This is a genomic window from Paraburkholderia sp. EB58 (assembly GCF_050436665.1).
In the GTDB taxonomy this organism is placed as follows: Bacteria; Pseudomonadota; Gammaproteobacteria; order Burkholderiales; family Burkholderiaceae; genus Paraburkholderia.
Map to the genome: position 1 here is coordinate 230,687 of NZ_JBNDMQ010000007.1, position 56,827 is coordinate 287,513.

55 protein-coding genes (1 of these 55 only partly in view) are annotated in these 56,827 nt (G+C 60.8%); 22 read left to right on the forward strand and 33 right to left on the reverse strand.

What is annotated here, in order from left to right; translation table 11 throughout:
* Positions 1-442: 442 nt before the first annotated feature.
* On the forward strand, positions 443-1,300 hold the full coding sequence (locus tag P3T40_RS13100; protein WP_429268120.1) for a PA4780 family RIO1-like protein kinase: 858 nt from the start codon (positions 443-445) through the stop codon (positions 1,298-1,300).
* 14 nt (positions 1,301-1,314) lie between these two features.
* Here P3T40_RS13100 and P3T40_RS13105 read toward each other — a convergent pair whose 3' ends face one another.
* From P3T40_RS13105 to P3T40_RS13130, 6 genes are all read right to left on the reverse strand, one after another.
* Positions 1,315-2,388 carry a LacI family DNA-binding transcriptional regulator gene (locus tag P3T40_RS13105; protein WP_429268121.1) on the reverse strand — a complete coding sequence of 358 codons (1,074 nt, stop codon included), beginning with the start codon at positions 2,386-2,388 and terminating at the stop codon, positions 1,315-1,317.
* 24 nt (positions 2,389-2,412) lie between these two features.
* Positions 2,413-3,495 (reverse strand): ABC transporter ATP-binding protein, encoded by a 1,083-nt coding sequence (locus P3T40_RS13110; protein WP_429268122.1) that lies wholly within the window; start codon positions 3,493-3,495, stop codon positions 2,413-2,415.
* Positions 3,496-3,498: 3 nt separating this feature from the next.
* Entirely contained in the window at positions 3,499-4,419 is a 921-nt protein-coding gene (locus P3T40_RS13115) for a carbohydrate ABC transporter permease (RefSeq protein ID WP_429268123.1), read from the reverse strand.
* Positions 4,419-5,354, reverse strand: a complete 936-nt coding sequence (locus P3T40_RS13120; RefSeq protein WP_429268124.1) for a carbohydrate ABC transporter permease — start codon at positions 5,352-5,354, stop codon at positions 4,419-4,421. Before P3T40_RS13120 ends, P3T40_RS13115 begins: the two co-directional genes overlap by 1 nt.
* A gap of 8 nt (positions 5,355-5,362) precedes the next feature.
* Positions 5,363-6,601 (reverse strand): ABC transporter substrate-binding protein, encoded by a 1,239-nt coding sequence (locus P3T40_RS13125; RefSeq protein ID WP_429268125.1) that lies wholly within the window; start codon positions 6,599-6,601, stop codon positions 5,363-5,365.
* A gap of 74 nt (positions 6,602-6,675) precedes the next feature.
* The gene (locus P3T40_RS13130; protein ID WP_429268126.1) at positions 6,676-8,064 is read right to left on the reverse strand and encodes a GH1 family beta-glucosidase; all 1,389 of its coding nucleotides are present in this window, start codon (positions 8,062-8,064) and stop codon (positions 6,676-6,678) included.
* A 402-nt stretch (positions 8,065-8,466) separates the two neighbouring features.
* Between P3T40_RS13130 and P3T40_RS13135 the strand changes: the two genes are divergently transcribed.
* The 3 genes from P3T40_RS13135 (at position 8,467) to P3T40_RS13145 (ending at position 10,622) form a co-directional block, all read left to right on the forward strand.
* Positions 8,467-9,234 carry a DUF4410 domain-containing protein gene (locus tag P3T40_RS13135; RefSeq protein WP_429268127.1) on the forward strand — a complete coding sequence of 256 codons (768 nt, stop codon included), beginning with the start codon at positions 8,467-8,469 and terminating at the stop codon, positions 9,232-9,234.
* Positions 9,235-9,393: 159 nt separating this feature from the next.
* Positions 9,394-9,735, forward strand: coding sequence for a hypothetical protein (locus P3T40_RS13140; RefSeq protein ID WP_429268128.1), 342 nt, complete (start codon positions 9,394-9,396; stop codon positions 9,733-9,735).
* A gap of 2 nt (positions 9,736-9,737) precedes the next feature.
* Positions 9,738-10,622 (forward strand): 4-hydroxy-tetrahydrodipicolinate synthase family protein, encoded by an 885-nt coding sequence (locus P3T40_RS13145; protein WP_429268129.1) that lies wholly within the window; start codon positions 9,738-9,740, stop codon positions 10,620-10,622.
* Positions 10,623-10,754: 132 nt separating this feature from the next.
* Here the strand turns inward: P3T40_RS13145 and P3T40_RS13150 are convergent, their stop codons facing one another.
* From P3T40_RS13150 to P3T40_RS13170, 5 genes are all read right to left on the reverse strand, one after another.
* Complete coding sequence (locus tag P3T40_RS13150) at positions 10,755-11,645, reverse strand: PTS sugar transporter subunit IIA (protein ID WP_429268130.1); 891 nt, start codon at positions 11,643-11,645, stop codon at positions 10,755-10,757.
* A gap of 151 nt (positions 11,646-11,796) precedes the next feature.
* Positions 11,797-12,012, reverse strand: a complete 216-nt coding sequence (locus P3T40_RS13155; protein ID WP_429268131.1) for a hypothetical protein — start codon at positions 12,010-12,012, stop codon at positions 11,797-11,799.
* A 58-nt stretch (positions 12,013-12,070) separates the two neighbouring features.
* The gene (locus tag P3T40_RS13160) at positions 12,071-12,454 is read right to left on the reverse strand and encodes a hypothetical protein (RefSeq protein WP_429268132.1); all 384 of its coding nucleotides are present in this window, start codon (positions 12,452-12,454) and stop codon (positions 12,071-12,073) included.
* Positions 12,455-12,580: 126 nt separating this feature from the next.
* The gene (locus P3T40_RS13165; RefSeq protein ID WP_429268133.1) at positions 12,581-13,294 is read right to left on the reverse strand and encodes a response regulator; all 714 of its coding nucleotides are present in this window, start codon (positions 13,292-13,294) and stop codon (positions 12,581-12,583) included.
* A gap of 319 nt (positions 13,295-13,613) precedes the next feature.
* The gene (locus P3T40_RS13170) at positions 13,614-15,260 is read right to left on the reverse strand and encodes an NRAMP family divalent metal transporter (RefSeq protein WP_429268134.1); all 1,647 of its coding nucleotides are present in this window, start codon (positions 15,258-15,260) and stop codon (positions 13,614-13,616) included.
* 130 nt (positions 15,261-15,390) lie between these two features.
* On the opposite strand from P3T40_RS13170, the gene P3T40_RS13175 reads away from it, so the two are divergent.
* From P3T40_RS13175 to ggt, 4 genes are all read left to right on the forward strand, one after another.
* On the forward strand, positions 15,391-15,555 hold the full coding sequence (locus tag P3T40_RS13175; protein ID WP_429268135.1) for a hypothetical protein: 165 nt from the start codon (positions 15,391-15,393) through the stop codon (positions 15,553-15,555).
* Between the two features lie 631 nt (positions 15,556-16,186).
* Entirely contained in the window at positions 16,187-17,704 is a 1,518-nt protein-coding gene (locus P3T40_RS13180; RefSeq protein WP_429268136.1) for a carbohydrate porin, read from the forward strand.
* 188 nt (positions 17,705-17,892) lie between these two features.
* The gene (locus P3T40_RS13185; protein ID WP_429268137.1) at positions 17,893-18,129 is read left to right on the forward strand and encodes a hypothetical protein; all 237 of its coding nucleotides are present in this window, start codon (positions 17,893-17,895) and stop codon (positions 18,127-18,129) included.
* Between the two features lie 117 nt (positions 18,130-18,246).
* The gene (gene ggt / locus P3T40_RS13190; protein ID WP_429268138.1) at positions 18,247-19,848 is read left to right on the forward strand and encodes a gamma-glutamyltransferase; all 1,602 of its coding nucleotides are present in this window, start codon (positions 18,247-18,249) and stop codon (positions 19,846-19,848) included.
* A 49-nt stretch (positions 19,849-19,897) separates the two neighbouring features.
* On the opposite strand, the gene P3T40_RS13195 is transcribed toward ggt, so the two are convergent.
* Both P3T40_RS13195 and P3T40_RS13200 read right to left on the reverse strand, forming a co-directional pair.
* Positions 19,898-20,653, reverse strand: coding sequence for a GntR family transcriptional regulator (locus P3T40_RS13195; RefSeq protein ID WP_429268139.1), 756 nt, complete (start codon positions 20,651-20,653; stop codon positions 19,898-19,900).
* Positions 20,650-21,615 (reverse strand): polysaccharide deacetylase family protein, encoded by a 966-nt coding sequence (locus P3T40_RS13200; RefSeq protein ID WP_429268140.1) that lies wholly within the window; start codon positions 21,613-21,615, stop codon positions 20,650-20,652. Before P3T40_RS13200 ends, P3T40_RS13195 begins: the two co-directional genes overlap by 4 nt.
* Before the next feature lie 281 nt (positions 21,616-21,896).
* On the opposite strand from P3T40_RS13200, the gene P3T40_RS13205 reads away from it, so the two are divergent.
* The 4 genes from P3T40_RS13205 to P3T40_RS13220 all read left to right on the forward strand — a co-directional run bounded on the left by P3T40_RS13205 (position 21,897) and on the right by P3T40_RS13220 (position 26,240).
* The gene (locus tag P3T40_RS13205) at positions 21,897-22,955 is read left to right on the forward strand and encodes an ABC transporter ATP-binding protein (RefSeq protein WP_429268141.1); all 1,059 of its coding nucleotides are present in this window, start codon (positions 21,897-21,899) and stop codon (positions 22,953-22,955) included.
* Positions 22,956-23,038: 83 nt separating this feature from the next.
* Complete coding sequence (locus P3T40_RS13210) at positions 23,039-24,334, forward strand: ABC transporter substrate-binding protein (protein WP_429268142.1); 1,296 nt, start codon at positions 23,039-23,041, stop codon at positions 24,332-24,334.
* 84 nt (positions 24,335-24,418) lie between these two features.
* Positions 24,419-25,333: an ABC transporter permease gene (locus P3T40_RS13215; protein WP_429268143.1), complete on the forward strand. Its 915-nt coding sequence runs from the start codon at positions 24,419-24,421 to the stop codon at positions 25,331-25,333.
* A 1-nt stretch (position 25,334) separates the two neighbouring features.
* Positions 25,335-26,240: an ABC transporter permease gene (locus tag P3T40_RS13220; RefSeq protein ID WP_429268144.1), complete on the forward strand. Its 906-nt coding sequence runs from the start codon at positions 25,335-25,337 to the stop codon at positions 26,238-26,240.
* A gap of 95 nt (positions 26,241-26,335) precedes the next feature.
* Here the strand turns inward: P3T40_RS13220 and P3T40_RS13225 are convergent, their stop codons facing one another.
* The 15 genes from P3T40_RS13225 to P3T40_RS13295 all read right to left on the reverse strand — a co-directional run bounded on the left by P3T40_RS13225 (position 26,336) and on the right by P3T40_RS13295 (position 41,691).
* Positions 26,336-27,655, reverse strand: coding sequence for an MFS transporter (locus P3T40_RS13225; RefSeq protein WP_429268145.1), 1,320 nt, complete (start codon positions 27,653-27,655; stop codon positions 26,336-26,338).
* Between the two features lie 69 nt (positions 27,656-27,724).
* The gene (tcuB, locus tag P3T40_RS13230) at positions 27,725-28,903 is read right to left on the reverse strand and encodes a tricarballylate utilization 4Fe-4S protein TcuB (RefSeq protein WP_429268146.1); all 1,179 of its coding nucleotides are present in this window, start codon (positions 28,901-28,903) and stop codon (positions 27,725-27,727) included.
* A complete protein-coding gene (gene tcuA / locus P3T40_RS13235) occupies positions 28,890-30,296 on the reverse strand; it encodes an FAD-dependent tricarballylate dehydrogenase TcuA (RefSeq protein ID WP_429268147.1) in 1,407 nt (468 codons plus the stop codon). Before tcuA ends, tcuB begins: the two co-directional genes overlap by 14 nt.
* 87 nt (positions 30,297-30,383) lie before the next feature.
* The gene (locus P3T40_RS13240) at positions 30,384-31,538 is read right to left on the reverse strand and encodes a peptidyl-alpha-hydroxyglycine alpha-amidating lyase family protein (RefSeq protein ID WP_429268148.1); all 1,155 of its coding nucleotides are present in this window, start codon (positions 31,536-31,538) and stop codon (positions 30,384-30,386) included.
* Positions 31,539-31,822: 284 nt separating this feature from the next.
* The gene (locus P3T40_RS13245) at positions 31,823-32,281 is read right to left on the reverse strand and encodes an N-acetyltransferase family protein (RefSeq protein WP_429268149.1); all 459 of its coding nucleotides are present in this window, start codon (positions 32,279-32,281) and stop codon (positions 31,823-31,825) included.
* A gap of 141 nt (positions 32,282-32,422) precedes the next feature.
* Positions 32,423-33,598 (reverse strand): glycosyltransferase, encoded by a 1,176-nt coding sequence (locus P3T40_RS13250; protein ID WP_429268150.1) that lies wholly within the window; start codon positions 33,596-33,598, stop codon positions 32,423-32,425.
* Positions 33,595-34,455, reverse strand: a complete 861-nt coding sequence (locus tag P3T40_RS13255) for a polysaccharide deacetylase family protein (protein WP_429268151.1) — start codon at positions 34,453-34,455, stop codon at positions 33,595-33,597. Before P3T40_RS13255 ends, P3T40_RS13250 begins: the two co-directional genes overlap by 4 nt.
* A 356-nt stretch (positions 34,456-34,811) precedes the next feature.
* Positions 34,812-35,033 (reverse strand): hypothetical protein, encoded by a 222-nt coding sequence (locus tag P3T40_RS13260; protein WP_429268152.1) that lies wholly within the window; start codon positions 35,031-35,033, stop codon positions 34,812-34,814.
* A 32-nt stretch (positions 35,034-35,065) separates the two neighbouring features.
* Positions 35,066-35,575, reverse strand: a complete 510-nt coding sequence (locus P3T40_RS13265) for a lysozyme inhibitor LprI family protein (RefSeq protein ID WP_429268153.1) — start codon at positions 35,573-35,575, stop codon at positions 35,066-35,068.
* 205 nt (positions 35,576-35,780) lie between these two features.
* Positions 35,781-36,116, reverse strand: coding sequence for an L-rhamnose mutarotase (locus P3T40_RS13270; protein ID WP_429268154.1), 336 nt, complete (start codon positions 36,114-36,116; stop codon positions 35,781-35,783).
* A 48-nt stretch (positions 36,117-36,164) separates the two neighbouring features.
* A complete protein-coding gene (locus P3T40_RS13275; protein ID WP_429268155.1) occupies positions 36,165-37,283 on the reverse strand; it encodes a mandelate racemase/muconate lactonizing enzyme family protein in 1,119 nt (372 codons plus the stop codon).
* Between the two features lie 7 nt (positions 37,284-37,290).
* The gene (locus P3T40_RS13280; RefSeq protein WP_429268156.1) at positions 37,291-38,172 is read right to left on the reverse strand and encodes a carbohydrate ABC transporter permease; all 882 of its coding nucleotides are present in this window, start codon (positions 38,170-38,172) and stop codon (positions 37,291-37,293) included.
* A gap of 4 nt (positions 38,173-38,176) precedes the next feature.
* Complete coding sequence (locus P3T40_RS13285) at positions 38,177-39,118, reverse strand: carbohydrate ABC transporter permease (protein ID WP_429268157.1); 942 nt, start codon at positions 39,116-39,118, stop codon at positions 38,177-38,179.
* Between the two features lie 78 nt (positions 39,119-39,196).
* A complete protein-coding gene (locus P3T40_RS13290; protein WP_429268158.1) occupies positions 39,197-40,525 on the reverse strand; it encodes an ABC transporter substrate-binding protein in 1,329 nt (442 codons plus the stop codon).
* Positions 40,526-40,626: 101 nt separating this feature from the next.
* On the reverse strand, positions 40,627-41,691 hold the full coding sequence (locus P3T40_RS13295) for an ABC transporter ATP-binding protein (protein WP_429268159.1): 1,065 nt from the start codon (positions 41,689-41,691) through the stop codon (positions 40,627-40,629).
* Between the two features lie 246 nt (positions 41,692-41,937).
* Between P3T40_RS13295 and P3T40_RS13300 the strand changes: the two genes are divergently transcribed.
* Positions 41,938-42,726: an IclR family transcriptional regulator gene (locus tag P3T40_RS13300; RefSeq protein WP_429268160.1), complete on the forward strand. Its 789-nt coding sequence runs from the start codon at positions 41,938-41,940 to the stop codon at positions 42,724-42,726.
* A 94-nt stretch (positions 42,727-42,820) separates the two neighbouring features.
* A complete protein-coding gene (locus P3T40_RS13305; RefSeq protein ID WP_429268161.1) occupies positions 42,821-42,967 on the forward strand; it encodes a hypothetical protein in 147 nt (48 codons plus the stop codon).
* Positions 42,968-43,189: 222 nt separating this feature from the next.
* Here P3T40_RS13305 and P3T40_RS13310 read toward each other — a convergent pair whose 3' ends face one another.
* The gene (locus P3T40_RS13310) at positions 43,190-43,471 is read right to left on the reverse strand and encodes a hypothetical protein (RefSeq protein WP_429268162.1); all 282 of its coding nucleotides are present in this window, start codon (positions 43,469-43,471) and stop codon (positions 43,190-43,192) included.
* A gap of 94 nt (positions 43,472-43,565) precedes the next feature.
* Between P3T40_RS13310 and P3T40_RS13315 the strand changes: the two genes are divergently transcribed.
* Both P3T40_RS13315 and P3T40_RS13320 read left to right on the forward strand, forming a co-directional pair.
* Positions 43,566-44,084 (forward strand): S8 family serine peptidase, encoded by a 519-nt coding sequence (locus P3T40_RS13315; RefSeq protein ID WP_429268163.1) that lies wholly within the window; start codon positions 43,566-43,568, stop codon positions 44,082-44,084.
* A 320-nt stretch (positions 44,085-44,404) separates the two neighbouring features.
* Positions 44,405-45,760, forward strand: coding sequence for a hypothetical protein (locus P3T40_RS13320; RefSeq protein ID WP_429268164.1), 1,356 nt, complete (start codon positions 44,405-44,407; stop codon positions 45,758-45,760).
* A 111-nt stretch (positions 45,761-45,871) separates the two neighbouring features.
* On the opposite strand, the gene P3T40_RS13325 is transcribed toward P3T40_RS13320, so the two are convergent.
* Both P3T40_RS13325 and P3T40_RS13330 read right to left on the reverse strand, forming a co-directional pair.
* Positions 45,872-46,660, reverse strand: a complete 789-nt coding sequence (locus P3T40_RS13325; protein WP_429268165.1) for an aldolase — start codon at positions 46,658-46,660, stop codon at positions 45,872-45,874.
* Between the two features lie 18 nt (positions 46,661-46,678).
* On the reverse strand, positions 46,679-47,383 hold the full coding sequence (locus tag P3T40_RS13330) for a haloacid dehalogenase type II (protein ID WP_429268166.1): 705 nt from the start codon (positions 47,381-47,383) through the stop codon (positions 46,679-46,681).
* Between the two features lie 125 nt (positions 47,384-47,508).
* Here P3T40_RS13330 and P3T40_RS13335 point away from each other — a divergent pair, with 125 nt between their 5' ends.
* From P3T40_RS13335 to tatA, 5 genes are all read left to right on the forward strand, one after another.
* Positions 47,509-48,360 (forward strand): LysR substrate-binding domain-containing protein, encoded by an 852-nt coding sequence (locus tag P3T40_RS13335; RefSeq protein ID WP_429268167.1) that lies wholly within the window; start codon positions 47,509-47,511, stop codon positions 48,358-48,360.
* 296 nt (positions 48,361-48,656) lie between these two features.
* Entirely contained in the window at positions 48,657-50,225 is a 1,569-nt protein-coding gene (gene hpnH / locus P3T40_RS13340; RefSeq protein WP_429268168.1) for an adenosyl-hopene transferase HpnH, read from the forward strand.
* Between the two features lie 559 nt (positions 50,226-50,784).
* Positions 50,785-52,041, forward strand: coding sequence for an oxalate decarboxylase family bicupin (locus P3T40_RS13345; protein WP_429268169.1), 1,257 nt, complete (start codon positions 50,785-50,787; stop codon positions 52,039-52,041).
* 145 nt (positions 52,042-52,186) lie between these two features.
* Positions 52,187-53,488, forward strand: a complete 1,302-nt coding sequence (locus P3T40_RS13350; protein ID WP_429268170.1) for an Nramp family divalent metal transporter — start codon at positions 52,187-52,189, stop codon at positions 53,486-53,488.
* A 69-nt stretch (positions 53,489-53,557) separates the two neighbouring features.
* Positions 53,558-53,809, forward strand: coding sequence for a Sec-independent protein translocase subunit TatA (gene tatA, locus P3T40_RS13355; RefSeq protein WP_429268171.1), 252 nt, complete (start codon positions 53,558-53,560; stop codon positions 53,807-53,809).
* 96 nt (positions 53,810-53,905) lie between these two features.
* On the opposite strand, the gene P3T40_RS13360 is transcribed toward tatA, so the two are convergent.
* Complete coding sequence (locus P3T40_RS13360) at positions 53,906-54,826, reverse strand: LysR family transcriptional regulator (RefSeq protein ID WP_429268172.1); 921 nt, start codon at positions 54,824-54,826, stop codon at positions 53,906-53,908.
* Positions 54,827-55,324: 498 nt separating this feature from the next.
* On the opposite strand from P3T40_RS13360, the gene P3T40_RS13365 reads away from it, so the two are divergent.
* Positions 55,325-55,966, forward strand: a complete 642-nt coding sequence (locus P3T40_RS13365) for a response regulator transcription factor (RefSeq protein WP_429268173.1) — start codon at positions 55,325-55,327, stop codon at positions 55,964-55,966.
* A gap of 55 nt (positions 55,967-56,021) precedes the next feature.
* On the opposite strand, the gene P3T40_RS13370 is transcribed toward P3T40_RS13365, so the two are convergent.
* Positions 56,022-56,827: the 3' portion of a helix-turn-helix domain-containing protein gene (locus P3T40_RS13370; RefSeq protein WP_429268174.1), read on the reverse strand. 124 nt of this gene lie beyond the right edge of the window; the window shows 806 of its 930 coding nt (coding positions 125-930); the start codon falls outside the window, past its right edge; it ends in the stop codon at positions 56,022-56,024.

The window sequence follows — 56,827 nt, forward strand, 5'->3', positions numbered from 1 at the left end:
GGTCGACGATCCTGGCAAAGCCAAACAATGCAGCGATCCCAAGCGGACAGGTAATCAGAAAAGTGACTAGCATCTTTCACCCCGTAACCAATTATGCCCGCGAGTGTAAAGGATCGACCGTGCTTTTAAATCAGGTAAACCCCGCAAGATACTGTCGCGGGTGACGCACGCGACCCACCTGTCTCCCTTACTGATCTTACGCAGCGGCAGGGTCCGCGTCCTTGAACAATAGGAGGCCTACAAAGGTTACCGCATCGCAAGCCGGCAGCGCAGATCCGCCGAAAAACCCAGGAATTCTGCCGATTGCCCCGCACACCTTATAATCCGGCATGACTCTATTTCCGCTCCAGGCTGCTTGCCCTCAGGCAGCCACGCTCACGCGCCCCGCCGTTCCCCGCTCCACTTCGCTTGCGTCCCCGTGCAACATGCAGGCGGTGGCCGCATGAAAACACCCAAACGCCTCATTCCGCTCGTCGAAGAAGGGCTGATCGACGAAGTCATCAGTCAGTTGATGAGCGGCAAGGAAGCCACCGTCTATGTGGTGCGCAGCGGTGACTCGACCCGTTGCGCGAAGGTCTACAAGGACGCCAAGCAGCGCAGCTTCCGCCAGGCTGCCTCGTACCGCGAAGGTCGTAAGGTCAAGAACAGCCGTGAAGCGCGCGCCCTCGAAAAAGGCAGCCGTTATGGCCGCGAGGTGCAGGAACAGCTCTGGCAGAACGCCGAGGTCGACGCGCTGTTTCGTCTGGCGAATGCCGGCGTGCGCGTGCCACAGCCGTATATCTGCACTGACGGCGTGCTGTTAATGGAACTGGTGACCGATGAGGACGGCAACGTCGCGCCGCGTCTGAACGATGTGGAGATGAGCGAGGCCCGTGCGGTCGAACTGCACGCGCTGCTGCTCAACCAGGTGGTGCGTATGCTGTGCGCCGGCGTGATCCACGGCGATTTGTCCGAGTACAACATCCTGCTCGCCGCTGATGGCCCCGTGATCATCGATCTGCCGCAGGCCGTGGATGCCGCCGGCAATCTCGAAGCCCCGGCGATGCTGGAGCGCGACGTGGACAATCTCGCGACCTACTTCGGCCGCTTTGCGCCGCATCTGCTGAGCGCAAGCTACGGCAAGGAGATCTGGGCGCTGTTCGAAGGCGGCGAACTCAATGTCGACGTGCAACTGACCGGACGTGTCGAACTCGACACCACGCCCGTCGATCTGGAAGCGGTGCTGCAGGAACTGGAGGATACGCGTCTCGACGAAGAGGCGCGCATGCGCCACGAACAGACGCTACGCGACAGCGCCTGAGCGCGCCGGTTCACCTACGCCTTGCTGCGCCGCGTGCGGGTTGATACATCCGGCTGTGCCGGCCTTGACAGCCGGGAGCGGCGCGGCGGCGCTCCCACCGAAGCACGCATCGTCACCGTGACGGGAAACTCGCGGAAGATCTCCCACGCGGTTCCATAGCATTCATTCACCAGCCAGCGCACGGCGTTTTGCGTCAGCTCCGCGGTCGGAATATGCACCGAGGTCAGCGCAGGCGCTGCATAGGCTGCGGAATAGTCGTCGTCATAGCCGATCACCGAGACGTCGCCCGGCACCGAAATGCCCGCCTGCTGAAAGCGCGCGAGAGCGCTCACCGCCATCGTGTCGTTGGCGCAGAACACCGCGGTAAAGGGCTGCTTCGCTTCGATCAGCTTCTGCGCGGCCGCATAGCCCCCTTCCGGCGAGAAGTCCGATTCGATCAGCGGCACATTCGCACGTTCGATCCCATGGCGCGCCAGCTCTGCAAAAAAGCCGTCGATACGCGCCTGATTGTCCGACGCGGTAAACGGCCCCGCAATCACGGCGATGTCCCGATGTCCATGCTCGACTAAGGTGCGCGCAGCCAGTTCGCCGCCGCGCATATGATCCGCACAAAACGACGCTTCCGGCAGTTGCCCGAACGCGCGATTGAGGAACACGATCTTCGGATGCATCTTATGCAGCCGGTTCAGGTCCTCGTCATGCAAATCGTGGCTGATCACGATCACGCCGTCGCAATCGCGGCTAATCAGAAACTCCACCGCTTCCATAGCCTGCTCACGCGGCGACGACTCGCCGCAACCGGTGGCCACCACCACGTGACGGTGCACGGCGCGCAACTCGGCATCGGTCTGCTTGAGGATGGTGCCGTAATACGAGCCGAAAAAGGTTGGCACGAACAGACCGATCATGCCGAGCGATTGCGTCGCCATCGCGCGGCCTATTGACGAAGGGCGGAAGTTCAGCGCCTCGATGGCGGCTTGCACGCGGCGCGCGGCATCGGCCGACACCGGCCCTTTGCCGGAAATCGCCCGCGATGCCGTCGACATACCGACACCAGCCAGCTCCGCCACGTCTTTCAGGGTTGCCACACATGCTCCGTCAAGCCATGCCGTTCAGAGACGGGCGCCACTGGCCTCGTCGAACAGCGAAATATGGGCGCTATCGAGCGAAAAGGAACACGCGTCCCCTAGCGCGATGGGCGACTTGTCCTGATCGATCGACGCGATCTGGGCGCCATGATAATCGAGCCAAATAACCTGGTGGTTGCCCATCGGCTCGACCAGCGATACGTTGCCGCGCTGCGCGAGATCCGCCCCGACGCGCACATCCTCGGGACGCACACCGAGCACGCACGGCAGCGTGGTATCGGGCAACGTTTTGAACGGATAGCGCGACACGTCGAGGTCGAGATGCTCGGTGCGAAAGCGCATGCCTTCCTCGCGGCGCTCGAGCCGCCCTTGCAGCATGTTCATCGCCGGCGAGCCGAGAAAAGTAGCAACAAACAGATTGTCCGGCCGCGCATAGACTTCAGCAGGCGTGCCAATCTGCTGGATCACGCCACCCCGCATCACGGCCATGCGGGTGGCGAGCGTCATCGCCTCCACCTGGTCGTGCGTCACGTAAATCATCGTCGCGCCCAGCCGTTGATGGAGTTGCTTCAGTTCGCGCCGCAATTCGGTGCGCAGTTTGGCGTCGAGATTCGAGAGCGGCTCGTCGAACAGGAACACGTCCGCCTCGCGCACGATTGCGCGGCCAATCGCCACGCGCTGGCGCTGACCGCCGGACAGTTGCGCCGGCTTGCGCTTGAGCAGCGGTCCGAGTTGCAGCATCTCGGAGGCACGCGTCACCCGGCGTTCGATTTCCGCTTTAGGCGTGCCGTTGATACGCAGTGCAAACGACAGATTGCGCTCCACGTTCATGGTCGGATAAAGCGCGTACGACTGGAACACCAGCGAGATGCGGCGATCTTTCGGGTCGGCCCAGGTCATATCCTGGCCACCTATTTCGATGCTGCCGTCGGCGACATCGATCAGTCCCGCAATGCTATGCAGCAAGGTGGATTTACCGCAGCCGGACGGCCCGAGCAGCACGACGAATTCGCCCGCGGTGACATCGAGATCGAGCGCCTCGATGACCGTATTCGCGCCCAGATCGATCCGCAGGTTACGAATCGACACGTTCGATACATTGGTCATGCTCTATCCCTTGACTGCGCCAGAAGCAATGCCGCGCACAAACCAGCGGCCTGAGATGAAGTAGATGGCAAGCGGCACCATCGAGGTCAGAATGGTGGCCGCCATGTTCACGTTGTAGAGACGCTCGCCGGTGGTGGTGTTGATGATGTTGTTCAACTGCACCGTCATCGGCAGGTTTTTGGTGCCTGCGAAGACCAGGCCGAGAATAAAGTCATTCCAGATGCCGGTGACTTGCATGATCACCGCGACCACGATGATCGGCGTGGACATGGGCAGCATCAGTTGCAGAAAGATGCGCCAGAAACCGCCGCCGTCTATCCGCGCTGCCTTGAACAGTTCGAGCGGAATCGACGCATAGTAGTTGCGAAACAGCAGCGTCATGATCGGCATGCCGAAGATCGTATGAATCACCACGATACCCGGCAGCGAGCTGAACAGATGCACGCTAGCCAGCACGCGCACCAGCGGATAGACCATCACCTGCACCGGAATGAAGGCGCCCATCAGCAGGACGGCGAACAATATCCCTGCTCCGCGCGGCCGCCAGAACGACAATGCGTAGCCGTTCACCGCACCGATCGCGATGGACAGAATCGTGCTGGGCACCACAATGCGCACGGAATTCCAGAAGCCGACCTGAATGCCGTTGCAGTCAAGCCCGGTGCACGCCGAGGCCCATGCATCGTGCCACGGCGCGAGCGTGAAATGCAGCGGCAGTGCCAGCAGATTGCCCATGCGGATCTCGGTCATCGGCTTGACCGACGTCACCAGCATCACATAGAGCGGCAACAGGAAGAACAACGCTGCGGTAATCAGGAACGCGTACACGCCAAAACGCGCGGGGGTGAAGTGCCGGCGGCGCCTGGGGGCAGGTCGCGCCGCAGCTCGGACGTTGGGTTGGCCAACTGAAGGGACCGTATTCATCAGACGTCCTTTCGCAAGGCGGCGCGGCTGCGCAGATAAAAGAACGGCGCAAGAATCGCCAGCACGGTGGTCAGCAAAACAATCGAAGCCGCCGAAGCAAGGCCAATATTGGCGCGACCGAACAGATAGTCCATGATGAACTTGGCCGGCACTTCGCTCGCCGTGCCGGGGCCACCCTGCGTCATCGCCACTACCGCGTCGTAGAGTTTGACCACCATCACGAACAGCAGCACGAATGCCGTGGACAGTGAAGTCTTGAGCATCGGCACGACGATACTCGCATAGACCCTCCAGCGCGGAATGCCGTCGATGCGCGCAGCCTTCCAGATCTCGTCGTCAATGCCGCGCAGACCGGCCAGCAACAGGGCCATCACGAGCCCGGATGCCTGCCAGACGGTGGCAATCACGAGCGTATAAACAACCCAGTCCTGATCGACGATCCAGTCGAAGCGTGCGTTCGCAAAGCCGATGCGATGCAACACTTCCTGCACGCCCAGCTCCGGATTGAGAATCCACTGCCAGACAAGACCGGTCGCAACGAACGACATCGCATACGGATACAGGAACACCGTGCGCAACGCGCCCTCCGCCATCACGCGCTGGTCGATGAAGATGGCCAGCAGCAGGCCGATCACCATGCACGCGATGATGAAGCACACCCCATAGATCACGATGTGCTGCAGCGACACCATCCAGCGGTCGTTGTGGAACAACCGCACGTACTGCGTCACGCCGGCGAACTGGTTCGACGGAAAAGTGCGCGACAGCGTGAGCGAAACCCGTGCGGTCCACAGCATGGTGCCGAGATACGCGAAGACGACCGTCGCCACCATCGGCAACAACGCAATCCACGCGGCCAGCGGCCAACGCCGGCCGAGCGGTTTCGACCGCCTCGCCGGTCGTGCCGTGGTGGAGTTCAAGCCGAGCGCGCGCATCGCGGTGCTCAGCTCTTCAGCGCGCTGGCAAAGGCCTTTTGCGCATCTTCGACCGACTCGTTCTTGTTCCAGAAGTTGGTGATGACGTCCGTCAATGCGCCCTGCAGGTCCGGCGAAATCAGCATTTCCGGATTAGGCAACTGGCGCGACTTGTCTTTCATGATCGCAATACCCTCCTTCGCGCAGATATCGAGGCTTGAGGTGTCCACATCCGGACGGATCGGAATCGAGCCTTTCTTTGCGCTAAAAGCGACCTGAGCCTCAGGCGACGTCATGACCGTGGCGAGCAGGTTCTGCGCCTTGATGGCGTTGGCGTTGTCGGTCTTCGGAAACACGAAGACGTCGCCGGCCACCATGTACGGCGATTTCGGACCGAAGCCCGGGAAGCAGCCGAAGTCCTTTCCAGCCACCTGATTGGCCGCCGAGAACTCGCCCTTCGCCCAGTCACCCATCACCTGCATGCCGGCTTTGCCCGAAATCACCAGTGCCGTCGCGTCATTCCAGTTGCGGCCCGGTGAACCCGCATCCACGTAGTTGTGCAAGCGCTTGAAAGTAGCCAGCACGTTCTTGAAGGCAGCCGAGTTGACGGCGTTCTGATCGCGGTCGCGGTAGACCTTCATATAGAGGTCCGTGCCGCCTACATCGGCAAACACAGCGTCGAAAGTGATTTTCTCTTGCCACGCCTGGCCGCCGAGCGCGAGCGGGATATAGCCGGCCGCTTTCAGCTTGTCGAGATCGGTGAACAGTTCATCGAAAGTCTGCGGTTCGCCTGCAATGCCGGCTTTCTTGAACGCCGGCTTCGAATAGAAGAACCAGTCCTGCATGTGAATATCGACGGGCGCAGCGTAAAAGTGCCCGTTGACCTTGATCGAATCGAGAATCGACTGCGGGAAAATTGCGTTCCAGTTTTCTTTGGCCGCCACCGAGTCGACGTTGTTCAGCATGCCCTGATCGATCAGGTCATGAAACTGCTTAGAGGTGTTGAACTGCGCTGCGGTGGGTGGATCGCCACCGACGATCCGGTTGATCGCGGTGGAGCGCGCCTGATCGGCGCCGGCCACCGCGTTGTCGACCCATAGGCCGCCGGCCTTGTTATAGGCATCCGCGAACTGGCGGATGGCGGCCGATTCGCCGCCCGATGTCCACCAGTGGATCACGTTGGCCTTCAACGGGTCGGCATGGGCCACCACACCATTGAGCGCGAGCGCCAGAGCAATACCGCTCAAGAGTTTCCTTCTGCTGTGCATTCCGTCTCCTCCAGGCTTTACGCCTTTGTTTCAGGTGGATATACAAACCAGCTCTACATATTCGGTTGCGGTACTCAGTTGCGTTCCTTCCGCTCCGCGAGAAACTTTGCGATCAATTCGGCACTGCGTTTGACGGTGCGTTTCTGTGTTTCGTAGTCCACATGCACCACGCCGAAACGCCGTTCATAACCGAACGCCCACTCGAAGTTGTCCATCAACGACCAGACGAAATACCCGCGAATATCAACGCCCTCCTTGATCGCGCTATCTACTGCGGCAAGGTGGCGCTTAAGGAAGGAAATGCGTTGCGGATCGTCGACGCGGCCCTCGATCACCTTGTCGTCCGACGCCATGCCATTCTCGGTGATATAGATGGGAGGCAGGTTCGGATAGGTCCTCTTAAAGCCGATCAGCAGATCGCGCAAGCCATCCGGATGGACTTCCCAGCCCATCTGCGTGCGCTCCACGCCTTCCAGTGGGACGTCGGTAAAACCGTGTCCGCCGTCGCTCTTCACGTTGGTACGGAAGTAGTAATTGATGCCGAGGAAGTCGAGCGGTGCGGAGATCGTCTTCAGGTCGCCGTCCAGCACCAGCGGTTCGGTGCCGGGCCAGAGCTCGAAGAGATCCTCGGGATACGCGCCTTTGAGCAGCGGATCGAGAATCCACGCGTTGTGCTGCACCTCGAACAGATGCGCCGCGCGCTGATCTTCGGCACTTGCGGAATTCGCCGTGCCCCTGCCGACGTTCGCGACGATGCCTTTCTTCGAAGCCGGATCGTTCGCGTGCAGCACCGAGATCGCCAAACCGTGCGCAAGCAGCAGATGATGCATGGCCTGCGTGGCATAGCGTCCGTTCGCGAGTCCCGGCGCGTGATGACCGTTGCCGTAGCCCAGAAACGCCGAGCACCACGGCTCGTTGAGCGTCATCCATGCATCGACCTGGCCCGCGAGTTCGCGGCTCATCAAATCGGCATAATCGGCAAAGCGATACGCGGTGTCACGATTGAGCCAGCCGCCGCGATCCTCGAGATGCTGCGGCAAGTCCCAGTGGTACAGCGTGACGAAGGTCTTGAGGCCCTTCTCCTGAAGGCGGCCGAGCAGCCGCTTGTAGAAGTCGAGCCCTTTCTGGTTCGGCCGGCCCCCTTCGTCCATGACGCGCGGCCAGGCGATCGAGAGGCGGTAGGCTTCGAAGTTGAGCGCCGTCAGCAGGTCGAAGTCAGCTTCCCAGCGATGGTAGTGATCGCAGGCCACCTCGCCTGTGTCGCCTGCCAGTACTTTGCCGGGGGTCGCAGAGAAGGTGTCCCAGATCGACGGCAGACGGCCGTCCTCGTGAACGGCCCCCTCGATCTGGTAAGACGCGGTAGCCGCGCCGAGCAGGAACTGCTTGCGCCAGAGCGCGGAATCGGCCGCTGGCGAGAACGGATCACCGTTCAGATCTTGGAATGGAGCGGATGCGTTTGCCACGGATTCTCCTTGTGTCGACCGGAGTGAGTGTTTCCGCACCTACTCCGGCCCCATGCAACGTAGTTGCTCGAGGTCGTTGAACCGGTTGCGCAGAAGCGGAGTGGAAGCGCTTCCACAAGACCTGCGAACAATAGCAGCGGCCAATTCCATGCAGCAATCAGGGTTTGTCTGGATGGGGGTGCGGGGTGGGTGACATAACTCGACATAATTGAAGCGTGGAGTTCAAAAGTTCATTCCTCCATACTCGCCTCTGCTGCCGGTGCACCTGCAAAACGTGCCTGAGAACAGCAGGTGTATCACGCATGAATGAGATCGAAGATGAATTGTCATCCTACGGTTTCGCAATCATCGGACGATACGTTTAAGCGAGTGACGACACAAACGTGTCAGGACAGGATAAACATGTTGAATTCAATTCGATTCGTAGCCAGCAAAGGCGCGCGCGGTGCTTCGGCGGCAGTGATAGTTCTTTGCGCTTTGCTGGCAGGGTGTGCCGGCGGCGTCAGCAATACCGCCCAGTATTCGGCCCAACCGCAAGTGCGCCCGGATAACATTTACGTCTATTCGTTCGATAGCACTCCGAACCAGGTGAAGCTCGACAACGGCGGCGTGATCCAGAAAATGACGTCACAGTTCGATGGCACATCGACCGCACAAAAGCAGGCTCAGGAAGCGGCTGAAGTCCGCGAGCAAGTGGCCAACGAGATCGTGCGCCAGTTGCAATCCATGGGTCTGCGCGCCATCCGCTCGGATGTGCCGGCACCGGCGGATCAAAACGTGTTGCTCGTACAAGGCAAGTTCGACACCATCGATTCGGGCAACCGTCGCCGCCGGATTTTGATTGGGCTCGGTGCGGGCAAGAGCGAACTCAGCACGTCGGTTCAGTTGCTGTATAAACCTGCCGGCGGCGCGCCGCGCCTCGTGCAAAGTTTCGATGCGAGCGCAGACAGCGGCAAAATGCCTGGCATCGCGGAAACCGCAGGTGTCGGCGCAGCGGCCGGCCATCTTGCGACATCGGCCGCGGCAGGCGCCGGGTTGCACGGCGTATCGGAGACCAGGCACGGCGGTGCAGCGGGCAATGCCAAGAAGCTGGCGGAATCCATCGCCAAACAAGTGGCGGAGATCGGCAAATCGCAAGGCTGGATGCCCGCCGAGCGCACCAAGGGATAGTCTGTCTGGTCGACGCCCTGGTTCGGCATGGGCATCGACCCACCCCAACAACACCACTCTCATTTTTCCGCCACGGGCGCGGATTTTAGCGCGATGTTTACACCGAGGGGTCTACTCTAGTTACTGTGTTGAACAACCACAGCAGCGATTACACCTCTCATGGCTCTTCCTCTGTCACTCCAGGTCTTTGACGCTGGACCGCAACGTGCGCAACCCGTCTCACGCCACAACGTCATCCCCTTCCCTTCGTCGCGCGTGCAGTTGCCGGTAACCCTCCTCGGCGTATCCGCGGACGATGCGCGGGTCCAACTCAAAACGCTGCTGCACTCGCCTTTGGGCGTCTATGTCGTCAGCGCCGAGGTCGTACGCGACCATGTTCATCTGAACCTCGATATTGCTCCCGACGACCTCGACTTCACGATGCACACACTGATTACGACGCTCCCGTATGCCATGATCGGGCCGGTCAAGCGCCGCCATGCCGGCAAGGAGGCACGCTAATCATGTATTCAGGAATCTGGTTGCCGCTCGTCACGCCCATGCGCAACGGCGAAGTCGATATCGACGCGCTACAGCATCTGGCGGACTACTATTCGCGCACTGAGATCAGCGGCATTGTGGCGCTGGGCACAACCGGCGAAGCCGCCTTGCTGTCGGAAACCGAGCGCGTCACGGTGCTGCAGGCCATTACCGACGTGGTCGGCAGCCGTTTGCCGGTACTTGTGGGTGTCGGCGGGTCGGATACGCGTGAGGTCATCCGCGAGCTTCGGCGCTATGAGCATTGGGATTGCGCCGGCTATCTGGTTTCGCCGCCGTCCTATATTTGCCCGGACCAGGCCGGCGTGCAATGGCACTTCGAACAGGTTGCGCTCGCAACCGACCGTTCGATCGTGCTGTACGACGTGCCGCATCGCACCGGCGTGGCTATCGCGCCGGACACGGTCGCGCGCCTCACCGAGTATGACAACATCGTTGCGATCAAGGAATGCGTGAAGGATCACTTCGACAAGCTGCGCAGCGTGCCGATCAGCCTGCTGTGCGGCACCGACGATGCCTTCCTGGACTGCATCAGTCAGGGCGGCGCGGGCGGCGTTCTGGCGAGCGCGCATGTTTGCGCGGATCTGCTGATCGAAGTGCAGGAACTCGCTGAAACCCATTGCATGGAGCAGGCCCAGGCACTCTTCACGAGCTTGCAGCCCGTGCTGCGGCTGTTGTTCTCTGCCCCCAATCCGTCTGCCGTTAAGGCCATGCTCGCGTTCGACCATCCCATGACGGACGAAACGCGCATGCCGATTTCACGCGCTTCCGCAGAACTTGTGGCGCGCCTCAGCGAGGCTCGCGAGGTCCTGCAGGATTTGCGCGCGGAGTTTGCTGGGGTCACGCATTAGGCTCGAGTCTGTCGTGGCGCGGCTGATGTCGCGCCTTTAAGGATGGCTAACAACTAGCGGGGCCCATCACCTCAATGTGATGGGCCCCGCTAGCTTTGAGCTTTGACTTTCGGCCTTGACGGTCCAAGACAATCAAGCCGCCGCGCCATACTCCACAAAAAGCTGGCACACCGCATGCGCATCGTCACAGGCATGCAGTTGCTGGCGGAACTGATGGTCACAAAAACGCTCCGCCACGTCCGCTAGCAGCCGCAAATGTGTCGTATTCGCCCATTTCGGCACGAGCAGCGCGACGATATCGGTGACGGGCTTGCCATCCGGTGCGTCGAACGCGATCGGTGTGGCGGGCCGGACGTACAGGACCATGGCCTCGCGCAGGCCCTTGATCTGACCGTGCGGAACAGCCACGCCTTGCCCCAGTCCGGTCGAACCGAGCGCTTCACGCGCCGCCAGTCCCGCGGTTACGGCCGCAGCCGGCAGCGCATAGCGTTGTTCGAAGAAGCGGCCGAGTTCAACGAACAGGGCCTCGCGGTTCGCCACGTCCAAACCGAGCAGGACATGGTCGCGCGACATCAATTGAGCGATCGCGCCGCCGACAATCGCGGGATCGGCCTCGGCGACTGCCGCCTCATCTGCTTCATCGGGCGCATTGACGCGCGGCGCGGACTCCGCATGCATCAAGCCGCGCCAGCTATCGGTGGGCGCGTCCGGCACTTCAAAGAGTTGGCCTAATTCCGCTGTCGGCGCAATGTGCGCGACTCGCTGGATCGCTCCATTGACCGCTGTCTTGGGCATATAGAGCGACAGCCGCACGCGACCCGTTCCGGGCAGCGGTGCGACGCGAATGGTCCATGGCTGGTCGCCGCAGTCGCGTATCAGCGCCTGGCGCAAAGGTGTGGCGTGTTGCGCGTCGAGCGTCACGTGCATCATCACGTTGCGGCTCGCCGTGGTATGTGACCGGGGTCGAGCCGCGCTCTTGCCGGATCCGAGAAAAGCCCGCAGGCTTGTCATTGGGTGCGTCATATCGCCCCTCGCTTCGTTTGCTTGATGTCAGGCTACACGAATTGGCGTCAAGCTCGCGTAAAAATATTCGGCATGTGCCAAGCGCTTTTCCCGTCGCGCTCACAGCGAGCAAACACGACCGGAAAAGCGTTCGAAGAGCATGCCGCCTGTCTCAGAGGCCGAGAATGCGCCGGGCTTCGAGTTCAGCCAATGCCAGCGCAGCGTCCGAGCTGCGCATGGGTCGGCCGCAGCCGCGTCCTGTGATTTGTTGCAGCGTTTTGCTATCACGCGTAGTGGTCACACGGAGCGCGCCTTTGAACATCTGGCCCGGAGCGGGAAACACGCAGGCCTCTACGGTCATGTTTCCCTTGGTTTGTTTGAACGCCATACGATTTCCTATACTGTTGAGCGCGCCGTCATAGCGCGGTGCGCTTTGCTGCTTTGCCTCAATGCGCCGCACCGTTGATCGCGAGACCCGCGGGGCGTGCTTCGAAGCGATACTGCAAATGCTTCGGATAGTGCGGGTCCACTTCACGCACCAAGCGGTCGATTTCGCGCCCGAGTTCGCCGCAGCCTTCAACCCCAAGCAACTGCATGGCTTTCGCGATTCCCTCGCCGAACTTTTCGACCATGAGTGCCGCCAGCGCCGGCGTTTCTACGCCCCGCGCGACATCGCTGAGGCGATTCTCCGCATAGCGCCGGATCTCCATGATCAACGCCTTGATCTCGTCACTTTTCATTGTTTTCGAGCCTCCACTGTTGGCCGCCGCGCTGGAGTGCGGCACATACAACGCCATCGCCATGCTCAGCGGCGACAGGGTCACCCACATTTAGAACTCCGAATGCTTTAACGAGTCCATCATGATGCTTCTATTTCAGCACATACCGTGTCAAGAACCCGCAAAACCGCACGAAATCGGTGCAAAGATTGTGTAATGATCCGCAGTGTCAAGGTTCTACCCGGCTGGCAAGTCCTCGACACCGATCAGCCGGTAGCCCACCCCACTCTCCGTGACGATGTACTCAGGCTGCGCCGGGTCGCATTCGAGCTTCTGGCGCAGGTGCCCCATGTAAATGCGCAGGTAATGGTAGTTGTCGGCGCGAGACGGCCCCCATACTTCCTGGAAGAGCTGGTGGTGAGTCAGCACCCTTCCTGGATGCCGCGCGAGCGCAGACAGCAAGCGGTATTCAATGGGACTCAGATGCACGGTCTCGCTGCCGCGCACGACCCGTCTCTCGCCCAGATCGAGCGTGACGGCGCCAAAGCGAACTTGCGACAAGCCCGACCGGCGGTCACGGGCTTGCCGGCGCAAATGGGCCCGAATCCGCGCCATCAATTCCGGTAATCCGAATGGCTTGGTCAGGTAGTCGTCTGCGCCGGCGTCGAGCGCCCTCACCTTGTCTTCTTCCCGGCTGCGCGCCGACAGCACAATCACGGGCACCGTCGACCATGCGCGTAGCTCCCGGATCATCTCCGTGCCGTCCATATCCGGCAGGCTGAGATCGGCGATGACGAGGTCGGGCAGCCGCGTTGCAGCCTGTGCTAGCCCTTGTAACCCGGTGCTGGCTTCGAAGACCGCCATGCCCTCTGCCTCCAGCGCAGCACGGACAAAACGGCGAAGATTTTTCTCGTCGTCGATCAGGACAACGGTCATGGTCGGCTCGCTCATGGTTCTAATTGAGCTCGGCGAGCCACATCATCAAGTTCAAGACGAGCCCCATTTTTATAAGCAACATCACCCGACACAGTCGATTAAACGAAGGTGTCGCAACCTGCTTTGTCAGGTTCGCTAAATGTATAGCGCGATGCAAATAAAAATGTCGTAAATCCGGATTGATGGCAAGCCCGTCGCGCAGGCTGTTGGCACGGCGTTTAAACGCTGCACGCCGATTGTTGCGGGGTATGGACGCGGCACCCACCCCAATGAGAGCAGGCCGGCACCGCCCTTCAGTGCAGTGGCAGAAGTCCGGACCGTACTGCTGTCCGATTTACTTCAGGAGCATCATCTGCACCACCTTCACGACAACCAGGGCGACAGCCAGCAGCAGATAACCGCGCAGCACACCCATCCAGACACGCTTCGTCAGCGTGAGATTTGGCGGCGGCAGTTCACCCAGCGGTGGCATGCGCCACGTATCGCACGCGCCTTTCGGATAGGCCTCTACGTTGACGTCCGCCGTTTCACGACGCAGCTTTCGAATACCGATTGTTGCAGCGTAACCGATGGCGGCCAGTAGTGTTCCACCCGCGAGCGTTTCCAGAATCGTTGCGCCGGTGATGTCCGGGTACATCACTGAAGCGGTCAAAATGATCGACAGCATCACCAGAACCCAGATGACAGCGCCTGTGAATACGTTGAGCTTCTTCGAGTTGACCCAAGGGCCAAGCACAGCTTTGTCGTTGCACAGCAACAGCAGAAACACCGTAGCACTGGGCAGCAGAATACCCGCGAGCGTCTGCACCGCTTCGGTCAGCAGACCAAGCGGGCTGCCGGGAATCAGCACCAGTGCAGCAGCAGCGGCAACGATGCCGAAGTACACCAGATAGAAACCCTTTGCGTCCGACACGCTACGGTGCAGCGAGTGCCGGATCTTGAACACGTCGCCGATGGCATACGCGGTGGACAGCGATACCGCAGCAGCACCGATGATTGCGGCGTCAAACAGCGCGATAGCAAAGAGGACTGCAGACGTATGGCCTGCATATTTCTCAAGGCCGGCGATAACGCCACCCGCGTCCGTAAAATTCCCGAACTCAGGCTTGCCGGAGAAGAGTGCGGCGCAGAATGCAATCATCGCCACCGCACCAATCAGTACGAACACGATGCCAATCCACAGGTCCGCCTTTTCATATTTCATGAAACGCGGGGTGATACGTTTGTCGACCACGTAGCTCTGCTGGAAGAACAACTGCCACGGCGCAACGGTGGTGCCGACGATACCGATGACCAGCAGCATCACATCGCTCAGCTTCGAGTGGGCAGGCCAGCTCGGGATGAAGAAATCGCGCGTTATCTGGCCAACCGGTGGATGAATCGATACCAGCACCGGGACCAGCAGCAGGCTCAGCACGCACAACACGACTGCGAAGCGTTCGAATCGCCTGAAGTTTCCTGTACTGACCGCCGCCATAGTCAATGCCGCAGCGATGCAGACCCCGAGTATCTTGGAGACACCGAAGAAGTCGAGTACGAACGTGATGCCAATGAACTCGGTCACAATCGTCAGCGCATTGAGGATGAACAGGTCGACGACGCTGAATGCACCCCAGAATTTGCCGAAGCGTTCGAAGATGAGGCGTGCGTGCCCCACGCCGGTCACGGCGCCCAGCCGCAGCACCATTTCCTGATTGACGAACAGCACGGGTACCAGCAGCAGCATGGTCCACAACAAGGTGGTGCCGTAGTTTTGCCCCGCCTGGGTGTAGGTGCCGAAGGCACCGGCGTCGTTGTCGCCCACCATTACGATAAGGCCCGGACCGAGAATAGCCAGCAGCGTCCGGAACCTCGCCCACCAGTTGGTGCGCGGTGCGGTGTCGTGATGCGCGATGGTGCCGAGCGCACCCCTGATATCGCCGATATGAGCTTCGTCGAGGACGGCGCTGCGTGGCGGTGAGACGTTGGCTGGAGTAGACATTTTGTTTTATTCCCCACAGACGGGTGTGCAATTGCTATGCACGTGTTCATCCACGCGCCGGTCCGCGCCTGCAAAGCGAAAAGGCGCGAACGGACGCAACCGCGAGTTGACGCTCGCGACACGGTGCCACATGAACGCACGTCATCGTGGCGGCCATATGGCGCTAGTAAGAGTGCACGGAGGGAGTTACTTCGGCGCGCACCGTCTGCCTGCTGGCAAGACGGCGGCTGAGAAAGGGAGCGCGGACGTCCTGCCGGTCAGGCAGCAAACCTGTTCGAAGATCGACTACTGCTGATGTCCAAGGCATTAGCCCCACTTGTGAAGATTTTTGAATTTTAGGTGTCACGCAAATCCGAAGTCAATCGATTCGTTAAGCAGAGCCAAGATAATTTTCCGGCAGCACCGAATCTTTCCGAATGGCAGGGCAAAGGAAAGGTCGATGCAAGAAATGGGGTGTCGTTGCAAATGCGAAACGGAATCGTTGTCGCATCGTTTCGGTCCGGAAATTCGGAGTGCGGCATTTTGTATGGTTTTTTCACTTGCAGGCCCGCGCAGGATGCGAATACAATCCGCCCGTCTCATCAAAAGGAGTCCCTCGTGGACACATGCTCTAGTAGTGGAAGTCCGATGCCGGCCCGCGCCGGCGACACCACCGCGAGATAGCCGCCGCAGGATCCCTCCTTCGCCGCTAACTCGCTCTAGTCGGGTTAGCGCGCTTCCTCTCTGACTGGCTCCGTGCCAGTTCGCCAGCAGCACGCTCCCTTGTTCGACCGCTTTTCGCAAGCTCGCTTGCGAGACGCCATCACGTCTTCATACGTCGCCTGAGTTCGTCAGGCTGGACGGGGGTGAGTCGTCCCACCATTTTTCGCGCCTCTGATCGATAAAACACGAAGCGGCTACGCCGCGATAATTTCGCCCCACTCGCCATGAAAAAGAACCTGAAATCCAAACTGCTGCTGTCCAGCGGACCCATCAGCCTGAGCCTGCTGTTGTCGCTCGGGATCGTTCCGCCGGCGCTCGCCCAGGCAAGCAGTGACGCCACGCCTGCCGCGCCTGCGCCGGCGTCCGGACAGAGCGATGCGCAACCGGCCGCGCCCGCCAGCCCGGACGCCACTGCGGCCAAGCCGGATCGGACGCCACCTGCCCCGACTGGCTTCTGGGAACGATCAAACCTGCTTGGCGACATGGGCGGCCTGCGTCCGTGGCTCGGCAACTATGGTGTGACCTTTGGTCTGCAGGAAACCAGCGAGTATCTGAACAACCTGTCGGGCGGCACGCGGCGCGGCGGTGCCTACGATGGTCTGACCCAGTTCGGTATCGGTGTGGACACGCAGAAAGCGTTTGGGTTGCCGGGCGGGATCTTCAACGTGTCCGGTCTGCAGATTCACGGCACCAATCTGAGCTCGCGCGATCTTCACACCCTGCAATACGCGAGCGGCATCGAGGCGGACGCCACAACGCGCTTGTGGGAACTGTGGTACCAGCAGTCGTTGCTCGGCGGCAAAGTGGACGTGAAGGTCGGACAGCAGAGCCTCGATCAGGAATTCATGGTGAGCCAGTACGCCGCCACGTTCATGAACGCGACCTTCGGCTGGTCGGTGCTGCCGTCCGTCGATCTACCCGCTGGCGGCCCAGCCTACCCGCTTTCGTCGCTTGGTGCGCGCCTACGGGTCATGCCCTCAGACAACTGGACCGTGCTGGCCGGTGTGTTCGACGGCAATCCAGCGGGCGACGGGTTGGGCGATCCGCAGAAGCTGAACGCGCATGGCACGAACTTCAATCTGCATGACAGCGCGTTATTCATCGGCGAAGTGCAATACGCACTCAATCCCGCACCGTCCGACCCGGCTGGGGCGAAGCCCAGCGGCCTGCCCGGCACCTACAAGCTCGGCTTCTGGTACAACACGCAACAGTTTCCTGACCAGGGCTTCGACACCAACGGGCTGTCACTCGCGAACCCCGCTAGCAACGGTATCGCGCAAAGCCATCGCGGCGACTACAGCTTCTACGCCGTGGCCGAACAGATGGTCTGGCGCCCGAGCGCAGACAGCCCGCGGTCAATCGGCGTGTTTGCCCGGGTGATGGGCGCGCCGGGCGATCGCAACCTGGTGGATCTGGGAATCAATGCAGGGGTGACGCTGAAGGCGCCGTTCAAGAGCCGCGATAACGATGTGGTCGGGCTGGCAGTCGGCTATGCGCAGATTGGTTCGCACGCCCAGGATTTCGCAAACACTTCGGCCATCTATACACCGGGATACCCGTCGCGTAGTGCCGAGACTATCGTCGAAGCGACCTATCAGTATCAGGTTACGCCTTGGTGGCAATTGCAGGCCGATATCCAGTATGCGTTCCGTCCGGCAGGCGGCATTCCCAATCCGGAGAACCCGTCGCAACGTGTCGGCAGTGAAGCGATTGTGGGTCTGCGGACAAATATCACGTTCTGACGCATCAGCTCGCCCGGCCACGAGTGAGCTTGGCGACGTTCAGGATCGCTTGCCATCCGGCATGACGAAAGTGAGGGACGGGTACCCTCTTTACAGCCTTTTTACTTGCTGTGAGATTTGCCGCGGGCCTAGAATCTCAAACAGAGGATACAGCGCCAAGGCTTGGCGCAATAAACAGGATGTTTGCCATGAAGGCAATCCAACGCAACAGCGGAGCCGCAGGCATGCGGTGTCTTAGCGCGCACGAAATCGCGACGCTGATGGTGCTTCTTCAAGCGCCTGTCGATGCCATGGCGGCAACGCCCGACGTCGCAGCGCTTCGCGAAGCGGGTCTTGCCCAGGTGGTTGACGCGGGACAAGGCAAGGTCAGCTTCGCGATTACGGACGAAGGCAACGCCGTATTGCGGGTACTCGGCGCGCGCTAACGCTTAAGGTCTGGCCGCGAGTCCGGACTCCACTCGGCGTGGCGCACTCTTTTCGCGCCGTAGGCCGCCCTCTATACTCGGGACACAGAACGGCAACCCTGCCGTAGCGGAGTCCCGATGCACAACCCGAAACTCGCCTGCTCCACGGGCGGCATGGTGACCGGTCCACATGCGCTGGCGAGCCAAGCCGGCCTCGACGTGTTGCGCGCCGGCGGCAACGCCATAGAAGCGGCAATTGCGATCGGCGCGGCGCTCGCCGTGACCTATCCGCACTTTACCGGTCTCGGCGGCGACGCCTTCTGGGTGATCGGCGACCGCAATGGACTGTTGCGCACCGTATCAGGCATCGGCCAGGCCGCAGCGAACCCACCGGCATTCGACGCTGCCATCCCGATGCGCGGTGCCGCTGCAACACTCACCACGGCAGCGACCGTCGACACCTGGGATCAGGTTTACGCCATCAGCAAAGCGTCATGGGAGGGTCGGCTGCCCTGGTCAGTGCTATTCGAACGGGCGCTCGACTATGCGTCCAACGGTTTCCCCGTCACGCCTTCGCAGCACTTCTGGCAAAGCTTGCGCGCCGACGAATTGAACGCCCTGCCGGGCTTCGCGAAGACCTTTGCGCCGGGCGGCCGGATTCCGGCCGTCGCGGAACGCTTTGTGCAACCCGAGCTTGCACGCAGCCTCGAGCGCATCGCCCGCTTCGGTGCTCGCGAGTTTTACGAGGGAGAACTGGCCGAGCGCATCGCGCGAGGTTTGCAGGACGCCGGTTCGCCGCTAACGAAAACCGACCTCGCGAAAACACGTGCACGCGACGAGCCGCCATTACGCGTCGCCTATCGGGGAGGCGAACTGGTGAGCATGCGCCCACCTACGCAGGGCGTCACGACCTTGCAGATCATGGGCACGCTCGAGCGCTTCGATCTCAGCGCGATTGCTGAAGGCAGCGCGGACTATTACCACCTGCTGGTGGAAGCCGTGAAATGCGCATTCATGGACCGGGACCGCCTCGTCTGCGACCCGGATTTCAAACCGGTGCCGGTCGACCAAATGCTCGCGGATGCCACCCTTGACGCGCACGCCCGCTCGATCAGCATGCACACCGCACGCCCGTGGCCCCATCTGTTTCGCCCCGGCGATACGGTGTTTATCGGCGCAACGGATTGCCACGGCCGCAGCGTCAGCGTCCTGCAAACGGTTTATTTCGACTGGGGCAGCGGCGTCGTTGCCGGCGATACCGGCATTCTCTGGCACAACCGCGGCGCATCGTTCAGCACTAACCCTGCGCATCACAACGCGTTGCAGCCGGGCAAACGGCCATTTCACACGCTCAACCCGGGCATGTATCTGAAGGATGGCCACCCGCACTTGCTGTTCGGCACGCAAGGCGCAGACGGTCAGCCGCAAACACTCGCAGCCATTCTGACGCGCCTGATCGACTACGGTATGGACCCGCTCAGCGCCCTCGCCCGTCCGCGCTTTTTGCTCGGCAAAACCTTCTCGGATACCCGCGATGCCCTCAAGCTCGAAGAGGACGCCGGCCCCGAGGTCTTCGCCGCACTGGCGGCGCGCGGTCATGAGGTGAGCGCCATCCCGGCGCAAAGTCCGCTCGCTGGTCACCCCGGCGCGTTACGGATCGATGCCGACGGCACGGTGTGCGGCGCACAGGATCCGCGCAGCGATGGCCGGGCTATGGGCGTCGAAGAAGGCACGCCTTGAATATCTGGTTGCACGCGCCCGTCAAACGCGTCTGCTAAACGCGTGCCTTCTACGCCTCGCTCGCCTGCCTCAGCTGCGTAATGCCGAGCAATTGTCCGAGGCTTTTCTCGCGAGGCATGCGCGAAGTTTCGATGCGTTCTTCCAGTTCGCGCAGATGCGAGGTCATGCGGGCGATAGCCCCCGCTGCATCGCGCGCCTCAATGCAATCGACAATCGCTGCATGTTCGTCGTGTTCGCATGGCGCATTACCCGGCGCCTCGTACACCCCGACGATCAGCGAGGTGCGCGTAATCAGTTCGGTCAGATAGTTTTGCAGGATCGAATTGCCGGCCAGCTTGCCGATGCGCAAATGAAAGCAGCTTGTCAGTCGGGCCCACGACGGCTGATCGAAGCGGTGCATCGCCTTGTGTTCTTCGGCAAGCTGCTGGCGCAGCGCCTTGATGTCCTGCGCGCTCGCGCGTTCCACGGCGAACTGAACGAGCGCACTCTCCAGTGCACGGCGCGCTTCAAAAATCTCACGCGTCTCCTCGGGGGTCGGCGCAGCGATCACCGCGCCCTTGTTTGGCCGCAGCACCACGATGCCGTCGTAGGCAAGCTTCTCGAGCACCCGGCGCACCACCGCGCGGCCCACGCCGAACAGATGGCACAACTCCGGTTCGGGCAGCTTCGTGCCAGGCGTCAGACGATGGTCCAGCACACCGTCGAAGATCGACTGATAGATGCGTGCATCAACATCCGCATCGTCTTTCGCGTTGTTTTTGGCCGCCGCCGCGCCGGGCGCCGCTGCGCTGGATTTCACGGTCATGGTGTGCTCTGGGACGTGCTTGCGTTGCGCTCGATTTCATCCATGTATTCGGCGATAGCGCCTGGCGTCGTTATCCATACGTCGCCCTTGAGGCATGCCGCCGCAATATGCTGAAGCGCGCGGCGCAATTGACGCAGCCGGTACGGCTGCCCCACCAGATACGGATGCAGCGCGATGCCCATCACCAGCGCTTGCGGCGCGCCGCCGCGATTCGCCTGCTCCAGCATTTCGTCGAACTGATCGACGATCATGTCGGCAAACGCCCATGCATCCATCTGCCGGCCCACCAGCATCGGCAGGTCGTTCAGTTCCTGCGGATAAGGGATGGACCACAGCGGGCCATCACGGGTCGCCATCCGCACGGGACGGTCATCGTGGCACCAGTTCAACGTATAGCGATAACCGGTCTGCGCCAGCAGGTCCGGCGTCAGGTGCGACTCGGAGATCCACGGCGAAAGCCAGCCGGCAGGTAGCACGCCGCTTTCCGCCGCGATCCGTTCACGGCAATGCAGCAGCAGTTCGCGCTCGCCGTTTTCATCGAGATCGCTCTGCCGGTGCGCATTCGTATGTCCATGTCCGATCAGTTCGTCGCCGCGCGCGACGCAGGCCGCGATCAGTTCCGGGCAATGATCGTAGAGCGCCGTATTGATCAGCGCGCCCGCCGGCATGGCGAGGTCGTCAAACAGTTCCAGGCAACGCCATGCGCCCACCCGGTTGCCGTACTCACGCCAACTGTAATTGAGCACGTCGGGCTGCGGCGAGACCGGACCCAGCGCCGCACCCAGCCCTTCGCCGAAAGCGAAGTGTTCGATATTGAAGCCCAGATACACCGCAAGACCGGTATCGCCCGGCCAGCGGAATCCATCGGTATCCGTAATGGGCCGATAGGGAAAGCGTCCGTGCGCGGCGATCGGCTGGCGCGCACGGTGCAACGTTCCGGGCATATTCCGTGAGTCTGTCATTTAAGGCAGCCGTGAGTGACAGTTAGCGCTCCGCATGAACCGGTTTGGCGTCGTCATGCCCCGTGACGGACCGAAGACGCACCGCGATTGCGCAAGAACGCGGCTCAAATCGCTAACGATCCGAGCCAGCGATCGTTTGCAATATGTGCGCCAACTTGCAGACGTTAGACCGCGCAACCTGTTTGCGATTGTACGCGGCGATTTACGTCGCATGGCATATGTCTTGCATTTGAGGGGTTCGCACACGCTCCGTGTGTGCCGTTCACGAGGACCTCTTCTTCATGATCCAGCCTGCTTCAACCGTACTCCATACGGAGGCCGCCGATATCGAGCTGGTCCATGTTTCGAAGCAATACGGCGACGCGCTCGCCGTCAACGCGATCGACCTGCGCATTCCTGGCGGCCAGTATTGTTGCCTGCTCGGACCGTCCGGCTGCGGCAAGACGTCGACGCTGCGCATGATCGCGGGACATGAATCGGTCACCGAAGGCGATGTCCTGATCGCCGGGCGCAACGTCACGCGCGAAGAACCGGCCGCACGCGGCACGGCCATGGTGTTCCAGAGCTATGCGCTGTTTCCCCATCTGAGCGCGCTCGATAACGTTGCGTTCAGCCTGAAGATGCGCGGGGTGGCGAAAGACGCCCGCCGCAAGCGCGCGGGCGAACTGCTGGAACTCGTCGCCATGTCCGCTTACGCCGAGCGCAAGCCCGCGCAGTTGTCGGGCGGCCAGCAGCAGCGCGTGGCGCTCGCGCGTGCCCTGCTCAACCAGCCGCGCTGCCTGCTGCTCGACGAACCGCTCTCCGCCCTCGACCCGTTCCTGCGCGTGCAGATGCGCGCCGAACTCAAGCGCTGGCAAAAGGACCTCGGCATCACCTTCGTCCACGTTACGCACTCCCAGGAAGAAGCAATGGCGCTGGCCGACCTCGTCGTCGTAATGAGCCACGGCCACATCGAGCAAAGCGGCACGCCTCACGAAGTCTTCAACCGCCCGCGCACCGAGTTCGTCGCGCGCTTTCTCGGCGGCCACAACGTATTCAGCACCAACGGGCGCCTCTTCACGGTGCGCGCCGACCATCTGCGCGTGGTGCCGCACGGCGTCACTCCCGTGCAAACCCTCGTGGGCGAAGGCGGTCTCACGCGGATCGGCGGCGTGCCTTGCACCGTGCGCGAAGCCGAATACCAGGGCACGCATTTGCGCATGACCCTCGCACCGCTCGACGGCTCGCCCGAACTCGTCTCGCTGGTGAGCGACGGCGACTACGATCCCACGCGGCTCGGTCCGGAGTCACGCGTGGTCGTGTGGTGGAACGAGCGGGACGCCCATCCGCTCGCAGCCTAGGCCGCAGTCACGCCTAACCGGTTTTCTTGCGTAACACCCTAACCAAAAGTCACATGAGTAGAACGTCACCTGAGGAGATTGCGATGAGTGAGCAAAACGAGCGCCCGGCAGCCGCCGAACCCGAGCTGACGGACAAAGGCCTGAAGCGCCGTACGCTCATCAAGGGCGCGGTTGCCGCGGCGGGCATTGCCGGTTTCCCGTATGTGCATGCGCAGGAGAAGATCGTGCTGCGCTATCTGGGGACCGCGGTTAACCAGAGCGACGACATCGCGAAGAAGTTCAAGGAAGACACCGGTATCGAGATTCAGTACATCCCGGTCACGACCGACGACGTCGCCAAGCGCATCATCACGCAACCCAATTCGTTCGATATCGTCGACACCGAGTATTTCTCGCTCAAGAAGCTGATTCCCGCCGGCACGCTAGCCGGCATGGACGCCAAGAAGATCAAGCTGGCCGACAAGATCACGCCGGTGCTGACCAAGGGTGAAGTGAACGGCAAGAAGATCGGCGATCAGGGGACCGCGCCCAAGAAGGTGATGTTCCTGACCGGGCCACGCTCCACGGAATTCTCTGCCACGCCGACCGAGTGGATGACGCTGATTCCCACCACCTATAACGCCGATACGCTCGGCATTCGTCCCGACCTGATCAAGCGTCCTATCAATAGCTGGGCCGAATTGCTGAACCCTGATTTCAAAGGCAAGGCCGCGCTGCTCAACATTCCCGCCATCGGCATCATGGATTCCGCCATGGCCATCGAAGCCATGGGGCACGTCAAGTACGGCGACAAGGGCAACATGACGAAGGCCGAGATCGATCAGACCATCAAGATCCTGATCGAAGCCAAGCGCGCCGGCCAGTTCCGCGCCTTCTGGAAGGACTTCAACGAAAGCGTAAACCTGATGGCCTCCGGCGAAGTGGTGATCCAGTCGATGTGGTCGCCGGCCGTGACGAAGGTGCGCACCATGGGTATTCCCTGCAAGTTTCAGCCGCTCAAGGAAGGGTATCGCTCGTGGGCCTCGGGCTTCGCCTTTCCGCGCTCGTTGCAAGGCCGCAAGCTCGATGCCGGATATGAGTTCGTCAACTGGTTCCAGGACGGCTGGGCAGGCGCCTATCTGATGCGCCAGGGCTATTACTCAGGTGTGCTCGAGACCGCGAAGACGCATATGCAGCCCTATGAGTGGGACTACTGGATCGAAGGCAAGCCGGCCGCGCAGGACATCCACGCGCCGGACGGCCAGTTGCTGGAGAAGGCCGGCACTGTGCGCGATGGCGGCTCGTACAACGAGCGGATGGGCGCCATCGCCTGCTGGAACGCGGTGATGGACGAAAACATCTATATGGTTCAGAAGTGGAACGAGTTCATCGCGGCATAGTTCGCATACCTGCATGAAACAGGCCGTGGTTGCCGGCACCTGACACGCCGGCAACCGCGGCTTCCCGACGACGGATATCCCGCCATGGCATCGATCGAGCTTTCCACTCACACGCCGGATGTACCGGCGAGGCAGCGGCGCGCGCCGGCGTGGCTTCAGGCAACGCCGCTCACGTTGACCTTTTTGCTGTTCTTCATCGTGCCGCTCGTCATCACGCTGATCGTCAGCTTCTGGGATTACAACGAGTATCAGATCATCCCCGCCTTCACGCTGAAAAACTACAAGGCGATTTTCGACGGCTGTTCGTCAATGACGGATATGTGCGTCACCTTCAAGACCTACCTCTCCACGCTCAAATTCTGCGCGATCGTCTGGGCGGTGACGCTCGTACTCGGCTTTTCGATTGCCTACTTCCTCGCGTTCCACGTGCGTACGACAGCGATGCAGACCATCCTGTTCCTGATCTGCACGATCCCCTTCTGGACCTCGAACGTGATCCGCATGATCTCGTGGATTCCGCTGCTCGGGCGCAACGGCCTGGTCAATCAGGCGCTACTTGGCGCGCATCTGATCGACCAGCCGCTCGAATGGCTGCTGTACTCGAACTTCTCCGTGGTGCTCGCATTTGTGCACCTCTTCACGTTCTTCATGATCGTGCCGATCTTCAACGCCATGATGCGCATCGACCGCTCGCTGCTCGAAGCAGCCCGCGATGCCGGCGCAAGCGGCTGGCAGGTGATCCGCAACGTGGTGCTGCCGCTCTCCAAGACCGGCATCGTGATCGGCTCGATCTTCGTGATCACGATCGTAATGGGCGATTTCCTGACGGTCGGCGTGATGGGCGGCCAGCAGATCGCCTCGGTCGGCAAGATCATTCAGGTGCAGACAGGCTATCTGCAATTCCCGGCCGCGGCGGCCAACGCGATCATCCTGCTCGCTGTGGTGTTGATGATTGTCTGGGGTTTGACGCGGGTGGTCGACATCCGCAAGGAGCTGTGACATGCAGGCCATCCGCATCAGGCATCGCGAACGCCGGCCGGCCAGTTTTTACTGGCTGGCTCTCCTGTTCGGGCTGTTCGTGCTGTTCCTCTATGGCCCCGTGATCACCATCTTCATCCTGTCGTTTCAGGGGCCGGAAGGCGGCCTCACTTTCCCGATGCGCGGCGTCTCACTGCACTGGTTTTCGGTGCTGCGCCAGGGCGTGGGCGATATCGACATCTGGGGCGCGTTCGCGCGCTCCGTACGCCTCGCACTGGTCGTGACGGTGCTCACCGTGCTGTTCTCGGTGGCCGCGGGCCTTGCGTTCCGCAAGCGCTTTCGCGGCGATACGGCCGTGTTTTATGTGTCGGTGGCAAGCCTGATCATGCCGTCGATCATCGTGTCGCTTGGAATCGGACTGACGTTCCGCCTGCTCGATAGCGCCGTCAAGTATCTGGCGACCGCATCGGGCAACCAGTCGTTCGCCGACAACTATTCGACTTCGATGGGTCTGTTCACCTCGGCGCTCGGCGCGCACCTGACGTGGACCTTGCCGTTCGGCTTGCTCGTGATGTTCGCGGTGTTCAACCGCTTCAATCCGGCCTATGAGGAAGCCGGACGCGATCTGGGCGCAACTCCGTGGCAAAACTTCCGCCATATCGTGTTGCCGATCATCGGGCCTTCCGTGATCGGTGTGGCGATGTTCGGCTTCACGCTCTCGTGGGATGAAATCGCCCGCACTTCGCAGGCCATCGGCGATCAGAACACCTTGCCGCTTGAATTGCAGGGGCTCACCACTTCGGTGACAACACCGGTGATTTACGCGCTCGGCACGATGACGACTGTGTTGTCGCTGACCGTGATGGTGGGATGTCTGCTCGCGGTGCGCTGGCTGACCCGCAGGCGGCTCGCTGCGGCAATGCGCTAGCTAGTACGGAGTACCAGGAGTGGCGGTATGTCCACGAGTGCTGAGGGCCCCGTAACCGGCAAAAGCCGCTTACGGGGCCCTCGCGTTTGCCCAACCTAGCCGAGCTTCGCCTGCAGTTCGGCCGCTCCACCACGTCGATATAGCACCAGCGTCGCCAGGAAACCGCATAACGCCGCGAAGATCAGCCAGTAGGCCGGCGCGGCTTTGTCACCCGTCATCTCGATCAGGAACGTCGAGACGGCCGGCGTGAAACCGCCGAACAAAGCAGTCGCCAGACTGAACGCGAGCGAGAAACCCGCTACCCGCACCTCGACCGGCATCACCTCGGTGAGCGCCGCGACCATCGCGCCGTTATAGGCGCCGAAGAAGAACGAAAAATACAGCAGCACGGTGAGCATGCGCAGGAAGCTCGGTGCGTGCGCGAGCCATTCCAGCGCCGGATAAGCGGTGACGATGGCCAGCGCCGAGACGAACAGCATCACCGGACGGCGGCCGATACGATCCGAAATCGCGCCGCCAATGGGCAGCCAGATAAAGTTCGATACGCCCACCAGCAGCGTGACGACAAGCGCATCCGAGGTAGTCAGATGCAGCACCGCACGGCCGAAAGTTGGCGTGTAGACGGTGATCAGATAGAAGGTGGTGGTTGTCATCGCAACCATCATCATGCCGGCGACCACCGTCTTCCAGTTGGTCAGCATCGAGCGGAATACTTCGGAGGTGGCCGGATGATGGCGGCGTGCCTGAAACTCCGCCGTTTCCTGCAGCGAACGGCGCAGCACATAGAGAAACGGCACGATCATGCAGCCGATCAGGAACGGCAGACGCCAGCCCCAGGCGCCGATTTGCGCAGACGTGAGCAACAGGTTCAGCGCATAGCCGAGCGCGGCGGCCACCACAATGGCTACCTGCTGGCTGGCCGATTGCCAGGCGGTGTAAAAGCCCTTTTTGCCCGGGGTCGCCATTTCAGCCAGGTAAACTGACACGCCGCCGAGTTCCGCCCCCGCCGAAAAGCCCTGCAGCAAGCGCCCTATCAGGACCAAAGCCGGCGCAAGCAGACCGATCGTGGCGAACCCAGGTACGATGGCGATCAGGATCGTGCCGCTCGCCATGATGGCCAGCGTGACGATCAGGCCGCGGCGCCGTCCCACCTTGTCGATATATGCGCCGAGGATAATCGCGCCTAACGGCCGCATCAAAAAACCGGCGCCGAATACGGCGAAGGTCTGCATCAGCGAGGCGAACTCGCTGGCGGCCGGGAAGAACGTCTTGGCGATGTACGTCGCGTAGAAGCCGAACAGGAAGAAGTCGAACTGCTCGAGGAAGTTGCCGCTCGTCACGCGCAGTACTGCCCCGAACTTCGAGAGGCGCGGTGCCGTGCCACCCAGCGGCTGGGTCGGTTGATCGGATTGCATGTCGTCTCCTGGATCGTTTAAATACCGCTCTTTTCATTATGGATGATGCGTCGCCCGTAGTCTCACATATTAGTCCTCGACGAGCAGACCGCCAGGGCGCCGCTTTTCGACTGACCATTTGAGCAATGCCGCACTGCGGTAGATGCCATGAGCGAACTTGCCGTACGGCAGCGTGAGGAACAGGGCCATCACGACGCCGAGATGAACGGCGAGCAACAGGCTCATGATCGACGAGTCACGCAGGGCCAACAGTGCGAGGCCGCTCACACTCGTCAGCAGGAGCAGCGCAATGAAACCGCGGTCCATAGGCCGTTGCGCGGCATCGCCGTGCTGCGGATTGCGCCTGAAATTCAGCCACAGCAGCCCGGCCGGTCCGGCCAGCAAGCCGATGCCGCCCACCGTCCCGAGCAGCACCGGCAGGCTCGTGAGCGCGTACGGCGCCTCCAGTTTGAAGAGGTAGTGGTAAAGCGTGGCGACACAGGTCGCCGCAAAGCACAGCATGAAGCCGTAAAAGGTCAAATGATGGAAACGGCGTCGCGCCAGCGTAAAGGCATCATCAGCTTCGTTGCAGCCTTTGCCGTGGCCGCCGCCGAGATAGCGCAGGCTCAGTACGTCATGCGCCGCCTCGCCGATCGCCTGGCCCGAGAGCGCGCCGGGATCCTCGTTACGCCAGAACCGCCGCACGCCGACGCCGAGGGCGAACAGCGCGAACAGAAACACCACTCCAAACAGCAGCGCCAGCGCATTGTGCGGGAACACTGCGTAAAAATTGCCGGCAAGCGGTGGCGGGAACAGCGAGCCTTTGAGTATCAATGCGAGGATCAGGAACAGTGCGAGGCCTGCGGCCAACGCGAGCGCCAGCGTCAGGCCGTTGCGCTTGTAGAGCGCGCCACAGCCCGCAGGCCACGCATAGTCCACATAGGTTTGCAGGCGTACTTCAGCCATCGCCTTCGGCACGTTCACCGCGAATTCGTGGGGCGGCGCGTATTGGCACGCATGCAGGCAAGCGCCACAGTTGTGGCAGAGATTCGCGAGGAAATGCACATCGGCGCGGCCGAATTCGAGGCGGCGGGTCATGGCCGGAAACACCGCGCAAAAGCCTTCGCAATAGCGACAGGCGTTGCAGATCTGCATGATGCGGCTGACTTCGCCCTCCGCGGGTGTCATCGCAAACACAACGGGCCGTTCGTTCATTGGGTTCGAGGCGAGTTCACTCGCCTCACGAGTGAGCGCTTCAAGCGACTGCATGACCGGCTTCCCTCGATTCGAATGCGGCTTTGGCCGCGTGGGCTCCCGCGATGCGTCCAAACGCCGTGCCGATCGCCATACCGACACCCGCCGTATAACCTTTGCCGAGCACATTGCCCGCCATCATTTCGCCCGCCACGTAGAGGTTGGGACTCGGCTTGCCGCCAAAATGCACCGCTGACTGCTCGTTGACCTTCAGGCCCAGATAGGTGAACGTGATGCCCGGACGGAGCGCGAACGCCAGAAACGGCGGTTTGTCGATAGGTTGCGCCCAGTGCGTTTTGGCGGGCGTAATGCCTTCGGTGTGGCAATCGTCGAGCACAGCATGGTCGAAGGTGCCGACGCGGCAGGCGGCGTTGTAGGTTTCGATAGTCCGCACGAAGGTCGTTTCGTCGAGCCCAACGGCGCGCGCCAGTTCGCCGAGCGTGTTCGCCCTGGTGCCGGGAAACACCGGTGGCATGAAACGGCCGATCGCCTTCGAGTCGATGATCGAATAGCCGATCTGGCCCGGCTGCTGCGCGACGAGACGCCCCCAGATCGCGTAGCGCTTGGGCCAGAAATCCTCGCCTTCGTCGTAGAAACGCTCGGCGTTGCGATTGAGCACCACACCCAGCGAGACGCAATCCACCCGTGTGCAGATGCCGCCGTCATAGAGCGGCGCGCGAGCGTCGATGGCGACGCAGTGCGACTGCGAGGGATCGCCGATAGAGTCGGCGCCCGTCTCGATCATGAATTTGAGCAGCACGCCCATGTTGAAGCGCGTGCCGCGAATCAGGAAGTTTTCGGCGACCCATTCGCCATTGACCTGGCCCCACGCCTCGCGCAGCCATTCGCGGTTCGATTCGAATCCGCCCGCGGCCAGCACGCAACTGCGCGCTTCGATCCGTTCGCTGCCGATGCGTGCGGCGACGAAGCGTTCGCCGTCGAGTTCGATCGCATCCACCGGGGCGTTGTAGCGCACCTTCACGCCGAGCGCTTCCGCACTGCGAAAGTAGGCGTTGACCAGCGCCTTACCGCCGCCCATGAAAAACGCGTTGGTACGTGCAACATGCAGGGCCCCGGGGAGCGGCGGCTGAAAATGAACACCGTGGCGGCGCATCCAGTCCCGGCAAGTCGACGATTCGCGGATCGCCAGCCGCGCGAGCTTTTCGTTCGTAAGACCGCCGGTGACCTTCAGCAGATCTTGCCAGTACTCCTCTTCCGGATACGCGTCGATCAGCACGTCTTGCGGCGCATCGTGCATGCAGCGCAGGTTGCGCGTGTGCTGCGAGTTGCCGCCGCGCCATTCGCGCGGCGCCGCTTCAAGCAGCAACACCGAGGCGCCCGCCTCGCGCGCCATTAATGCGGCGCACAAAGCGGCATTGCCCCCGCCGATTACCAGTACATCCACCATGTTCGTCTCACCCCGACTATTTGAAAGGAGTGTAGAAGCTCAAGTGTTCAGCCGCCAGCAGGCACCGGGCAATACGTGTTCACGGATTCAGGTGTGCAGCACCAGCTTCTGCACCCGCCAGTTCAATAGCTCGGCCACGAACAGCACATTCTCCGATGGACAGGCCATTTGATGAATCCAGCCAAACTGCTTCGGTTGCTTGCCGGATTCGCCGAGCACGCCTAGCACCTTACCGTCGAGCGACAGCTTGTAAATGCGTCCAGGGAATGCATCGGAACTATAGAGGACCTGGTTGGGGCCAGGCGAGATACAGATCGCCCAAGGCGAACCGGGGGCGAATGTACCCGCTGCGATGGCCGCCTCGTCCGGCGCGTAGCCGATCGCCGGGCGCGCGCCGGGCGGCACCGGTACGTCGATTGTGAACTGACGCAGGAAATTGCCTTCGCCGTCGAACACCTGAATGCGCCGATTGCTGCGGTCGGCCACATAGACGCTGCCGTTTGCATCAAGCGCGATGCTATGCGGCGTATGGAACTGGCCGAGACCGGTGCCCCGCTCGCCCCACGACTTGAGCCAGTTGCCGTCCTTGTCGACCTTGGCGACGCGCGAGTTGATATAGCCGTCGCTGATATACGTATTGCCGGCGGCGTCCCATGCGACGTCGGTCACCTGGCGGAAGCGCCCCGGCTCGGCTGGCAACGGTGGGTTTGGATGCTTCAGCGGAGCGGTTTCTTCGTCCGCTGCCTCCTGTTTGCGGCCGAACACCATCGCCACGCGCCCGTCCGGGGTGAACTTGATCACCATGTCCGAGCCTTTATCGGTCACCCAGATATTGTCGTGAACATCGACCTTGACAGTGTGCGCAAATGACCACGCATAAAGGTTGCGGCCGATCTCGCGGATGAAGTGGCCGTTCGGTGCAAATTCAAGCAACTGGGCCGCCGCCGCGCCGTAGGCCGGCCCGCTCGTATTGCCGCGCGACAGCACGAAGATGTGGCCTTTCGAATTGAGCGCGACGCCGGAACACTCGCCAAAATAGACATCGCGTGGCAAGCGCACCGGGTCGAGCACCGAATCGTAAGCAATGGCCGGAACGGTGTCAGTGTCCGCATAGCCGAAACGAGGCATCAGGGCGAGCGCCGCGGCGCCCTCGCCAGCGAGGGCCAGGAAACGGCGCCGGGTGACGGAGCGGTGCTGTGGATCACCACAGCATGGACAGGATTCCGAATGAGGGTCGTTCATCAACTTCACCTCCTTGTTATTCGTGGGCCTTTGCCGGACACCGGTGTCTCCAGGCAGCCTTACAGGAACATGCCCCGTTGGCAGCTTGCTTGTTTGTCGCCTGTGTTACTTCGTTGAACCCGATCTGCAGTCACGGACGCTCCAGGTGGCAGGCTTTCCGGTTACAAGCCGGCATCGCTGACATGGCCAAGCCATGCCGCTCTCACTATAGTGCATGTTATGGAGTACGTGCTTCGGACCTGCGCAGTCGCACGCATCGCACGAAAACCCGGCATTACGAGGCGTTACAAGGCAAGCTTGTACCCCACATGACTCGCCACGAAACCGAGATTGTCGTAGAAGCGGTGCGCGTCGGCGCGGCTCTTGTCGGTGGTGAGCTGGACGAGATTGCAGCCGCGCGAGCGGCACGCCTCGATCGCCCACTCGAACATCCTATGGCCCAACCCGGAATCGCGGCGGTGAGCGGCAATTCGAACCGCCTCGATCTGGCCGCGCCATGCGCCCATACGGGCAATCCCTGGGATGAACGACAGTTGCAGCGTGCCGATGACCTCGTCGCCATCCACGACGACCACCAGTTGCTGATTGGCATCGGCCTCGATTGCGCGAAACGCCGCGACGTATCGCTCGTCGAGCGGCAAACTCGTGATTTCGCGCATGCTGCCGAGTTCGTCGTCGGCCAACATCGCGACGATGGCAGGCACGTCAGCAAGAAGCGCCGAACGAAAGACGATCTGTTCCATGTGAAAACCCAGGATGAATTGAAGTTGAAGAGCGTTGACGCGCTGCATCGAAACCTGCGCTTGCCAAGGGACCGGCAAGGACTGCGCTGTCGCGCATCTTACGCACCAGGGACGAATTATCCATCCTGGACAGAAAGCGCGTCAGCCCGAGTTGCGCTGAACCTTCCATTCAGCGACGGCGCTGCTGCCGCCTAAAGGCGGAATGCGCAGCAGACACTCCTGGTAGACTGTCTCGGTGCGATCCACGAACGTCTGCAGCGAAAATTGCGCCACGCTCCTCGCACGCGCCGCCCTGCCCGCCAGCATGACCTCCAACCGGTTGTCGAGCAGACGCGCCAATAATTGAGCAAGGCGTTTGCGCTCCTGCGGCGCGACTATCCAGCCATTCACGCCAGATTCCACGTTTTCCGGCAGACCACCGGAGTCCGACACGATGACTGGCTTGCCCATCGCCATCATCTCCCGGCACGCAAACGACAGGGTTTCGCGCTGCGACAGCACAAAGCCGACATCCAGAGCCGCCACCAGGGGCCGCACGTCGTTGAGCACGCCGGTGTAGATCACCTGGTCCGTCATCCCCAATGCGTCGACGCTTGCGCGTTGTTGGGGATCTGGCCACCGACCCGCCACGACAATGCGAATCCGCTCGCGCTGCGCAGCGGGCAGCAAAGCTACGGCCGCAACCATATGCAGCCACCCCTTGTTGCAGTCCGTGCCCGCGATGCTGCCCACCAGCAGCGCATCTCGCGGAATCGCCGCGCGCCACCTTCTGCGCAGCCGTTCGACGACCTCGGACCTGACCGGCGCAAATCGGCACAGATCGATGCCGTGATGCACGACCCACACCACCTCCGTGTCATAGACGGTTTTCGCAAGATGGCGCCGCGTGTAATCGGATACGCAGATCACCGAATCGGTACCGAGCTTGCCCTTCAACCATGTGCTCAAACCGCTGACCGGCAAATCGTTGTGCTTCGTGAAGACGATACGTGGCCGGGTTCGCTTCAATCCTAGCGTCGCCGACATGACGATGCGGTGGTCCGCCGAGCCGCTCACATGAATGATGTCGAAACGCTCGCTGGCGATCAGTTGCCGCAAGCGCCAGCCCGATCCGACCATAGCGCCTAGCCGGTTGCGAAACTCGAGCGCGATCACCTCGACACCGGGAAGCGCCTGCGCGCTCGCGTAGAACCGGCTCGACCTTGGCGCCGCCACGCTCACGCGGTGGCGATCCACCAGCGCCGCTGCGAGACTCAGAATGTAGGTGGTATGACCGCCCCCGTCTCCCGCGTGAAAGTTCGTGTAGAGGATGTTCATGACCACGCTTCGTTCCGGAAATGTCTGGCCCGTTTGAACCAGTAGTACGCCCGCCCCCACAATGGATCCTGGTAGCGCTGTAGCTTTTGCGCCAGCCATTCGGCATCCTTACCGTTATCGACGAGGCGATGGATGTGCAAGGGGTCGCTGCCGGGCACGTTGCGTCGCAGGTTGCGGGTCGTGTAGAGGTAATCGAAGCCCGCGGCCTTGGCGGCGTCGATATAGTCGGCGTCGAAATAGCCCTCCGGCCAGCACAGATGGCGCGACCCCACACGAAGGCGCGCCGTCAGGACCGCCTTTGACTTCTCGATGTCCAAGGCGATGTTCTGACGTTTGCGGACCGGGTTAGCGCACAACTGGTCCCACCGAAGATGGCTGTGCGTGTGGCTATGGAATTCGAACGTGGCCGCCGCACGCATCAATTCGACCTCGCTCCAGCGAACCGTCACCTCGTCCGCGCGACCGTCGTAAACAAGACGCTCGCACGCCTGATGCGAGCGCGGCGCTTCCATACGCTGCGCCTCGATGGCGCGAAACGGGCCGTCATGTACGCGACCGGTCACGAGAAACATGACCGCATTCAGTCCATAACGTAAAAGAATAGAATGCGCATGGACATAATTATCCAGATAGCCGTCGTCGAAGGTCAGCAAAACCGATTTACGCGGCATTGTCGAACCGTGTAAAAAGCGCGCGAATTCATCGGCGGTGAGCGTGATATAACCGTTTCTCGCCAACCAACTGATCTGTGACTCGAAGTTCTCAGGCGAGACGGTCAGCGAGTCACCCGACTGGGAAACGCGGTGATACATCAGTACCGGTATCGAATTCGCAACCGATTCAGTCGCTTGTATCATTTACTATTCAAGCCAAAAGGTGTCTTATCGATGACTAATCTAAAATGCCGATTGCTTTACAACGGAGTAGTGAATTCTCTCAACAAAAGGCGGCCTTTGGCGCATTGCCCGCGCGGCAAATGCCTCGATGTTGAAATATGAATTAATATTAGAGAGAACAAACTCTGCAATCTATGGTTCCTTTGTGGAGATTTGTGTCGCATTGTCGAAGGCGTCCATCAATCTCGACAAAGGACTGATCCGCAGAACACGAAGCGCCGTGTGGCGGCGTTCGTGCAGCGGTGTTTGCTTCTCGTGGAATGCGCGGCTCGCGTTGATCAGAATGTTGCGACCGCAACGACGCGGTGCGGCTCGCATCAAAAACGGATGGCGAGCCGCTTCAACTGGGAAATCACCTCGGCCGCGCTGCCGATGACGACCTTGTTGCGGAATGCGCGCGTCACCACGATGCTCGTCATCGCATCGAAATACCAGACACCAACTTTGCGTCCCCCGAGTTCGACGATTCCGCCAACGCTGTCTTCCGGCCCATCATCGTCCACTGACACGACCAACCTTACCGAGGGTCCATGACGCATACGCTGCTATCCTCAATCCGGCAGCAATGCGTTCACTTCATTGCCGGATTCGTGACCGGGCCTTCTGCCACGAGCGAATCGTCCTTCATCTGCCTCACGGCATCCACCGCAGACGGAGCCAGCTTCTGCTCCGCCAGCGACGCTTCGAAAGCGTCTCGCTGAGCGTGCTTTGCCTGCTCGTAGTCGGCATCCAGCTCGGCGATGCGCCGCTCGTACCACCCCTGCACACAGGCCTTATCAGTACAGTTGCGCTGGCGCCAGAGCCATTGCTCGATCCGGGCGGATTCCACACCGCGCGGGTCAATACTTGTATCCCGCGCGCGCTGGTAGGCCGCTGCAAGGCGATCGTCGAGGCTGGATAGTTGCGGATCCTTGCAGACGATCTTCTCCGATGCCGACGCCTTGCTCGCGCAATGGAAGCTCGCCGCCGACGCGTTACCGGCAAGCGTCGCGCACGCCGCCAGAACGCAGACCGACAGGCTCGCCGATGGTCTTGCAAGCAGGCGGGCGACGACTGGAACAGCAGTTTTCGATTTGGACATGACTAACCCTGTACGAAGAGGTGACCGGATAGCGGCGAGCTGCGAGCGCTCTCATCGAAGACCGGCACACACAACGCGATGAGATTCGCACGTGGGCAGAATAGTCCGCTTGGGCGGTATCTAAGCGCGAAAGAAAGGCCGTAGCGCCAGAGTGCTTACCAAAGATTTCCGCGACCGCCGGCAATGGGTAGGGTTAATCCGTCAATCAGATCTGTTCAGTTAGGCGAAACACGCGCGCGAGCGGCTGCCATGCGGTTTTCTCGGCATGGGGTAAAGGCTGCTGGAAGTACGCCATCAGCGTCTCCCATTCCTTGACTCGCGGATGGGTGTCCGGTCCGATAACCAGTTGCTCCGGCGTGAATCCCTCGTCCGCGTCGATCAGCATGACGAGCCGGTTCTCACGCCGCCAGATCGTCATGTCATGAATGCCCGAGGCCCGAAGATGCGCGAGTACTTCGGGCCAGACCTCACGGTGGTAGCGGTCGTATTCCGCCATCACGGCAGGATCGTCGCGAAGATCGAGGGCGAGGCAGTAGCGCATGAAAAGCTCCAGAATAAAACAGTAGCAAGTGACCGGCGCCTCAGGCCTTCACGCGCTCACCGGCGTGTCGATCTCGATCTGCAGACGCTGTTGCGCACGAATCGCGTCCCAGTCCCAGTCGATACCGATTCCCGACGACGCCGGCGGTGTCGCATAACCGTGCTCCACCACAATCGATGCACCGGTTAGCGAGTCCAGTTGAGGAATGTACTCGAGCCAGCTCGAGTTGGGCACTGCGGCGCACAGGCTCACGTGCAACTCCATCAGGAAGTGCGGGCAAATCTCGATGTTCATCGCCTCGGCAGAATGCGCAATCTTCAGCCACGGCGTAATGCCGCCCACGCGGGCGACGTCCGCCTGAACGATCGAGCACGCATCCGCTTTCACATATTCGGCGAACTGCGCCGGATGGTAAAGCGATTCGCCGACCGCCACCGGGACCGTCGTCGCCGCACACAGACGCCGGTGCGCGTCGATGCTCTCGGCGGGCATCGGTTCCTCGAGCCATGCAAGGCGTAGCGGTTCGAATGCATGAGCGCGTCGCAGCGCCTCGGCCAGCGTGAATCCCTGGTTCGCATCGGTCATCAGTTCGAAGCCATCGCCCACCGCTGCGCGCACGGCCGCAAGGCGCGCGGCGTCCTCCGAGACGTGCGGGCGCCCTACCTTTATCTTGGCGCCGCGGAAACCCTCCGCCTGCGCCTGCAGGGTCTGATCGACCAGTTCGCTTTGCGACAGATGCAGCCAGCCACCCTCCGTCGTGTAAGTGCGCACGCGCGGTTTCGCGCCACCCGCGGCGACCCAAAGCGGCAGGCCGGCGACGCGCGTATTGCGATCCCATAGCGCCGTATCGACGGCGGCAAGCGCAAGACTGGTGATCGCACCGACGGCAGTCGCATGCGTATGAAAGAACAGATCGCGCCAGATCGCTTCGTACTCCGCGGGATTTCGGCCGATTAGCCGCGGCACCAGATGATCGTGCAGCAGCGCGACAATCGACGAACCGCCCGTGCCGATCGTGTATGTGTAGCCTGTCCCGCTGCTGCCGTCACTGCAACGGATCGTCAGCAAAATGGTTTCCTGCACGACGAACGACTGGATGGCGTCCGTGCGCCGTACTTTCGGCTGAAGGTCGACTTGCCGGATTTCGACGTTTTCGATTGTGGTCATGTGGGTTCTATCCTTTGACGCCGCCAAGCGTAAGGCCTGCAATCAGGTGCTTCTGAACAATGAAGGTCAGCACGATGGCCGGAATGATGATGATGACCGCCATCGCACACATGCCGGCCCAGTCCACCGTGAACTGCGCGGTAAAGTCCATCAGGCCGACCGGCAACGTTTTGGTATCGGGACTACGGCACAACTGGGACGCCAGCGCGAATTCGTTCCAGCTCGTCAGGAAAGCGAAAATCGCGGCCGATGCCACGCCTGAGCGGGCCAGCGGCAGCTCGATCTGCCAGAACGCCTGCCAGCGGGTGCAGCCGTCTATCTGCGCGGCCTCAGCGAGTTCTGCGGGGACCTCACGAAAGAAGCCGTCGATCAGCCACACCGTGAACGGCACGTTCATCGCGAGGTAGACGATGATCACGCCGATGCGCGTGTCAAGCAGACCGGTCCACGCCCACAGCATGAAGATAGGCAGCGACAGTGCGATGCCGGGAATCGCGCGCGTGAGCATCAGGACGACGAACAGTGTCTTCTTGTGGCGGAATTCGAAGCGCGCAAACGCATAACCGCCCAGCACGCCAACCACGATGGCGGCGAAGGTGCTTGCCAACGAGATCACCACAGAGTTCACGAAGTACTGACGAATCGGCAGCGACGCCATCGCGCCGAAGCCGAACATGTTACGGAAATTGTCGAGCGTATAGCTGCTGGCATCGGAGATCGGCTGGTTCGACAGAATCGCCACATTCGAGCGGAATGCGTTTAGCACGACCCACAGGCCAGGCAGGCAGATGACCGCCATTACGATGAAGACCGCGAACCATAGCGCGGCCCGTCGCAGCGGCGCCCTGAAAGAGGAAAAACCGGGAGTGGATTCGAGCGTCGTACTCATGATGTCAGGCCGGCCCCATATGTTTGCGCGCCGCGTTGAGCTTGCGGAAGAAGTACAGCGTGAAGAGCACCGAAACCAGCACGGATACATAGCCGATCGCGTTCGCGTAGCCCATATGCGAATCGTCGTAGGCGATGCGGCCCACCATCGTCCACAGCAATTCAGTGCGCCCGCCGGGACCACCGTTCGTCATGATGCGCACGATGTCATAAGCTCGGCCGACGTCGAGAGAACGGATCGTCATCGCGATGTAGACGAACGGCATCAGGTAAGGCAGCGTCACGTAGCGGAAGGTTTGCAGCGGCGTGCAACCGTCGACCTTGGAGGCTTCGATCGGGTCTTTCGGCAACGCCATTAAGCCCGCGAGCAGAATCACCGCGAATACAGGGGTCGAGTTCCAGACCTCGGCCGCGATCAGCGAGGCGAGCGCGGAGTTCGCATTGACCAGAAACGGGATCGTGCTCTTCAGGCCGAATAGCGTTTGCAGCAGATGGTTGATCACGCCGGTACTGTCGTTGAGCATGAACTTGAACTGAAAGCCGACCAGGACCGGCGAGAACATCATCGGGAACATCATGATGGTGCGCAGAATCCGCTGGCCCTTGGTGACCTCGTTGAGCAACAGCGCGATGCCGAGGCCCAGCACCAGTTCCAGATTCAAGGCGATCGTCAGGAATAGCACCGTGCGGCCAAACGCGGCCCAGAAGTCCTCGTTGGCGAACGCACGGAGATAGTTGCGCAGGCCGATGAAATGCCAGATCGTGTCAGGCTCGATCAGCCGGTACGACGTAAAGCTCGTGTAAAGCGAAAACAGCAGCGGCAGCACGACGACGATCGCTACCGAGAAAAACGCGGGCAGCAACAGCTTGAACGGCAATGCGACGCCCTCGTGCGAAACCGGCACAAGGGCGGGTACGGCAGAGGAATCGCGGATGTTAGATCGCATGGTGTCGTGGAGCGGAAAGCGGATCGGCCCGCACGGCACGCACGGCGCTGCGTGCGCCGTGCGCGCCGGGGTGCGTCACTAGTCGGAAGCGTCCTGCATGATGTCGGAGACTTTCTTCGCCGCATCGTCAAGCGCCTGTTGGGACGACTTGTCGCCAATCAATGCCTTTTGCAGCTCAGGCCACAGTGCATTCGAGATTTCGTCCCATTGCTGGATGCGCGGCGGGGTGAAAGCGTCCTGGCGTGCTGCCGTGCTAAACACATTGATTGCGTTTGCCATAAAGGCATCGTGTTTGTCCTGGAACTCCTTCACAACGGCCTGCTGCGCATCGGTGCGCGAGGGGATAGTGCCTAGGCGAGCCTCCACCATCTGCGAATCGTGACTGGTGAGGAATTCGATAAAGCTCGCGGCCACCTCCGGCCGGTCGCAAGTCTTCGTAATCGAGAAGCTATGCGAACCCGACCAACCCGGCCGCTTGTTGCCCGCACCGAGCGGCGCCGGCACTACGCCAACGTTGCCCGCCAGTTTGGAGGTCTTCGGATCGTTATAGAACGAAGCAAAGCCCGGCCAGTCGAGATCGAGCGCCACCTTGCCCGCGGCGAAGTTATTGCCGAGATCGTCCCAGACGTAGCTGGGTACGCCCTTGGGCACCGCGCCCGCCTTGTATAGGTCTACAAACCAGTTGAGCGTCTTGACCCCAATCGGCGAATTGAATGCCGGACGGTTTTTAGCATCCAGCAGCTGGCCGCCATTCGCGATCAGCAGTGAATAAAACGTGCCCGTGATGGCTTCATCCTTACCCGGAAACTGCGTGCCGTAGAAGTTCGGCGCCTTGGTAAAGAACTTCGCCTGCTGGGTGAACTCCGCATAGTTCTTGGGAGGCGCGAGCGTCTCGCCGAACTGCTTGCTATAGGCGGCCTGGTTAGCCGGATCGTCATAGGCGGTCTTGTCGTAGTAGAGCGCTTCGATATCCACCGAGCGCGGAATCTGCACCAAGTGCCCGTTGATCTCCGACGCCTTCAGCAGGCTCGGCGAGAACGCGGCCAGATAGTTCGCCGGGAACAATCCCTTCAGATCGCGGAAAATCGGGTACTGGGCCGAAAAATTCGTGTGATTGGACGACACGCAATAGTCGATGTGGCCCGAGGCGATGTCCTGCTTCAACTCGCGATCCAGTTCGAAGTGGCTCTTGCGTGAGATGATCTCGACCTTCGCGCCGGTCTGCTGTTCCCACAGCGGAATCCGCGTATAAAGTGCTTCGTACTGCACACCGCCTATCAGCTTGACGCGCAGCGTATACCCTTTGTATTCGTTGTCGGCGTGGGCAACGCCCGATGCCACGATGCCCGCGAGCGCGAGCACCGAAGCGGCGAGCCGTAACATGGTTGCCATGGTTGGATAGCGCATCACTGTCTCCTCTTTTATAGGTTCCGCCGTGAAGCCGCACGGCTTGCCGGCGGCTAATGCGTCATGCGAGCCCCGCGGCGGGACGGCTCACAGTTTTGGGTTCAACGCAGGCGCCGCCCGCTGGCGCGATCGAAAACAAGCACCTTGCTGAGGTCTGCACGCAGTGCAACGGGGTTGCCGGCGCGCAGGTCGGTACGGCCGTTGAGCATCACGCAACAGGGTTGGCCCGCGACCGTACCGAACAGCTCGGTTGCCGCGCCGGTCGGCTCGACCACGTCGAGCGCGAACGGCATGCCGTCCTCGCCGGCGAGTTGCAGATGCTCAGGACGCACGCCGTATACGACCTCCTGGCCGTGCGTGGCATTGACAGCCGGTACCGGTAGCGCAAGCTCGCTGACGCGCACACACGCGCCGCTGCCTTGCTGCTCGTACACGCCTTTGAAGAAATTCATCGCCGGCGAGCCGATAAAACCCGCCACGAAGAGATTGTCCGGATCGTCGTAGAGCGCGAGCGGCGCGCCGATCTGTTCGATCACACCGCCGTTGAGCACGACAATGCGGTCCGCCATCGTCATCGCCTCGATCTGGTCGTGCGTCACATAAACCGTGGTGGCGCGCAAACGCTGGTGCAATGCCTTGATCTCCGCGCGCATCTGTACGCGCAGCCGCGCATCGAGATTCGACAGCGGTTCGTCGAACAGGAAAACCTTCGGGTCGCGTACGATCGCGCGGCCCATTGCCACGCGCTGCCGCTGGCCGCCGGACAAATGGCGGGGATGCCTGTCCAGCAACTCCTGCAATCCGAGCAACGTGGCCGCCTTTTGCGCACGCGAGGCAATTTCCCCCGCGTCGTGGTTACGCAGTTTGAGCGCGAAGGTCAGGTTCTCGAGCACGGTCATGTGCGGATAAAGCGCGTAGTTCTGGAACACCATTGCAACGTCGCGCTCGCGCGGGGGCAGCGCGTTGACGATCCGGCCGTCGATCAGGATGCGCCCGTGCGTGACGCCCTCGAGCCCGGCCAGGGCGCGCAGCAAGGTGGACTTGCCACAGCCGCTGGGGCCCACCAGCACCAGAAACTCGCCGTCAGGCACCGCCAGGTCAATCTGCTTGAGGACCTGAACGGCGCCGAACGACTTGCGCACCTGCTCGAATGCAACGGCTGCCATCCACCCTCTCCTCCAGGTTATTCCGCCGCCTGAGGCCTGCCGTCCGGCGAGCCCTGGCGTCTTCGTCCTATGCTACTTAAAATTTTAGGTATGAAAACATATTTCATTGATAAAATTTACTAGGTGTTTTCCCCGCCCAGGAAATGGGCTGCAGAAACGCTCTGTCAGCGTGACGCGGCCCTACAATCCGTTTGGGTATCATGTGCGCCATTTGACCAGGCGCCAGTTGGTCTTGCGGGAGGAGATTTGAACGACAACGCGACGCGCTACTCGGCGCCGGCACTGGAAAAGGGCCTCGACATCATCGAACGGCTGGCGGATCACCCGGAGGGGTTATCGCTCGCGGAGCTCGCCAAGGAGCTGGGACGCACCACGGCGGAAATCTTCCGCATGGTGGTCACGCTGGAAACGCGCGGCTATCTGCTGGCCGCGGGCGACCGCTATGTGCTGTCGCTGCTGCTGTTCCAGTTGGCGCATCGGCATCAACCGGTGCGGTCATTGGTGTCAACCGCGCTGCCGCTGATGACGCAACTCGCCAAGCAGGCTGGGCAGTCGTTTCATCTTTGCGTGTATCAGAAGGGGCGCGTGTTGATCGTCGCGGGTGTTGAGAGTCCTGAGCGTTGGGGGTTCGCGTTGAAGGTGGGGACGTTGATTGGGCTGACCGATACCGCGTCGGGGCAGGTGCTGCTCGCGTTTCAGGAAGAGCCGCAACGGGATGAAATGCTTGAGCTTCATGTGCCGGTTGAGGGCGAGCAGGCTGTTGATACCGAGCAGTTGGCGAAGGATCTGGCGCAGATTCGCAAGCATGGTAATGCACGCATGTCGAGCCGGCAGGTCAAGGGGGTCAAGAATCTGGCTTATCCGGTGTTTGGGCGGGATGGGCATGCTATTGCGGCGCTGACAACGCCTTATATTGAGCGGATTGATAATGCGCCTGTTCCTTCGATGAGCGAGGTTGGCGAGATGATGAAGCGGGCGGCGCAGACGCTTACTTCGTTGATGGGGTTTAATGTTTACTGGGATTCGGCGACATAATGCTGAAGGTGATGGTTGATGTGTTCTGTCTCATCGACGGGTTTGATTGTTTGCTTGGGGCGTTGGCCTCAAACATCCACAGGAGATTCGCATCATGCAAGTCTCTATCTGCATCAAGAGCACCCGTCCGGCTCGCCTGATCTGGGACCGCGATAACATGAACGATTCGCAGGTTGAACCTGGCGCGCCGGTGGACGTGGACGCACCTGGCGGTGTGATCGGGCTTCGCGCGCTGCTGTAAATCACGGGTAATGCGCCGCCTTTCCTGACGTGGCGGGTAATTCGTCTCTCGCGCAAAGCAGCGGCGTCTGCTAGTTCCCCCTTTTCTAAGCGGCTAGTCTTTCATTACGAACGGTTACGCGCACTCGCACGTATTGCCGTTCGTTTGAACGACCCGGCACAACAGAAAGAGGGGTAATAAGAAGATGGAAAAGAAGAGACTGAAAATCGAGAAGCCCGGCTTTCAACATACGATCAGCGAGGCACGTGCGAGCTGGTCAAAGTTATTTACGCGCCGAATCGTTCCGAGCGCAGTCGGCGTCGCGCTTTCGGTTGCGCTAGCTGCATGCGGCGGCGGCAGTGCGCCGACCTCCGGGGCAATACCAACGACGCAAGGCATGGCTGAGGTGGCGGCGGCTGCAAGCGCCGCGAGTTCTACCAGCGTTTCGCTCGCAACCTCGCTAAAGATGAACGCGAGCAGCATTGCGACCGATACGCAGACGGACCGCTTTATCGTCAAATACAAAACCGGCACTCCTGAACGAGGCGCAACATCGGCGCTCCAGCCGAGGCTTGACAAACTGGCGAGCGCATTCCCATCCAGGCGCCACCTGCGCCGCATGGGCATCGGCTCCGATGTGGTCACGACAGAGCGCAAACTGAACGCCAAGGAAGCCAAGGCATTCATGCGCGCTGTCGCTTCCGATCCTGACGTGGAGTACGTTGAACCGGATGTCCCTATATCCGCTAGCTCGGCTCCCAATGATCCGCTCTATAGCCTGCAATGGGGGCTTTTCTCAAACCTGGACCCCGGTCAGTCCAATGTAGGGATTCGCGCGCCCAATGCGTGGAACATCGCGACGGGCGCGGGCGTCACTATCGGTCTGGTCGATAACGGCGTAACAAGCCATAGTGACCTCAACGCGAGTATTCTTCCATACGGTTATGACTTTACCTTTCTTGGTCCGACGGATGGCTCGAACCCGGGTATTGGAAATGGAAAGTGCCCAATCACGTATCACGGCACTCATGTTGCGGGCGTCATGGCCGCCGCGACGAACAACGGCATCGGAATTGCGGGCATTGCCCCGTCCGCAAAAATCATCTCTGCGCGCGTGTTGAACGCGTCGCGCTTGTGACGTCGGTGGCACCGACGCCTTTGAGTGCTGCCGAAATGCGTACACTAATCACGCAGCACGCGCAGCCGTTCCCTAAACGGCCGGATCAGCCTCTGGGCTCGGGCATTCTCGATGCGACGGCGACACTCGTGCACCATCTCGAACCCGACAGCCGGGACCTACTACGGCACCGTGGACCCTAACACGGCTCTCACTGGCGCAACCATCCTCGCCACCTACACACAATAAGCTGGTTGCATGGGAAACACGCCCCTGCGTTGCCACTATGGCGCACGGAGGCGTAACTTCTCGCGCAAGCGACATAAGCACGTGAGTTCGAAATGTCAGACACTCCATTCACCGATCCTGAAGCAACCAACGTAAGCACCTCAAGCGCTCGTCAAGCCGCTTGGCCTCTTGATCCATCCAACCTCCAAGATGAGCTCGACCTGGTCGGTGCACTGGCTAAGGCCGGGCACACTGCGCTGCTTGACGAAACGGTCAGAGGGATCAGAATGCGGCACGCCGCCGACGTCGAAGCATTGAAAGCCCTATGCCTCGCACTGTACAAAATTGACCGATTTGCAGAGATGCTGAGTGTTGCCCGTCAGGGACTCCGCATTGATCCTCAACGCGCCGTGCTCCACTTGTACGCCGCACATGCACTGAGCCTACGCGGCTATAACGTAGAAGCAATGATTCACAGCAGGGAAGCGGCACGGCTTTCGCCGGATGACGCGGTGACGCATTATCAGCTTGGGTGCCTTGAACTAAGCAATGGTGAATTCAGCCAAGGCTGGACGCGGCACAATCTGTTCTACACGTTGCCGGTACAACTAAACTCGTTGGTTTTTCCGGACTTTCCCGTATGGAATGGCGAGCGGATTTCAGGACGAACGTTTCTGCTTGTCGGCGAACAGGGACGCGGCGACGAAATCCATTTCATCCGGTTTGCTGAATGGCTGCACCAGCGAGGCGCAATCGTTGACGTGTTTGTCAGCCGGCCCGTTGCGAGGATTGCCGCCAGGATGCACGGCGTACGGTCGGTGTTTATAGAGTTGCCGCCCGGACCCTACGACTACTGGAGCCACATGCTACGGATGCCAGAACATATGGGGCTGGACCCGCCAATGCTGCCCATCGCTATGCCGTACCTCGCAGCAGAGCCCGAAAGGCTGGACTTCTGGCAGACCTGCATAGATGCCATTTCCCCGGCACTGGCACACAAAAAACGCAGAAGGATTGGAATCGTATGGGCTGGCGGCCCCTATCATGCGCTCGATCGGTTCCGATCGATCCTCCTCGACACGCTAAAGCCCCTGTTTGCCTCGCCGAGTACGACCTGGTTTTCGCTGCAAAAGGGAGACGGTGAGCGCGACAGCGAAGCCCTCACGGATGAATTTGATTGGCACGCGCTCGGTCCGACTATCGAGGACTTCGCCGATACGCTCGCCATACTCGAAACCCTCGACCTGCTCATCACTGTTGACACGTCCGTCGCGCATCTGGCAGGAGCGGCGAACCTCCCGGTGTGGGTTCTTCTACCAGCCTATACGCAGTGGCGATGGTTAACAGATCGAACCGATAGCCCCTGGTATCCGACCATGCGGCTGTTCCGTCAACGCGAGCTAGGCGAGTGGGGACCGGTCATTGATGAAGCGCGAGAGGCATTGCACACATGGTGTGCTGATAACTGAATCGCCACGCCCCGGCCTTTGGCGGATTGCTCTGGCATGCCGCATGACCGGCTGGCGGCTGGCGGCTGGCGTTACGGTCGCTGCCCGGCACCAAGCGGCGCGGCGAAGGGCTTACCTGTCGAACGCAATCCCCTGCCCCCGCAATTGCCGCATCGCACTGTCGAGATGCGCGCGAGCGCTTTCCTTGTCACCAAGCCGCATTTGCTCGTAAGTCCGCTGCGCCACATCATGTGGCACCTGCTTGAGCACCCGATTACTGCTCATCGCTTTAAGCTGGACCTCAGCAGCACGCTCCAGGTAATAGAGATCATCCCAGGCTTCTGCGATGCTGGCGCCTGCCACCATCACACCATGGTTCTTCAGGAACAAGATGTCCGCCTCCCCCATCGCCGCCGCGATGCGATCCCCTTCCGACTCGTCCAGTGCCAGGCCGCCGTAATCTTCATCGACAGCGGTGCGCCCATAGAACTTCAACGCCGTCTGCCCGAGCCACAACAACGGCGGCCCCTCCAGCAAGCAAAGCGCCGTCGCATTCGGCATATGCGTGTGAAACGCAGCCTGCACGCGCGGCATTGCACGATGCAAGCGCGCATGGATATAAAACGCCGTCGCCTCCGGCTTCCCTTCACCCTCGACAACGTGTCCGTCAAAATCGCAAACCAGCAGCCGTGACGCCGTTATCTCGGCGAACGCATAACCATAAGGATTCACAAAGAACAGATCGTCGTGCCCCGGCACAACCGCCGAGAAATGATTGCAGACCCCTTCCTCGAAACCGTACTGCGCCGCTAACTGGAAACATGCCGCCAGTTCGATGCGGGCCTGCATGACCGCGTCGGAATCGAGCCGCACGTTGCGTGACGGTGCCGTCGAACCCACGGATAACAGCGTATGCGCCATGATGTCTACCCTTGAAATTTACCAGCCGAGCGAAGCGAACAGCCTCGGCACCTGATCGAGTGTCGCTAGCGTAGCATCGGGCGTGTAATCCCGCAGCAAGGTGCGCCCCGTACCGCGATCGATCCAGACGCACCGAAAACCAATATCGCGCGCCGCCGCGTGGTCGAGATGCGGGCTCGCGCAAATGTGGACCACGTCGTCCTTCGTCACACCGAGTTGCTCGTGAGCGTAATCGAACAGGTGTCGCGCCGGCTTATATGCCCCCGCCTGCTGAGCCGTGATCACGCGGTCGATCTGGCCGCCGAGTTGCGCAACATTGCCCGCAATGATGTCGTCGTCGGTATTCGACACGATGCACAGCCGATAGCCGAGTCCCTTGAGTTGCCTCAATGTGTCGACCACTTCGGCAAACGGCGGCATCGCGGAGATGCGACTCGTCAGCACGCCCGCGTCGCCTTCGTCGCTGCGCGAACCCAGTTCTGCGAGCGCGAGCCGCAGTCCGTCGCCGGCGACCTGGCGGAACGACCGGTGCGGCGCGGTCTGCTCCAACGCATGTTCGTGCCGGTCGTAGACCTCGATCAGTTTCGCCGGCGCAACCTCGTTGCCGTCCTTCGTGCGCAGGATTTCGCGGACCGCCGCCTGAAGACCCTCATCCCATTGGATCAGCGTGCCATAACAGTCAAAAGTCAGCCAGACCGGACGTTGGGTGTTGTGAAGTGACATGAAATGCTCCCAGGAATGATGGAATGACGCTCGAATGCGGACAGGTTAAGCGTCTCAGCAGATATTTGAAAATTAAATTAAAATCTATGCGTCAGTTGAATTTCAAATAACGAAGCGAGCCGATCATGCTTGACCTGGAACTATTGAACACGCTGATTTGCGTCGTCGACGAGGGCAGCTTCACGCGTGCGGGCGAGCGCGTGCATCGAACCCAGTCGACGGTCAGCCAGCAGGTGCGCAAGCTGGAAGCGCTGGTCGGCCGGACGTTGTTGCTACGCGACCGCACCGGCAATCAGGTGAGCGCGACCGAGCACGGCGAGCTGCTCGCGCAATACGCGCGTCGGCTGCTGGCGCTGGCGCAGGAAGCTCAGGACGCGCTGGCGAGCGAGGTGGAACTGACGCCGGTTCGCATTGGCGTACCGGAGGATTTCGACGCGCGGCGCATGTCGGCGATGCTGTCGGGCTTCGTGAAGGCAAAGCCGGGCGTGCGGCTGGAGACCGTCGCCGGCATGAGCGCTGACCTGCAACGCAAGCTGGCGGCCGGCGAGATCGAGATTGCACTGATCAAGCGCGAACCGGGCAGCGGCGAGTGCCTCGCGGCCTGGCCGGAATCGCTGGTGTGGGTCCGCGGTGGGGATGCTGAATTGCCCCACGATCCCATGGATGAACCGATCCCGCTGGCGCTGTTTCCTCAGGGATGCGTCTACCGGCAACGGGCCATCCGCGGCCTCGACAAGGCGCACAGGCGCTGGCGCATCGCGTTCGGGAGCCACAGTCTCACCGGTATTCAGGCCGCTGTTTCGTCGGGGCTGGGGATCTCTGTGCTGCCCACCACGGCCGTGCTTCCCGAGCACCAGGTATGCACGGGTTTGCCGGATTTGCCGCCCACAGAACTGGCGCTCGTCAGCTCCGGCGGAGTGCTCAATACGCTTCAGCAGGCATTGGTGGAATTTCTGCGGGCAGAAGTCAAGGCTTAGGCGCCGCAGATTCGCGCCACAGGAGGGGCTCCGCCCCCGCCGCCACGGGGGCGTGGCGCCGGGACGAAACAGGCGCCGTTCCTACTCGGATGTCCGGTTTGTGCGATCATTGCATTATTTTGAGAATTCGGGCTCCACAACCCGTCCGGTGCCAGATCGGGTTTCACCTGATCGGGCGGACGTGATCGGCCCTTTTAAGCACACGATCGCGTCCAGTTGGCGCGCGAAACGATCTATTGAACACAGTCGCAGGCCCCGCCCGCGGCGCAACACAGTTATTAAGGAGCATTGCCAGCATGGGAGTGCCAATTTCGCAGGCCTGGACGGTCGCCACCTATGTCCTGAAGCAGAAGCTGATGCGGCGCAGCCGCTATCCGCTCGTCCTCATGCTTGAGCCGCTCATGCGTTGCAACCTCGCTTGCGCGGGCTGCGGGAAGATTCAGTACCCGGCGCACGTCCTGAAGTCGCAACTCACGCCCGAGCAATGCTTCAAGGCAGTCGAGGAATGCGGAACGCCGATGGTCGCGATTCCGGGCGGCGAGCCGCTTCTGCATCCGCAGATGCCCGAGATCGTCGCCGGTCTCGTCGCGCGCAAGAAATACGTGTACATGTGCACGAACGCGCTGCTGCTCGCCAAGAACCTGCACCTCTTCAAGCCGAGCAAGTATCTGTCGTTCTCGGTTCACGTGGACGGCCAGCGCGAGCATCACGATTTCGCGGTGTGCCGTGAAGGCGGTTACGACATCGCCATGGAAGGCGTGCGTGCAGCGGTCGCGGCAGGTTTCCGCGTCACCACCAACACGACCCTTTTCGACGGCGCCGATCCCAACAGCGTTCGCCTGCACTTCGACGAAATGATGGAAGTGGGCGTCGAAAGCATGATGGTCTCGCCTGGCTACACGTACGACAAGGCACCGGACCAGAAGCACTTTCTCGGCCGTGCACGTTCGAAGAAGCTGTTCCGCGCGATCCTGTCGAACCGGAAGAAGAGCTGGCGCTTCAACGCGTCGCCCATCTTCATGGAATTCCTGATGGGCAAGAAGCAACTCACCTGCACGCCGTGGGGCATGCCCACGTATAGCATCTTCGGTTGGCAAAAGCCCTGCTACCTTCTTCAGGACGGCTACGCAGACAGCTTCGATGAACTGATGGAAAGCGTGAAGTGGTCCGAGTACGGCACGGAAAGCGGCAACCCGAAGTGCGCCAACTGCATGGTGCACTCGGGCTACGAAGCGAGCGGCGTGAACTACACGTTCGGCTCGTTCAAGGGCCTGTTCCAGACCGTCAAGGCCATGCTGTTCGACAGCTATAAGGATCCGGGCGCAAACGAGCTTCTCGCCGACTGGAAGAAGACGTCGAATGAAGTGCCGATGGTGTTCGTCCCCACGCCGCCGCGCTCTGATGCTGCCAAGGCCAAACAGGAGGCTGATGCCGCAGCAGCAGCCGTGCAAGCGGTTGCTCCGGTCAACCCGGATCAGATGGAAACGGCAGCGGGCACCGTGCACGAGCAGCTTGAGGGCTGGACTCCGGAACTGACGACCGAAGCCGAAGTTCGCGAGGCGATGGAAAAGGCCTTCGATTATCGCGGCGACGTCACGATCACCCGCAAGGACGGCTCGAGCATCGCAGGCTATCTGTACGACCGCCAATACGGCGCGGCCTTCAAGGACTGCTTTGTCCGGATCATTCCGACCGGCAAGCAGACGAAGGAAGTGATTCCGTATGCGGACATCGGCGCCATTGCCTTCACCGGCAAGGATACGGCCGCCGGCAAGACCTTTGAAAACTGGGTCAAACGATACTGGGAAAAGAAAGCCGCCGGCGAAACGAACATCCAGATCGAACCGGAATATCTCGGCGACTAAGCGGTAATCAAGCATCGCGGGATTCCAGCCGGGGCATGCGCAAAAGCCCCGGCTGGCCCGGCTTCACAGATGCCACCTCATCTCCACACTCGTCGTATCGCCCTCGCAGGCAGGAATCGCTTCCGGACATGTCCCGCGGCAGCACCTGCAGACACACCGCATTAAACGTGTGACCCGCAGCGGAAATTAAAGTAATATTAATCCGCCGGTTTCAACGTTTTCACCCCTCCCCGCTTGCATTATTTCTCCCGCTTTAAAATCAGAAACCTTAAGGTTTGACTTATCGTTTCGTTCCAAAAGTTTGACTGTCATATCCCCCCGTACCTCACTAATATTGCTTCCAAGGACGCCGCTCGAATAGATCCGCATCCGAACCAGCAGGCCTGCCAAGGCAACATCGGCACTACGCCTTCTGCTCCAGCCACCGCAATCCAGACACAACCGTGGTAATCAGCTTCTGATTAGCTCAATCCAGAACGGTGTCGATTCCTGTTTGCATAGGAATCCGAATTTTTAGCGGTTTGTTTTTAAGACTTTTAAACTAGGAAGGTAATGAAACATGACTGACCTGTCGCGACGCAAAATGTTGGTGGGCGCAGCCGCTTCGGCTGCGGCGCTCGGGGTGGCCGCCACGGCCAAAGCAGCTTCGTTCGGCAATCCGGACCGGCCGCCCGAAGGTGAAGTCAACGCAAAGAGCCTGACGAGCCGGACCGACCCGGGCCCTCAGAACCCGGCCATTGCTAACCAGTTCCCGTCGTTCCAGAACCCGCCGGCGACCGATGTCAACGGCATGCCGTTGTTCTGGGCGTCGTTCAACAACGCACACAAGCGCTTTCAGGACGGTGGCTGGGCCCGCGAAGTGACGCAGGATGACTTTGCCATCTCGGAGGACATTTCGGGCGTAAACATGCGCCTTTCCGCAAATGGCATCCGCGAAATGCACTGGCACCAGCAGGCCGAGTGGGCCATCATGGTGGACGGTAAGTGCCGGATTACGATCCTCGACGAACAAGGCCGTGCGCAGGTAGCCGACGTCAAAACCGGCGACCTCTGGTATTTCCCTCCGGGCCTGCCGCACTCGTTGCAAGGCCTTGGTCCGAGTGGCGCAGAATTCGTGCTGGCGTTCGACAACGGTCACGCTTCCGAATTCAACACGCTGCTGGTGACGGACTGGATTGCACACACGCCGCCGGATGTGCTCGCCAAGAACTTCAACGTGCCGGTCGACGTATTCAAGAATATCCCGCTCGACAATCTGTGGATCTTCCAGGGCAACGACCCCGGTCCACTGGCGGCCGCACAACGCGCATCGGCAAGTCCGCTTGGCGCGCCCAAGAACCCGTTCATCTTCTCGCTTGGCGACCTGCCGCCGATCAAACAGACCAAGGGCGGCAAGGTGCAAATCGCCGACAGCCGTAACTTCAAGGCGTCGGCCAACATCGCCGCTGCGCTGGTCACAGTCAAGCCGGGCGGTATCCGCGAATTGCACTGGCATCCGAACGCGGACGAGTGGCAGTACTACATCCAGGGCCAGGGACGCATGACTGTGTTCGACACAGGCCCGAAAGCGGCAACCGCCGACTTCAAGGCAGGCGACATTGGCTACGTGAAGAAGAGCCTCGGGCACTACGTGGAGAACACCGGCGACGTCGACCTGATCATGGTCGAAGTCTTCAAGGCCGACCACTTCGCGGAAGTTTCGCTGTCCGACTGGCTGACGCACACTCCGCCGCAGATGATCCAGGACACGCTGAACATCAGTCCGGCAGACCTTGCGCGCTTCCCGAACAATCGTCCTGACATCTTGCCGATTTAATCGACTCGACAAGCGGTTTGCTCCGTGGCCGCCCGGGACATGATGTGTCCCGGGCGGGCAAACAGGACGAGCATGAAAGAGGATGCGATTGACGTCGCGCCTCGTTAGCTGGCGCGCTCCATTTCGATGAGTCCAGGGTCACTCGATGTTTCCATTCAAACTATTTCAAACCGGTGCCGCGTCGATGTCGGGTGCGACGCAGCAGACTGAACTCGCTGTGCGCGATGTACTGACGGGACGCCGCAAAGGCTTACGTGCTTTTCTGCCTTTTGTTGGCCCAGCCGTGATCGCCTCGGTCGGTTATATGGACCCGGGCAACTTTGCGACGAACATTCAGGCCGGATCGTCCTGCGGCTATGAGTTGCTGTGGGTGGTCGTGCTCGCGAACGTAGTCGCCATGCTGTTCCAGGCCATGTCCGCGAAACTCGGCATCGTGACGGGCCGCAATCTGGCCGAGTTGTGCCGCGAACAATTCCCGAGGCCTGTCGTATTGGGCATGTGGTATGGCTCGGAGATCGCTGCCATGGCCACCGATATCGCCGAATTCCTGGGCGGCGCGCTAGGCATCTCGCTGCTGTTTCACGTTCCCCTGCTCTGCGGCCTGCTTGTCACCGGCGTGGTAACGATGGCGATCCTGCTGCTCGACCGCGGAGGCTTTCGCCCGCTCGAACTGGTGATCGCGACCCTCGTCGCCGTGATCGGATTGAGCTACGTGTGCGAGCTGTTCATTGCGCCTCCCGACTGGCACGCCACGCTGATGGGCAGCATCGTGCCGCGCTTGCACGGAAGCAATGCGATCACGCTTGCCGTAGGGATTATCGGCGCGACCATCATGCCGCACACCCTGTTTCTTCATTCAGGGCTCACGCAAAACCGTACTCCTGCGCGTAATGATGCGGAACGCAGCCGGCTCCTGTGGTTTTCCAACCGGGAAGTCCTGATTGCCCTCGGCATTGCAGGCTTCGTGAATCTTGCGATGGTCATGATGGCAGCGGCCGTATTCCCGCGCTCGGCAGACGGCATCTCGGATATTAGCGTTGCGTATCACTCGCTGATCCCCCTGCTTGGCGTCGGGGCCGCTACGGTGTTCCTGATCTCGCTGATGGCATCCGGCATGTCGAGTTCGGTGGTCGGAACCATGGCCGGTCAGGTCATCATGCAAGGCTTCGTCGACTTCAAGATTCCTGTCTGGACGCGCCGGCTCATGACCATGGCACCCGCCTTTGTGATTGGCCTGCATTTCAACGTGGTCAATGCGATGGTGATCAGCCAGGTGGCACTCAGCTTCTTTTTGCCGATCCCGCTGGTCGCTCTCGTCGTGCTCTCGTCGCGCCGTAGCGTCATGGGCAAATTTACGGCCGGCAAGACAACGGTTGTCGTGGCGACGCTTGCCACCATTCTGATCGTTGCACTGAATCTCGACCTGCTCAGGCAGGCTATGTTTTAAGGTTGAACCGGTCGAAGGCGAACCTTATTTTCTAACCAGGTAAGCAGAATTTTTCAAAGGGGAAACATCATGGGCTCAATAAGCATCTGGCATTGGCTGATTGTCGCGTTGATCGTGTCGCTGGTCTTCGGGACCAAAAAGCTGCGCACAGTAGGCGGCGATCTCGGCTCGGCGATTCGCGGATTCAAAGACGCGGTGAATTCTGAAACGCCTGGCGCGACGCAATCGCCGGCTGCAACTCCGGCTGCTCAAGCAGCACTGCCGGTGCACGCCGAACTGATCGCGACTGCCGCGACGGTGACCGCGCAAGACGCACGATGAACAGCTTTGATACGCACTTCCAGGTATCGGCAAGACGTCCTCCCGCCGGAAGAACGGCGGGAGTCACACTCCGATTGAAGCGGTCAAGGGGGAAAATCAGTGGCTGACGGTGCTCAGTCCACAGGCATGTGTCTCGCCTTCCTCGAGCAAAAACGCCTTGAAGGCTTCCGCGACAGGCGCCAGTTGCTTGTCCGCCCGATGGACGACATGCCACTTTCGAATCGCCGGAAAACCAACGACATCAAGTACCGCAAGCATCCCCGCTTGCAATTCCAGCATGACCGTGTGCGCGGAAAGGAAACTGATGCCCATTCCGGAGATTACAGCTTGCTTGATGGCCTCGGTATTGCGGATTTCCAGCGGATCATTCAATGCCAGTCGACCGTCGAAGCACTCCTGCATCGCAGTCCACGTGTCCGAACCCCTTTCCCGCACGATGAATCGTTCACTGCCGAGTTCAGCAAGATCAATACGTTGTTTGCCAACCTTGGGATGCGACGGCGAGGCGACGATGACGAACGCGTGCGGCGCAAATGGGGTGCTGGTAAATTTCGCTTCCGCTGGCGCGCCGACCATGATGGCGAGGTCGAGCCGGTTTTCTTCGAGACGACCCAGCACATCGTCGCGATTTTCTACCGTCAAATTCAGTTCGACCGCTGCATTCCGGCTCGAAAATCCGGCCAGCAGTCGCGGCAGAAAATAGCCCCCGGTACTGATTACACCGACGTTAAGGCTACCTCCCGCGAGGTTCTTCATTTTCGCCAAGGTCTCTTCCGCTTCACGGAAGCAGTGAATGATGGCGCGGCTATGGTGGAGCATCTCCTGCCCAGCGGGTGTGAGGTAGATCTTCTTTCCGAGCTGTTCGAACAGGGCAACGCCCGCATGCTCCTCGAGATGCTTGATCTGCGTCGAGACCGCTGGTGGCGACAGATTCAACTCGTCCGCCGCCCGGGAAAAACTCAGGCGGCGTGCGACGGTTTCGAAGGTCTTGAGTTGACGCAAAGTGGCATTCTTCACAGTGGTCTGCAAAAGGTTGAGAGTTTTACCGGACAACCGGCGATTCGGACCCACGTCTGCAAACGACGCAAACAGAGGCACGCAAGTACGGTCAGGATCGGCGACGCTGCTGACCGCGCTTCCGCGAACCAGGTCGCAATGAAGCGGCTTTAGAATAAACCGCTACCGGAGCCGACCGGTATGACTTGAACATGGCAAGATTTTCATCTTCGGTGCCGCGCTCCCGCGGCGCCCGACATACACGCCTTTTGCGGTACGGCTGCGGCGAAGAGTCGCATGTGCCGATACGCCATTACAACCCAAATCGGCCGAAAGCACGGGTTACATCTGTAATAGAGCCGGCAGTTGGTGCAATAGACCGGCAACCTGCAGAGATAAAACTTCTGATTTACACCACTCGCTGGTCGCCATGCTCGCCTGAGTCGAACACGCTCATCGTTGGCTACTCAAACTATGCGTATACTTTTCGTGTCTCCACGACATTCAGAGGCTAGCTGGTTGTACAAGGCGCTGCATGAAAGCACGCACAGCCTGAGCCGTTCGCATGACCTGACCGACTGCGTGTCGCAAGCCAGGCGGGAGCCGTTTGATGCGGCGATTCTGATGGTCCACGACGCCGCCCTGTACGCTGACTTGAAAGCAACGCTGCCGCAGCTCGCTGCCATTGCGGGTGGCGCGATCCTGATCGTAATTTTGCCGAACGCCACCGCTCAGGAACGCAGCGCGATGCTGCGCGCGGGCGCAGACGCGTGCTTTGCCCGACCACTGTCGTTCATTGAAATGCACGAACGCCTACAAGCACTGCGTCGAGCCACATTGGCACATCGCGAAGTCGGACAACCGGCCGCGACGCCGCTTCAACTTGATGCACTCAAGCGCGAACTGGTGAGCGGCGATCACCGCTTGTCTCTGACAAAAACCGAGTACCTGCTTGTCGAGTGCCTGATGCGCGATCTGAACGCACCTGTCGCCCACGAGCAACTCATTCGCTATGCGTGGCCAGGGAAAGACGTCCTCAGTTGCACAAGCGTGAGTCCGCTGATCTGGCGATTGAGATCAAAACTGAAAACGCATCTGCCCGCCGTCCAGATCAATACGGTGAATTGCTATGGTTATCAGTTGAGTCTTTCGCAATCCTGAACCTCGGGAATTTTTCAGCCCCGAGATTCCGCCTCACTAATGACCGGCAGCCCGATTATGCCGACTTGTTCATGAGGCGCCTGCTGGCGCGGTACTCGGTTGGTGTTGTCGCAAGATGTTTGCGGAAGAGCTTCGAGAGCCAGCCACCGCCCCCGAGCCCACAACGGCGCGCGATCTTGTCAACCGGTAGATCGGTTTCGACAAGAAGGCGGCAACACATGTCGAGCCGTACATAAGACAGATACTCGGACGGTGTGACGCCCATTTCCATCTTGAAGCGGCGCAGGAAGTTGCGCTCGCTCATGGCTGCAACCTGTGCAGCTGCGTCGATGGCGATGGGCCGGTCGCCGTTTGCCACGAGCCAGCGGGCCGATGCCTGAATCTTTTCGCTCACGTACGTGGGCGCATTCTCACGGATAGTCGCCGTAAAGCGCGCCTGTTGCGGCCGGGGCAGTACCTGATCTGCAATCTGGCGCGCGATTTCAGGGCCGCAATCCTCTTCAACCAGCGCCAGTGCGTTTTGCAACGGACTGGGGATAGCCATCGAGACGCCCATGTCAAGCGGACCGTATTGGTAGCTGGTTTCCGAAGCGCGACGGCCCCAGCGCTGAGCACCGCCCGCGCATCCGAAGCCCGCGGCGTCGAGCAGCAACCGCCCTTCGCCGAGCGGGACGACCAGTTCGCTGCGCTGGCATTCGCGACACAGCCAGGCAGTCAAGCGCTCATCGCGTACTGCATTGCGCACCTCACCTCCGCCGCTGACAAATAGCGCGTGGAAACCTTCCAGATGACGCCGCTCCTCGACTCGTTCGGTCCACACAAACACGGAAGACGAACTATCGACGCGGCCACCGACCGTGG

Bases quoted from the DNA above. Each gene is read 5' to 3' on its own strand.
- P3T40_RS13100 (WP_429268120.1), top strand. From the start codon at position 443: ATGAAAACACCCAAACGCCTCATTCCGCTCGTCGAAGAAGGGCTGATC.
- P3T40_RS13110 (WP_429268122.1), bottom strand. From the start codon at position 3,495: ATGACCAATGTATCGAACGTGTCGATTCGTAACCTGCGGATCGATCTG.
- P3T40_RS13115 (WP_429268123.1), bottom strand. From the start codon at position 4,419: ATGAATACGGTCCCTTCAGTTGGCCAACCCAACGTCCGAGCTGCGGCG.
- P3T40_RS13120 (WP_429268124.1), bottom strand. From the start codon at position 5,354: ATGCGCGCGCTCGGCTTGAACTCCACCACGGCACGACCGGCGAGGCGG.
- P3T40_RS13125 (WP_429268125.1), bottom strand. From the start codon at position 6,601: ATGCACAGCAGAAGGAAACTCTTGAGCGGTATTGCTCTGGCGCTCGCG.
- P3T40_RS13135 (WP_429268127.1), top strand. From the start codon at position 8,467: ATGTTGAATTCAATTCGATTCGTAGCCAGCAAAGGCGCGCGCGGTGCT.
- P3T40_RS13140 (WP_429268128.1), top strand. From the start codon at position 9,394: ATGGCTCTTCCTCTGTCACTCCAGGTCTTTGACGCTGGACCGCAACGT.
- P3T40_RS13145 (WP_429268129.1), top strand. From the start codon at position 9,738: ATGTATTCAGGAATCTGGTTGCCGCTCGTCACGCCCATGCGCAACGGC.
- P3T40_RS13150 (WP_429268130.1), bottom strand. From the start codon at position 11,645: ATGACGCACCCAATGACAAGCCTGCGGGCTTTTCTCGGATCCGGCAAG.
- P3T40_RS13155 (WP_429268131.1), bottom strand. From the start codon at position 12,012: ATGGCGTTCAAACAAACCAAGGGAAACATGACCGTAGAGGCCTGCGTG.
- P3T40_RS13160 (WP_429268132.1), bottom strand. From the start codon at position 12,454: ATGTGGGTGACCCTGTCGCCGCTGAGCATGGCGATGGCGTTGTATGTG.
- P3T40_RS13165 (WP_429268133.1), bottom strand. From the start codon at position 13,294: ATGAGCGAGCCGACCATGACCGTTGTCCTGATCGACGACGAGAAAAAT.
- P3T40_RS13170 (WP_429268134.1), bottom strand. From the start codon at position 15,260: ATGTCTACTCCAGCCAACGTCTCACCGCCACGCAGCGCCGTCCTCGAC.
- P3T40_RS13175 (WP_429268135.1), top strand. From the start codon at position 15,391: ATGAACGCACGTCATCGTGGCGGCCATATGGCGCTAGTAAGAGTGCAC.
- P3T40_RS13180 (WP_429268136.1), top strand. From the start codon at position 16,187: ATGAAAAAGAACCTGAAATCCAAACTGCTGCTGTCCAGCGGACCCATC.
- P3T40_RS13185 (WP_429268137.1), top strand. From the start codon at position 17,893: ATGAAGGCAATCCAACGCAACAGCGGAGCCGCAGGCATGCGGTGTCTT.
- ggt (WP_429268138.1), top strand. From the start codon at position 18,247: ATGCACAACCCGAAACTCGCCTGCTCCACGGGCGGCATGGTGACCGGT.
- P3T40_RS13195 (WP_429268139.1), bottom strand. From the start codon at position 20,653: ATGACCGTGAAATCCAGCGCAGCGGCGCCCGGCGCGGCGGCGGCCAAA.
- P3T40_RS13200 (WP_429268140.1), bottom strand. From the start codon at position 21,615: ATGACAGACTCACGGAATATGCCCGGAACGTTGCACCGTGCGCGCCAG.
- P3T40_RS13205 (WP_429268141.1), top strand. From the start codon at position 21,897: ATGATCCAGCCTGCTTCAACCGTACTCCATACGGAGGCCGCCGATATC.
- P3T40_RS13210 (WP_429268142.1), top strand. From the start codon at position 23,039: ATGAGTGAGCAAAACGAGCGCCCGGCAGCCGCCGAACCCGAGCTGACG.
- P3T40_RS13215 (WP_429268143.1), top strand. From the start codon at position 24,419: ATGGCATCGATCGAGCTTTCCACTCACACGCCGGATGTACCGGCGAGG.
- P3T40_RS13220 (WP_429268144.1), top strand. From the start codon at position 25,335: ATGCAGGCCATCCGCATCAGGCATCGCGAACGCCGGCCGGCCAGTTTT.
- P3T40_RS13225 (WP_429268145.1), bottom strand. From the start codon at position 27,655: ATGCAATCCGATCAACCGACCCAGCCGCTGGGTGGCACGGCACCGCGC.
- tcuB (WP_429268146.1), bottom strand. From the start codon at position 28,903: ATGCAGTCGCTTGAAGCGCTCACTCGTGAGGCGAGTGAACTCGCCTCG.
- tcuA (WP_429268147.1), bottom strand. From the start codon at position 30,296: ATGGTGGATGTACTGGTAATCGGCGGGGGCAATGCCGCTTTGTGCGCC.
- P3T40_RS13240 (WP_429268148.1), bottom strand. From the start codon at position 31,538: ATGAACGACCCTCATTCGGAATCCTGTCCATGCTGTGGTGATCCACAG.
- P3T40_RS13245 (WP_429268149.1), bottom strand. From the start codon at position 32,281: ATGGAACAGATCGTCTTTCGTTCGGCGCTTCTTGCTGACGTGCCTGCC.
- P3T40_RS13250 (WP_429268150.1), bottom strand. From the start codon at position 33,598: ATGAACATCCTCTACACGAACTTTCACGCGGGAGACGGGGGCGGTCAT.
- P3T40_RS13255 (WP_429268151.1), bottom strand. From the start codon at position 34,455: ATGATACAAGCGACTGAATCGGTTGCGAATTCGATACCGGTACTGATG.
- P3T40_RS13260 (WP_429268152.1), bottom strand. From the start codon at position 35,033: ATGCGTCATGGACCCTCGGTAAGGTTGGTCGTGTCAGTGGACGATGAT.
- P3T40_RS13265 (WP_429268153.1), bottom strand. From the start codon at position 35,575: ATGTCCAAATCGAAAACTGCTGTTCCAGTCGTCGCCCGCCTGCTTGCA.
- P3T40_RS13270 (WP_429268154.1), bottom strand. From the start codon at position 36,116: ATGCGCTACTGCCTCGCCCTCGATCTTCGCGACGATCCTGCCGTGATG.
- P3T40_RS13275 (WP_429268155.1), bottom strand. From the start codon at position 37,283: ATGACCACAATCGAAAACGTCGAAATCCGGCAAGTCGACCTTCAGCCG.
- P3T40_RS13280 (WP_429268156.1), bottom strand. From the start codon at position 38,172: ATGAGTACGACGCTCGAATCCACTCCCGGTTTTTCCTCTTTCAGGGCG.
- P3T40_RS13285 (WP_429268157.1), bottom strand. From the start codon at position 39,118: ATGCGATCTAACATCCGCGATTCCTCTGCCGTACCCGCCCTTGTGCCG.
- P3T40_RS13290 (WP_429268158.1), bottom strand. From the start codon at position 40,525: ATGCGCTATCCAACCATGGCAACCATGTTACGGCTCGCCGCTTCGGTG.
- P3T40_RS13295 (WP_429268159.1), bottom strand. From the start codon at position 41,691: ATGGCAGCCGTTGCATTCGAGCAGGTGCGCAAGTCGTTCGGCGCCGTT.
- P3T40_RS13305 (WP_429268161.1), top strand. From the start codon at position 42,821: ATGCAAGTCTCTATCTGCATCAAGAGCACCCGTCCGGCTCGCCTGATC.
- P3T40_RS13315 (WP_429268163.1), top strand. From the start codon at position 43,566: ATGGGCATCGGCTCCGATGTGGTCACGACAGAGCGCAAACTGAACGCC.
- P3T40_RS13320 (WP_429268164.1), top strand. From the start codon at position 44,405: ATGTCAGACACTCCATTCACCGATCCTGAAGCAACCAACGTAAGCACC.
- P3T40_RS13325 (WP_429268165.1), bottom strand. From the start codon at position 46,660: ATGGCGCATACGCTGTTATCCGTGGGTTCGACGGCACCGTCACGCAAC.
- P3T40_RS13330 (WP_429268166.1), bottom strand. From the start codon at position 47,383: ATGTCACTTCACAACACCCAACGTCCGGTCTGGCTGACTTTTGACTGT.
- P3T40_RS13335 (WP_429268167.1), top strand. From the start codon at position 47,509: ATGCTTGACCTGGAACTATTGAACACGCTGATTTGCGTCGTCGACGAG.
- hpnH (WP_429268168.1), top strand. From the start codon at position 48,657: ATGGGAGTGCCAATTTCGCAGGCCTGGACGGTCGCCACCTATGTCCTG.
- P3T40_RS13345 (WP_429268169.1), top strand. From the start codon at position 50,785: ATGACTGACCTGTCGCGACGCAAAATGTTGGTGGGCGCAGCCGCTTCG.
- P3T40_RS13350 (WP_429268170.1), top strand. From the start codon at position 52,187: ATGTTTCCATTCAAACTATTTCAAACCGGTGCCGCGTCGATGTCGGGT.
- tatA (WP_429268171.1), top strand. From the start codon at position 53,558: ATGGGCTCAATAAGCATCTGGCATTGGCTGATTGTCGCGTTGATCGTG.